Genomic DNA, 45,112 nt, shown 5'->3' on the forward strand with positions numbered 1-45,112 from the left:
TGAGTGCGGGTAGCTGAAGTCCGTACACCGGTCGGTCCTCGGGCAGATACCGCACCAAGCCGGCGTACCCCCAGGACAGGCCGATACCAGGGTGCACACAGAACAGCGGTCGCCCACTTCCTTCTGTCCGCAGCGGAACAACCACGGCGAGAAGCTCTTCCATGCCGGCGTCCACTGTCGGCATGTCGAGGCGTCGAGCGATTCCAGCGGGTGTCGGGTCGAGGAACATCCACTGAAGCGGAATTCTGCGTTGGAAACGGGAGTGCAGTGCGCTGACGATTCGGGTGGCTACCAGGGAGGACCCGCCCAGGTCGAAGAAGCTGTCGGTAGTGCTCACCCGGCTGACACCCAGAACCTCGACAAACGAGTCGACCACGGCGCGCTCGGTGTCGGTGACCGGCTCGCGGAACTCGGCTGCAGCCGAACTGAATTCGGGTTCCGGTAGAGCCTTTCGGTCGAGCTTGCCCACCGGTGTCATCGGAATCCGCTCGAGAAGTACCACTGCCGACGGAACCATGTGCGAGGGAAGTCGGTCGGCTGCGTACGCCCGTATCTCGTCGCTGTCGGAGGCGTCGGCAGCTGACGCACGCACGTACGACACGAGGACCGTTTCACCCGACGGTCCCGTGTAGCCGACAGTCGCGGCGAAGTCCACCGACGGATGGCGTGAGAGAACTGCATCGATTTCCCCGAGTTCGATCCGAAAACCACGGACCTTGACCTGGAAGTCGCTGCGCCCGATGTATTCGAGTGTGTGATGCACTCCATCGCCGGACCCAACGATTTTGGCACTGTCACCGCCGGATTCACGCCAACGCACGACATCTCCGGTGCGGTACATCCGGCGCCCCGGCGATCCGTACAAGCAAGCGACAAATCGTTCCGACGTGAGCGACGCCCGATTATGGTACCCACGTGCCATACCTGGGCCGATGATGTACAACTCCCCCGGCACGCCCACCGGTACGGGCTGCAAACGCTCGTCCAGCACCAGGAAGCCGAAGCCCACTGCCGGCGAGCCGATGTTCACTCCCGCACCGGGTTTCATCGAATCGCTGACACTCGCCTGCACGGTGGTTTCAGTCGGGCCGTAGCCGTTGTGCAGCCTCCGACCCGGCGCCCATTGCGCGACGACCTCCGGCGGGCAGGCCTCGCCCACCAGATCGAGAACACGGAGAGCCTCGAAACCGTTGTCCCCCAACGCCGCCAGCGCGGTCGGTGTAATGGTGGCATGAGTGACCTGCTCGCGCCGGAAAACATCGGCCAATTCGGCGCCACCGTACACAGCAGGCGGAACGATCACGACTTGCGCCGAGGCGCTGAATGCCATCGTCAACTCGAAGATGGAAGCGTCGAAACTCGGCGATGCCAACTGTGAGACATGAGAGTCGTGAGTGACCTCGAACCTCTCACGAGTTTCGGCCGTGAAGCTCGCCAAACCTCGATGAGTAATGTTCACTCCCTTGGGTTTCCCGGTAGATCCCGAGGTGTAGATCAGGTAGGCCGGATGATCGAGGTTCAGTTCACCGGTTCGATCGTCATCGGTGATCGGTTCCGGCGACAGCGCGGCTACCCGCCGGGCGAAGTGTGGGTCGTCGAGTTCCAGCCAGGGAACAACGTCGGGTAGCTGAGTTCGGCTGGACTGAACGGTCAAACCGAGCGAGGCTCGGCAATCGGCGAGCATGTATTCGACGCGCTCGCGCGGATAGGCCGGATCGACAGGCACAAAAGCCGCTCCGGCTTTGGTCACCGACCAGATCGCCACCACCGATTCGATCGAGCGAGGCATTCCCAGTGCCACGAAGGTCTCCGGGCCCACACCGCGACCACACAACTCCCGGGCAACACGATTCGACCACTCGTCCAGGTCGCGATAACTGAGCTGCCGGTTCTCGAGCGACAGGGCCACCGAGTCCGGATCGATCGCCACGGCGTCCGCCAACAACTCAGGCCACAATTTCGGAGGTACTTCGGGGAGCCCATGCGCCGGCGTCAACTCGCGACGTTCAAGATCGCCGAGTAGATCGATGTCACCGATCGGTACCTGCGGATTCCGGGTCACGGCCTCGAGTACACGAACGAACATGTCGGCAAACCCGCTGACCGTACCGGGGTCGAAGAGATCGGTGGCAAAGTCGACGGCTCCGCTCATCCCTCCCGGTGCACCGCGATCGTCGTACTCTTCGGCGAGGAGGAATTCCAGGTCTACCTTCACTACCTCGAGTTCTGGGTCGATCCCGCGGACTTCCAGTCCCGCCAGCTTCAGAATCGGCCGATCGTTGTTCTGGAATTCCAGCGACACCGAGGAAATCGGTGCATAGGCGCTCGACCGTTTCGGCCCGACCGCGTCCACTACCCGCTCGAAGGGAACGTCGGAGTGCGCGAACGCGGCGACGTCGACTTCGCGGCAATGCGCAACCAACTCCCGGAACGATTGAGCCGGGTCGACCTGTGTGCGCAGTGCGAGCGTGCCGACGAACATGCCCACCAGATCATCGAGGGCACGATCTCCCCTGCCGGCGATCGGCGTTCCGATCACGATGTCGTCGGTGCTGCCCAAACGTGCCAGCAAGAGCGCGAGCGCTGCATGCACAGTCATGAATGCAGTGGACTCTTGCTGCCTCGACACGCCTCGGATACGGCGGTGAAGATCACTGCTGATCGAGAAGTGAATCCGCGAGCCGTGAAAACTCTGTTGTGTCGGCCGGTCTCGATCGAGGGGAAGTTCCAAGAGGTCGGGAGCGCCTGACAGTGCGCGTCGCCAGTAAGCCAACTGCTCGGTGATCACCGACCCAGGGTCGTCGCCGGAGCCGAGAATCTCCCGTTGCCAGAGCGCAAAGTCGGCGTACTGGACTGGAAGCGGCGTCCACTGGGGTTCCCCGCCGTACGCGTGGGCCTCGTATGCAATCATCACGTCTCGGGTCAGTGGAGACATCGAGAAGCCGTCAGCCGAGATGTGGTGCACCACTACGGCAAGTACGTGTTCGCGCTCATCGATGGTGAACAACGCTGCCCGCAGGGGAATTCGTGCGGCGACGTCGAAACCGGCCGAGACCATTCGGGCAAGCTCGTCACGGAGATGATGTTCGTCGGTCACCGATGTCTCGGCCAGTTGTGGGAGCGCGGCGCTTTCGGTGGGCACGATGTGCTGGACCGGTCCGTCGCCGTGGACCGGGAACATCGTTCGCAGCGATTCGTGGCGGGCGATGACATCGGACATCGCTGATCTCAAGGCCGGTTTGTCGAGTTCACCGCTCAACCGCACCACGAGCGGAATGTTGTAAGCAGGAGAACTGGTGTCGAGTTGATTGACGAACCACATCCGCTGCTGAGCAAACGACAAGGGGATGTTGTCGGGTCGGGGGCGCGGTTCCAGTCGCTCCGACCGTTCGGCGACCGACTGGTCGATCACCGTGGCCAACTCGGCCACCGTCGGCATCTCGAACAGGTCCCGCACGCCGACGGTAGCTCCGAGCACCGCCCGTAGCCTCGCCGCGACCGAAGTGGCGCTCAGAGAATTTCCACCGAGCTCGAAGAAACTGATGTCGGTACCGACTCGTTCGAGGCCGAGCACCTCGGCGAACACGTCCGACACTGCCTGTTCGACCGGGCCGACAGGGGGACGGAAATCCCCTGTGGTCGTCTCGATTTCGGGTCTGGGCAATGCCGAACGGTCAACTTTTCCGACAGCGGTCAATGGTATGTTCTCCAGCACCGTGAGAACGGCAGGCACCATGTGCGAAGGCAAGCGCCGGGCCACGGCGCGAATCAGGAGCCTGGTGTCCAGTCGACCCGCGGTGGGCACGACGTACGACACGAGTCGGGTGTCTCCGGTGGGGGCGGAATCGGCAACCGTAACGGCAAATCCGACGTTGGGCTCCGCCATCAGCACACTGTCGATCTCACCGAGTTCGACACGGAAGCCTCGAACCTTGACCTGGAAGTCGCTTCGCCCGACGTACTCGACACACATGTCCGCCGTCCATCGCACGATGTCGCCGGTGCGGTACATCCGCGTTCCTGGGTCGGCCGGATTGGCAACAAAGCGCTCTGCCGTCAACCCCGGCCTTCGGTGATATCCCCGCGCCACGCCTGGTCCGGCCAGATACAGCTCGCCGGGGACCCCGACGGGAACCGCTTGAAGTCGAGCGTCGAGCACCAGTTCGCTGACGCCACTGACAGGTCCACCGATCGTGATGCGTTCCCCGGCGGTCATCGGCGGACTGACGTTGGACATGATCGTTGCTTCGGTCGGTCCGTACGCGTTGTACAGGCGGCGGCCAGGTGCCCAGCGAGCGACGAGATCGGGTGGGCACGCCTCGCCCCCGAATACGACTTCCGAAAGTTGTTCCAGCCCAGCCGGGTCCACCGTTGCCAATGCCGCCGTGGTGATGAACGCGTGCGTGACGGCGTGCTCGGCCAGAAGCTGCGCCAGGTCCTCGCCCCCGTAGATCCCGGGTGGAGCGATAACCATCGTCGCCCCGGCACCGAAAGCCTGCAGATATTCGAAGAGCGACCCGTCGAAACTCGGAGTGGAGAAGTGCAGCGTGCGTGATTGTGGAGTTGCGCCGTAGCGTTCGACCTGGTCTCGGGTGAAGTTGTCGAGCCCTCGCTGTGTGACCACGACTCCCTTGGGCACGCCGGTCGACCCCGAGGTGTAGACCACGTAGGCAGCTGAATCCAACCCGATCGGACGGAGTCGGTCGTTGTCGGTCAACGGGCTCCCCGAGAATTCCTCGCACTTCTTCGTGAAATGCGGATCGTCGAGAATCAGCCACTCCGCGATATCGGGCAATCGATCTCGGCCCGCGGTGGTGGTCAATCCGAAGCTGACCTTCGAATCGATCAGCATGTGATTGATTCGCTCGTCGGGATAGGCGGGATCGATCGGCACGAATGCAGCGCCCGTCTTGGCGACGGCAAGTATCGACACCACGGACGTGAGAGAACGCGGGACACCGACTGCTACGTAGTCCTCGGTTCCCAGTCCTCGCGAGACAAGCACGCGAGCAATGCGATTGGCGAGGATGTCCAGCTCGCCGTAGGTCAGGCTGCCGTCCGCCGATTCCACGGCGAGCGCGTTCGGATCACGCTGGGCTGCCGCATCGAAGATCTCCGGGAAGACGCGCGACGACCCACCAGCCGTGCCACGGGCCGGCACCAATTCGGCACGTTCGGACGGGGCGAGCACCGACACCACAGCCAAGGGGCGATCCGGCTGGGCACACGCTTCGAGTACACGATGCAGTCGTCCGGCGATCTCTTCGATGTCGGCGGCACCGAAAACCTCGGGTAGGTACTCGAATTTCAGGCGGAGTCTGGTGTCGACCGATGCCACCAGGCTGAGCGGGTAGTGGGCAGCGTCCTTGGCTTCGACATCGGTGATCCGGATCCCCGCAATATCGGTATCGGACGAAAGGCCCTGACGGTCACCGGGATACGATTCGAAGACAGTCAACGTGTCAAATCCGGTCTCCGGCCCCGTGGCTACTTGGATCTCGGAAAGCCCGAGATAGTGATGATCCGACAGCTCTGCTTGCTCGGCCTGGATCCGCGCGAGGAGTGTGCCGATACTTTCTCTCGGGCGCAGAGTGATTCGGACCGGAATTGTGTTGATAAACAGCCCGATCATGGTTTCGATCCCGGTCAGCTCGGGAGGTCGACCCGACACCGTCGCCCCGAACACCACATCGTCTCTCCCGGTCAGTGCAGCGAGGACGATCCCCCACGATGCCTGAACAATTGTGTTGATCGTCAGCCCGAGTTCACGCGCCATCCCGCGAAGTGAGGTTGTGAACTCCTCGTCCAGATCGAACACCCACTCGGCCGCCATGGTGGAAAGTCGACGAGATCGAACCGCCGGAGCCAACAGCGTCGGTCCTTCGACTCCGCTCAGCGTCCTCGCCCATACAGCTCGAGAAGCTTGCTGATCGCGGCGGCTCATCCAGGTCAGATAGTCGCGATACGCGCGCGCGTGAGGCAAGGCCGCCACTTCACCGTCAGCGGCATAGAGCGTCGCCAACTCCCGAATCAGCAGTGGCATGGACCAGCCGTCCAGAAGGATGTGATGGTTGGTGAGCACCAGCGTGAACTTTTCGGGGGCGAGAGCAATCAGGGTGAATCTGATCAATGGCGCCTGCGCCATGTCGAACGGGCGCGCTCGGTCCTCCGCCAGTGCTCGATCAAGATCCTGATCTGTTGCACCAGTGAGGTCGATTTCCTGCCATGGCGCTGCCACGGCGCTTCGGACCACCTGGACGGCACGGCCGTCCGCGCCGTGAAGGAAGGCGGTACGCAGGTTCTCATGCCTGTCGAGCAGCGCGTCGGCGGCGTGACGCAGGCGCTCCGAATCGACTGCGCCGGCTAGATCGAGAGCCACTTGTACGAGGTATGCGTCGACCGATCGTTCGGCCAGTTCGGCATGGAACAACAACCCCGCTTGCAATGGAGAAAGTGACCAGACGTCGCTCAGGTCGGGGCACCGGCTTTCGAGGTCGTCTACCGCGTCCTGTCGAAGATCGACCAGATCGAAGTCCGAAGGTGTGAATCCGCCGCCGCCCGCCGCGTACTCACCGAGCCCGGCCAATGCGTCGAGCCACCACTGCGCCAGTTGCCGCGTGTCGTCCGCGCCCAGAATGTCCGGTGGGAACGTCCAGCTGGCAACGAGCTGCGGGCCGTCCTCGGTATCACTGTTGTCGGTGTCGCTGTCGCCGACGGTCATCACGTTGACCTCGAGGACGCTGGCGAGTGGGAGATCGACGGCCGTAACCGTCCGCAAGTCCTCGTCGCGGATCGGTACCCATCCCGCTGAAGCGTCGGCCTCGGATCCACCGACGCGTCCGAGGTAATTGAAACTGATCTGGGGGTCCGGAAGTTGCGAAAGGGTGTGTGCCGTTTCGCGGTTCAGATAGCGCAGCAACCCGAAGCCGATGCCGCGGTCCGGCACCGCCCGGAGTTGTTCCTTGACGGCCTTGGCAGCGACGCCCGCAGCCGGGCCGCCGGCGAAGGCGTCGCTCGGATCCACTCTGCTCAGATCGATCCGCACCGGGAAGATCGACGTGAACCATCCCACCGTGCGAGCAAGATCTGCCCCGGGAACCACCTGTTCCTCGCGTCCGTGCCCCTCGAGACTGATCAATGTCTCCGGATTGTCGATCCCGCGGTCCATGCGCCAGCGGACCATCGCAAGTGCCAAAGCCGTCAACAATCCGTCCTCGACGCTCCCGTGAATCGCCTGCGGCACTGTCGTCGACACGGCCTCGGTCAATGCCGTGGGAACTCGTACTTCGATGTCGGTGGTGGCCGAGGCGGTGTCCCTCGTCGTCAGGGCGCGCACACCCAGAGTCGGATCGGGACCCGCGAGCACCTCTCGCCAATAGTCGAGTTCAGCAACCCGATCCGGCTCGCGCGCGGCGTCGACGAGGCCACGTGCCCATCGACGCATCGAGGTCCCGACCGGAGCCAGTGACGGGTCGACGCCTGATTGCACCTGCGCACAAGCAAGTGCAAGATCGGGGATCAGGATTCGCCAGGAAACACCGTCCGTCACCAGATGGTGCGCTACCAGTAGCAACCGTTTCTGGCGCTGTCCTTCCTTTTGAATCTGTCCGTCGGTGTCGAGCAGGACTGCCTGCACCATCACACCTGTCTCCGGGTCGAGCCGCCCCAGAGCTGCGTCGAGTTCTGCCGAGACCGTCTCCACGGCAGCACCCTCTAGGCTCGCGTGGCGTACGACGGTCTCCGCCCGCACCGTACCTGCTGGCGCAACGTCCATCCGCCGAGCGGATTCAAGATGCAGCGTCGCCCGGATGCCCGCGCGGAGGATGTCGTGGTGGTCCAGCACGGCCTGCATCGCCTGTGTCAGCGTGACCTCGTCGAGCGTGGCAGGAACCGCGAGGAGAACAGATTGTGAGTACCGCCGAAAATCTCCGCCGCGATCGAGCATCCATTCCGCGATCGGTGTCAACTCGATCTCCCCGACGCCGCCACCGGGCAACTCGTCGAGAACAGCGTGACCGCCAGACGTACCGGCCGTCTCGGACAGCGCCGCAACGGTTTTGCGTTCGAATACCTCGCGTGGTGAGATCAAAACTCCGGCAGACTTGGCTCGCGTCACCAACTGGATGGACATGATCGAGTCACCGCCGAGAGTGAAGAACGAATCGTCGACCCCCACCTCGTCGAGTCCCAGAACCTCGGCGAACAGGCCCGCAAGGATGCTTTCCGTCTCGGAGGCGGGGCCACGACTCACGGTTGTCTGTAGCCCGAAGTCAGGTTCAGGCAACGCTTTCCGGTCGAGTTTGCCGTTCACCGTCAGCGGCAAAGCCTCGAGAACCGTCACGACAGCGGGGACCATGTGTGCCGCCAACCTCTGTGAGAGATACTCGAGCAACGCCGCCGGAGAGACAGTGGCAACGGCCTCCGGCACCACGTAGCCCACCAACCGGTCTCTGCGGGCCACCACCGCCGCCTGAGACACGCCCACTCCGGAGAGCAGCGCAGCCTCCACCTCGCCGAGTTCGATTCGGTACCCCTTTACCTGCACCTGCAGATCGTTTCGTCCGAGGTACTCCAGCTGCCCGCTGTCGTTCCAGCGCCCCAGGTCACCAGATCGATACATACGCGCCCCACTGACGGTGAGGTCGGGAATGAACCGCGCGGAGGTCAGACCGGACCGGCCGAGGTATCCGCGTGACACCTGATCGCCGCAGACATACAGTTCACCCACCACACCGGGCGGCACCGGGTGCAACCGCTGATCCAACACATACACACGCAATCCGGGCAACGCCCGACCGATCACCGAGGCCGATCCGTCACGCGCCAGCTCACGATCGAGCGGTAGGTGGCTGACGTGCACCGTGGTCTCCGTGATGCCGTACATGTTGACCAGATCTGGTGACGAAGTCCCGCGGCGGGCGTACCAGCGCGTCAACTGTCCGAAGTCGAGGGCTTCTCCACCGAAGATCACGTAGCGCAATGACAGGGCCGCGCTCCCGATACGCCGGTCGGCTTCCGCCAATTGATAGAAGGCAGTGGGAGTTTGATTGAGCACCGTGACACGTTCGTGCCGTAGCAATTCGAGGAATGCCTCTGGTGTACGGGCCGTGAAGTAGTCGACCAGTACGAGCCGGCCACCGTGTGCGAGTGCGCCCCACATTTCCCAGACCGAGAAGTCGAATGCCTCGGAATGGAACATCGTCCACACATCGCCGCTGTCGAAGCCGAAGAGCGCTCGGGTGTTTGCCAGCAACGTCCCGACGCTGCGGTGGGAAACCTGCACCCCCTTCGGACGCCCAGTAGACCCCGAGGTGTAAATCACGTAGGCCACCGAATCGGGTCGGAGCGGTAGCAGCCGGTCTTGGTCGGTCACCGGAAACGGAGAACTCCTAAGCAGCGCTTCGAGAATCGCCGGGTCGTCCACGGCAATCACTGGAATCTCGTTGTCTGCGATTGCGTCACTGTCTCGTATGTCGGCGCCGTCGGCCCCAGTGGTCAGCACACACTTCGGCGCGGAGTCACGCAGCACGAAGTCCACCCGGTCGACCGGAGAAGTCAGGTCCACCGGTAGGTATCCGCCACCCGCCTTCACCACCGCCAGCAATGCCACCACCAGGTCGATCGAGCGGGTCATCGCGACTGCCACCAGGGTTTCCGGCACCACACCCTGAGCCACCAACAGTCGAGCGAGGCGGTTTGCTCGCTCGTCGAGTTCGCGGTAGGTGACGGACAATCCGTCGCAGCGCACCGCCACGGCATCACCGGACGTCAGCACCGCACGATCGAAGAGATCCGACAGCGAATCCTCGTGGGTTCCGACGCCCGAGACCGAGGCCGAGCCCGAGGCCGAGGCCGATGGCGCAACCAGCATCTCGCTGTATTCGCCGGCCAGAAGTATGTCGATGTCGCCGACGACTGCCGACGGATCCTCGATCACGGCGCCGATCACTCTCTCGAAGCGCTCCGCGATGCGCGTCACCGATACTCGATCGAAAATATCTGTTGCATAACGGAAACCGGCGCTGATACCGGCCGGCCCAGCGTGCTCGTCGACGTGTTCCATCACACTCAGTTGTAGATCGAATTTTGCAACCGCGAGATCGATGTCGAGCGAGCGAGCCGTCAGTTCCGGCAATTCGAAGCGCAGTCCCGTATCGGTCTGGAATTCGAGGAGTACTTGAAAGAGGGGTGAATGCGCGGTGGAACGGTCGGGCGAGAGGTCATCCACCAACCTCTCGAAGGCAATGTCTGCATGGTCGAGTGCACCGAGATCCGTTGACCGCACCGCGGCCAACACCTCGGCAAAGGTTGCTCCGGATTGGACGGGTGTGCGAAGCACGAGCGTGTTGACGAACATCCCGACCACATCGTCGAACACCGAGGCACCGCGCCCTGCGACCGGAGTGCCGATCACTACGTCGTCCGACGCCGAAAGCCGTGCCAGCAACACCGCGAGCGCCGCATGCATCACCATGAACAGGGACGCACCATTCTGGTGTGCGAGGTCGGTCAAAACTCGATGGATCTCGGGTGAGAAGTCCATCGAAACCACCGCGCCCTCGGTAGACCGTTTCGGCGTTCGTGGTCGATCGAGAGGGAGCGGCAAGACTTCTGGAATATCCGACAGCTTCGCTGTCCAGTAATCGAATTCATCCGACGTCGACGTTCCCGGACCAACTTCTGCGTCGAGGATCTCCCGCTGCCACAGGCTGTAGTCGGCATACTGGATGGGCAGTGGCTCCCAGTCCGGATTCTGCTCCTGAGCACGGGATGTATAGGCGCGCATCAGGTCACGTGCCAGTGGCGCCATCGAGAAACCGTCCGCGGCGATGTGGTGGACGACGATCGCAAGAACATGCTGCTCCGGCCCGATTCGGAGTAACCTCACGTGCAGCGGGAACTCTTCGGCCACATCGAATCCGACGTCGAAGAACGCGTGCAAATCCGTAAAAAGCCGCTCGCCGGAAATCGGGACGGGGTGGATTCGAGGAGCAGCGAGCGCTGGTTCGGCGATCACCTGGTGGGGCCCGTTCGCGGACGTCGGGAAGATCGTTCGAAGGGTTTCGTGCCGTTCCACCACATCACCCAGTGCGGCTTGGAGCGCACCCGAATCCAGGAAGCCGTCCAGTTGTAGTGCGACGGGGATGTTGTAAACCGGAGACGAGGTGTCGAACTGGTTGACGAACCACATGCGCGCCTGTGAGAGCGATAGCGGAATGTGTTCTGGCCGGGTCTTACCCGCGATTTCTGAAATCCTCGAACCTTCCGGCCCCGAACCTTCCGGCCCCGAACCTCGCAGCACAGCTTGTAGCTGATCGATCGATGCCGCCAGATCAGCGACCACGGGAGTGTCGAACAAGGCCTTCACACCGACATTCGTGCTCGATTCGGATCTGATGCGCGCTGCGACGCGAGTGGCGCTGAGCGAGTCTCCACCCAGTTCGAAGAAATTGTCGTCGGCGCCCACCTGGTCGAGATCGAGCACCTCGGCGATGGCTCGAGCGACCAGAACTTCGGCTCGTGTGCTCGGCGTCCGATAGTCCGCGGCTGTAAAAGTAGTGTCCGGGAGGGCTTTACGGTCCAACTTCCCATGCACCGTCACCGGAAACTCCCCCAACACCACCACCACCGACGGCACCATGAACCCCGGAAGAGACCTCCGCACCCCCTCCAACACCACCACCTCATCGACCACCACCCCCACCTCACCCACCACAAACCCCACCAAAAAATCCCCACCCACACCCGACCGCAACACCACCACCGCACCAGCCACCCCCACCTGAGCAGCCAACACCGCCTCCACCTCACCCAACTCCACCCGCTGCCCCCGCACCTTCACCTGAAAATCCGTGCGCCCCACAAACTCCAACACCCCACCACACCCCCACCGCACCACATCCCCCGTCCGATACACCCGAGCACCCACCACCCCCGACACCGGATCCGCCACAAACCGACCCACCGTCAAATCCACACGACCCTCATACCCCCGAGCCACCTGCACCCCACCCACATACAACTCCCCCACCACACCCACCGGAACCGGCCGCAACCGCGAATCCAACACCAACACCCGCGTATTCCACACCGGCCGACCAATCGGAACACCCACCCCCACAACACCATCCACCGCATGAAACGTCACATCCACCGACGCCTCCGTCGGCCCGTACAAATTCACCAACTCCGCACCACACACCCCCGCAAACCGCCCCGCCAAAACCGACGACAAACCCTCACCCGACACAAACACCCGACGCACATTCGAACGCCCCACCACCACCGAAGGCTCCCCCACGAACACCTCCAACATCGACGGCACAAAATGCACCACCGACACCCCCCACCGCTCGATCACACCCACCAAACACACCGAACCACGATACCCACACGGATCCGCCACCACCAACCGCGCACCCACCATCAACGGCCAAAACAACTCCCACACCGACACATCGAACGACACCGGCGTCTTCTGCAACACCACATCCCCCACACCCAACGGAAACTCCCCCTGCATCCACAACAACCGATTCACCACCCCCGCATGCGAAACCACCACCCCCTTCGGACGACCCGTCGACCCCGACGTGAACATCACATACACCGCATGCTCAGGCAACAACACCCCCAACCGATCACCCACCCCCACCGGATCACCCGAAAACCCCGAAACATCAACACAACCCACATCAACAAACCCCACCCCCACCGGCAAACACCCACCATCACCACCCCGCGACAACACCACCACCGGATCCACCACCCCCACCACAAACCCCACCCGCTCCACCGGCGCACCCACATCCACCGGAACAAACACCCCACCAGCCCGCACCACCGCAAACACCGCCACCAACAACTCCACCGACCGCGACAACACCACACACACCCGCGACTCCGGACCCACCCCCAACGAAATCAACAACCGCGCAAAACGATTCACCCGAACATCAAACTCACCCCACGACAACACCACCCCACCACACACCAACCCCCCACCACCCACACCAGCAAACCGCCCATCCAACACATCCACCAACGTCAAACCCCCCACCGCAACCCCCACCCCATCCCAACCACCCACCACCAACCCACGCTCACCGGCGACAAACACGTCGACCTCACCGACCGATGTATCCGCGTTCGCTGCAAAGGCGGCAAGAATTCGCGACATTCGCTGTGCAATGGTGCCGACCGCGGCGCGGTCGAATGCCGCCGGCTGATACCGCAGGCTCACTTGCAGCGTCGGTTCCGCGACCGACAGCACGGTGAGCGGGTAATGCGTGGCGTCGCGGGCATTCACAGCGGTGACGCGCATACCGGCTACGTCGGTGTTCCCGTCCATCCCCGAGGTATCGATCGGATACGACTCGAAGACCGACAGTGTGTCGAACAAATTGCCTGTCCCTGCGGCAGATTGAATCGCGCCGAGTCCGACATAGTGATGATCGAGCAGAGCTGTCTGCTCGCCTTGTAGTCGCGCGAGCAGCTGTGCACACGTCTCGTCCGGATCCAGTTGCACCCGGACAGGCAATGTGTTGATCAGCAGCCCCATCATGTTTTCCACACCAGGCAATTCAGGTGAGCGGCCCGAGACTGTGACGCCGAAGACTACGTCGTCGCGGGAAAGCATTCGAGACAACAGGACACCCCACGCCGCTTGGATCACCGTGTTCATCGTGATCCCGCTCCGCTGAACCAGCCCACCGAGTCCGTCGAGCACCGAATCGGGCAGATCGACGGCGACCTCTTCGGGTACCACCTGATCGGCGGTCGGCGCCGAAGCCGCCAACAACGTCGGCTCGTCGACGCCTTCCATGGCGTCCTCCCAGACCGCGAGCGAGGTCTCGATGTCGCGGTGCGCCAACCATTCCAGATAGGTGCGGTACGACGGAGTCTGGGGCTGATCGGCTGGGACGCTCTCGACCGGGAGACTGTCATCCGCGTATCTCATCAGCAGTTCGCGTACCAGCAACGGCATCGACCAACCGTCGAGAACGATGTGATGGTTTGTCACCACCAACACACACCTCGTCGGCGAGGTTCGCAGCAACGTCAGCCGAAGCAGTGGCGGCGAGGCGAGGTCGAAGGGTGCACTGCGATCCTCGTCGAGGCGGCGCTCCAGCTCTGCTTCGGTTGCCGATCCGCAATCACTCAGGTCGACCTCGGTCCAGGGAATCATTGCATCGTCGACAATCAACTGCACCGGTAGGCCGTGTGCGTCGTAGACGAACGCTGCACACAGATTCGGGTGGTTTGCCAGTAGTCCGGCAGCAGCGCCGCGCAAACGCTCGGAATCAACCGCTCCTTCGAGCTCGACGCACAACTGCGCTGTGTAGACGTCCGTCGACGTGGCCGCCAGTGCGGCATGGAACATCAGCCCGGCCTGAAGGGACGACACCGACCAGACATCGTGCAATCCGGGGAAGTCGTTCTCCCAGCGTTCGATCTGTTGTTGGTCGACCGAGACCAGGGGAATGTCCGACGGCGTCAGACCGCCCGCATCAGGTCGCGATGCGTGCGCGGTGAGTCCGTCGAGCGCACGACGCCACAGTTCCGCGAACTCCGCGATGTCAGACCTGTCGAGCACTCCGCGGGGAAAGGTGAAAGATGCTGTCAGGCAGGGCCCGTCGACATGGTCCTCAACCGCCGCGTTGATGTCGATCACGGACGCCACAGGCATGGACCGATTCTGGGTTCCGCCGAGCTTTCGATTGCCCTCCACCGGCAGCCAGTCCTGTGTTCCGTCAGAGGAACTGATCCGGCCCAGATAGTTGAAACTGATCTGAGGAGAACGGAATCGGCCGAGTGGTTCGCTCTCGCCCGACAGGTAGCGCAACATCCCGAATCCGATTCCATGATCGGGGATCGCACGCACGTATTCCTTGACGGCTTTGAGAGCCCGTCCGGCGTCGGCGCCACCTGCCAGTGCGTCGTCGACGTCGATTCCGCCGAGGTCCACGCGCACCGGGTAGAGTGTGGTGAACCAACCAACGGTGCGCGCGAGGTCTGCGCCAGGAACCGCTCCTTCCTCGCGGCCGTGTCCTTCGAGCGTGATCAGGGCGGCAGCGGTATCCATACCGCGGCGTCGTCGCCACTCGATCGAGGCCAACGCAACAGCAGTGAGGAGTCCGTCGTTCACGCCGGCGTGAAATGCCGCAGGAACCGTGGTGAGTAGGTTCCTGGTCACCGGAGGCGCGATGTCCACTGTGACGGTGTCGACCGTGCCGTCGACGTCGATCGTGGGATCGAGTGGGCGCGAACCGATCAGCGGGTCATCGCCGTCAAGGATCGTTTTCCACATGTCCCGTTCGACACTCCGGTCGCCCACGTGCTCGACAAGCCCGTGCGTCCATCGCCGGAACGACGTTCCGGTCTGTGGCAGTTCGGGCGTGACACCGGCCTGGAGTTGTGCTGTCACCGTCGCCAGGTCGGTGACCAGAATGCGCCACGAGACACCGTCGACAACCAGGTGATGAATCACCACAAGTAGTCGGCCCCGCTTGTTCGGCAAGTCAGGTCTGTCGGCCAGGTCGAACCAGATCACGCGGACCATGTCGGCCGCGGCGGGATCCAAGCTGTCGGCAGCGGCCTCGAGCTCTCCCGACGCCAAGGCCCTGAAACCTTCGTCGTACACCGAACCGACAGCTACTCGATGGATCAGTCCTTCGGCCGAGATCGAGCCGGGTGGTAGGACTTCCATGACCCGGTCACTCTCGCCCAAGCGCGCTCGCAGCATTCCGTGGCGATTCAGCAACTCCTGGACACCACGGACAAGGAGGTCCTGGGTGAGATCAGCGGGAGCTGTCAGCAAGAGCGCCTGGGAGAACCGTTTCAATTCGCCGCCACTCAGGCCGCCATTGCTGCGGTCCAGCATCCACTGCGCCACCGGGCTCAGTGGAACAGTTCCGACAGCGGACCCTGGTAGCTCCGCGAGCACATCAGGACCGTCCTGCTCCACGTGCGCCGACTCGGCAAGCGCGGCAACAGATTTGTGGTCGAATACGTCTCGGGGCGAGATGATCACACCAGCATCGCGAGCGCGGGCCACCAATTGGATGGACATGATGCTGTCTCCACCGAGCTCGAAGAACGAATCATGCACTCCTACGGTGTCCAGGCCGAGAACCTGCGCGAACAGAGCGGCAAGAAGATTCTCGGTTTCCGTTCGCGGTGTCCGGTCGGGTGTGGCCGTGGACGAGAAATCGGGTGCCGGAAGCGCTGCGCGGTCCAGTTTTCCGTGAACAGTCAGCGGAAGTGCGTCGAGCACCACCACCGCCGCAGGCACCATGTACGACGGCAGACGCTTGCCTGCATGCGCGAGGACGTCTCGCGGATCGACACTCGCTCCGCGATCGGGAACCACGTATCCGATCAACCGATCCCTGCCGTTCAACCGATCCCTGCCGTCGCCGTTCCAGACGCCCGTCACCGCCTGGGCCACGCGCGGGTGCGTCTGCAGTGCCACCTCGACTTCCCCGAGTTCGATGCGGAACCCGCGGACCTTCACTTGGGCATCGGTGCGCCCGAGATACTCCAGCTGTCGGTCGGGCGTCCACCGCACGCGATCGCCCGTGCGATAGATCCGCGTTCCCGGCGCACCGAAGGGATCTGCGACAAACTGCGTGGCGGTCAACGGGGATCGCCGGTGATAGCCGCGAGCGAGAGCCGGCCCGGCAAGATACAACTCTCCCGCGACACCTACCGGTACCGCTCTCAGACGCGAGTCCAGCACTACCTCGCTGAATCCGCGAGTAGGTGCGCCGATGGTGACCGGGTCGCTCGGAGCCAGTGCCGCACTGATGCTCGACACCACAGTTGCCTCGGTAGGACCGTAGGCGTTGAACATCTTTCTGCCCGGCGCCCAGCGGGCCACCAATTCCGGCGGGCACGCCTCCCCACCTGTCACGACACAACCGACAGTGGTGAGTCCGTCTGGGGCGACGGATGCCAAAGCCGCCGGAGTCACAAAACAATGGGTGACGCGCTCGCGCTCCAGTAGCGCCGCCAGTTCCGCCCCGCCGTAGACGGTCGGTGGCACGATCACCATCGTGGATCCCGCACCAACGGCCAACATGAGTTCGAGAACCGAAGCGTCGAAACTCGGCGAAGCGAAGTGCAGAGTTCTGGATCGGGTCGTGGCGGCGAATGTCTCGCGCTCCTGGAGAGCAAAGTTGCTCAACCCGCGATGTGTGACCGTCACCCCCTTGGGTGTTCCCGTTGATCCCGAGGTGTAGATCAGATAGGCCGGATTGTCGATTCGAATCCGTGCCTTCCGATCCTCGTCGGTGACTTTCGATGGCGAGTACGCCCACAGCCGTTCCTCGAAACCGGCATCGTCGAGGACCAGCCACGGCACGAGGCCGGACAATGCTGCGTGGTGAGCTCGGGTCGTTATCCCCCACGCTGCACCGGAGTCGCCCAGCATGTACTCGATACGTGCAGCAGGAAGTCCCGGGTCCACGGGAAGGAATGCCGCACCTGTCTTGGCAATGGACCACACCGCCAGAACGGACTCGACGGAGCGTGGGAGACACATCGCCACCACCGATTCGGGACCCACTCCGGATTCGACCAGCATGCGGGCCAATCGATTCGACTGTGCGTCTAGTTCGAGATAGGTCACTTCACGTTCCTCGAACACCAGCGCGACGGCGCCGGGATCCTGGGCGGTCGCCATATCTGTTGCTGTAGTGAGCAAATCGGGAAGGGTCTGAACAGCGGTGGAGATCACACCTCGCACGGGTACCAGTTCGGCTGACTCACGGGCGTCGAGGATATCGATGTCTCCGATCCGCGATTGCGGATCCGTGGTGACGTACTCGAGAATCCGTTGCAGGCGGTCGACGAAGCCCCCTACTGTTTCCTCGTCGAAAATATCTGCGGCATATCCGAATTCAGCACGAATACCATCCGATTCACCGGCGGTGCCAGTGTTCTGCGCCACCGTCAACTGCAGATCGAAGGTGATGGTGTCGATCTCGACACCCACGTCGGTCACCTGCAGGTCGGGAAGTTCCAGTGTCGGTCGCTCGATGTCTTGGAACTCCAACATGACTTGAAACAGGGGCGAGTATGCCGTCGAACGTGAAGGATTCACTATCTCGACGACTCGTTCGAACGGCACGTCCGCATGAGTGAAGGCGCTCAGATCTACGTTTCGGATCTGGTCGAGGAACTCCCCGAAAGTCGCGCCGCGGTCCACTGCAGTGCGCAAGACCAACGTGTTGACGAACATGCCCACCAGGTCGTCGAGTTCGCGCTCCCCACGCCCGGCGATGGGAGTTCCGACGGCTATGTCGTCCTCATCACTGAGCCTCGCCAGCAGCACTGCCAAGGCTGCATGCACAACCATGAAGACGGTGGCGTTATGTTTGCGCGACAGGGCAACCACACCGGCATGAACCTCCGGACTGAACGCGAACCGAATCCGTCCGCGTCGAAGCGAACGCACATCACCGCGCGGTCGATCGGTCGGAATGTCGAGAACTTCCGGTGCACCCGCAAGATTCTCGACCCAATAGGCGAGCTGTTTCGAGATCAAAGACCGAGAGTCGGATTCCGAACCCAACCAACCACGTTGCCACAACGCATAGTCGGCGTACTGGATCTCGAGCGGCGCCCACCGAGGAGCCTCACCGCTCACACGGGAGGTGTACGCGCTCATGAGATCTCGGGCCAGCGGTACCGTGGAGAATCCGTCGGCGGCGATGTGGTGAATCACGATCACCAGGACATGCGAGTGGACCTGGTCGTCTCGCCGCAACAAGGTGGCGCGCATCGGGACCTGCTGCATGACGTCGAAACCATCCGAAACGATCTGCCGGCAACGCTCGCGCAGCTCTTCCTCTCCCTGCACAAGTATCGGTGCGAGATCCGATACCACCTGTGAGGTAGACGTGATCACTTGACGCGGGCCGTCGTCAGTGAGAGGAAAAACAGTGCGCAAGGACTCGTGCCGCTCGACGACGTCGACAAATGCCGCGTGAAGTGCACTCAGATTCACTGTGCCGTCGAGCCTCAACGCGCACGCGACGTTGTAGGCGGCGGACTCGGGGTCGAACTGATTCGCAAACCACATTCGCTCCTGCGCCGGCGAAAGTGGGATATCCGTCGTCGTACCCCGCGGCCTCAACGCCGGCTTGGCCCCCTCTCCTCCGCGACACTGCGCCAACTCGGCCAGCGCTGCAACGGTAGAAGCATCGAAGACGTCGCGGATGTCGATCCGTTCGCCGAGAACAGAATTCACTCGCGCAACCAACCTGGCTGCACTCAGAGAGTTCCCACCAAGGGCAAAGAAGTCGTCGTACACGCCCACCGTCGACGTTCCCAACAGATCATCGAAGATTGCGGCAACCGTCTCCTCGACCGGCGTTCGCGGCGCAACATACTGCAGCGATCGAGGTTCGAAGTTGACGTCCGGGAGGGCTTTACGGTCCAACTTCCCATGCACCGTCACCGGAAACTCCCCCAACACCACCACCACCGACGGCACCATGAACCCCGGAAGAGACCTCCGCACCCCCTCCAACACCACCACCTCATCGACCACCACCCCCACCTCACCCACCACAAACCCCACCAAAAAATCCCCACCCACACCCGACCGCAACACCACCACCGCACCAGCCACCCCCACCTGAGCAGCCAACACCGCCTCCACCTCACCCAACTCCACCCGCTGCCCCCGCACCTTCACCTGAAAATCCGTGCGCCCCACAAACTCCAACACCCCACCACACCCCCACCGCACCACATCCCCCGTCCGATACACCCGAGCACCCACCACCCCCGACACCGGATCCGCCACAAACCGACCCACCGTCAAATCCACACGACCCTCATACCCCCGAGCCACCTGCACCCCACCCACATACAACTCCCCCACCACACCCACCGGAACCGGCCGCAACCGCGAATCCAACACCAACACCCGCGTATTCCACACCGGCCGACCAATCGGAACACCCACCCCCACAACACCATCCACCGCATGAAACGTCACATCCACCGACGCCTCCGTCGGCCCGTACAAATTCACCAACTCCGCACCACACACCCCCGCAAACCGCCCCGCCAACACCGACGACAAACCCTCACCCGACACAAACACCCGACGCACACTCGAACACCCCACCACCACCGAAGGCTCCCCCACGAACACCTCCAACATCGACGGCACAAAATGCACCACCGACACCCCCCACCGCTCGATCACACCCACCAAATACACCGGATCACGATGCCCACCCGGATCCGCCACCACCAACCGCGCACCCACCATCAACGGCCAAAACAACTCCCACACCGACACATCGAACGACACCGGCGTCTTCTGCAACACCACATCCCCCACACCCAACGGAAACTCCCCCTGCATCCACAACAACCGATTCACCACCCCCGCATGCGAAACCACCACCCCCTTCGGACGACCCGTCGACCCCGACGTGAACATCACATACACCGCATGCTCAGGCAACAACACCCCCAACCGATCACCCACCCCCACCGGATCACCCGAAAACCCCGAAACATCAACACAACCCACATCAACAAACCCCACCCCCACCGGCAAACACCCACCATCACCACCCCGCGACAACACCACCACCGGATCCACCACCCCCACCACAAACCCCACCCGCTCCACCGGCGCACCCACATCCACCGGAACAAACACCCCACCAGCCCGCACCACCGCAAACACCGCCACCAACAACTCCACCGACCGCGACAACACCACACACACCCGCGACTCCGGACCCACCCCCAACGAAATCAACAACCGCGCAAAACGATTCACCCGAACATCAAACTCACCCCACGACAACACCACCCCACCACACACCAACCCCCCACCACCCACACCAGCAAACCGCCCATCCAACACATCCACCAACGTCAAACCCCCCACCGCAACCCCCACACCATCCCAACCACCCACCACCAACCCACGCTCGGGCGCACCCAGAATCTCCGTATCACCCACTGGGGCAGTTGGATCCGATACGACCGACCGCAGTAGGCGGACGAAGCGCTCCCCGAACTCGGTGACTGTGGTGCGCTCGAAGATATCGGAGGCGTAGGTGAAGGCGGCGTCGAAACCCACCGGGATTCCGTCCTTGCCACGCTTTTCGGAGAGCGAAAATTGCAAGTCGAATTTGGCGACACCGATGTCGACTGAAACAACATCGACACCGAGTCCTGGTAGTTCGAGGTGAGGATCTGCGGTGTTCTGAAATTCCAACAGAACCTGGAAGAGCGGTGAATGAGATGGTGAACGCTCCGGAGCAACTGCATCGACGACTCGCTCGAACGGCACCTCGGTTTGCCCGAACGCTGCCAGATCAACTTCGCGAGTTCGTGAAAGGATTTCCTCGAAAGTCGCGGCGGTATCAACGGCGGTTCGCAGGACGACCGTGTTGACGAACATCCCGACCAGATCGTCGAGGACTTGCTCGGCGCGCCCTCCCACCGGAGTGCCGATCGCTATGTCCGGCGAGGCGCTCAGCCGTGCCAACAGAACGGCCAGCACTGCGTGCATCACCATGAACGGTGTCGCGTTGTGATTCCGAGCGAGTTCGAGGAGGTCACTGTGCACGTCTGCGGGCACCGAGAATCGGACCGATTCACCGCGCATGGATCGTTCCGCCGGCCTCGGTCGATCCAGCGGAAGGTCGATCACGTCAGGTAGACCGGACAGGGTGGACGTCCAGTAGTCCAACTGCTTCGCCTGGAGCGTGTCCGGATCGGCGGCACTGCCGAGCAGTTCGATCTGCCATTGGCTGTAGTCGGCGTACTGCACAGGCAAAGGCGGCCAGTCCGGTGCCCGACCGGCAGCCCGCGCCGCGTAGGCGCGGGTCAGGTCGCGGGCCAGCGGCTCGAGTGATGCTCCATCCGCCGAAATATGGTGAACCACCAACGCGAGGACATGGACGTCCCGAGTGATTCGAAAAAGGGAGCCGCGCACGGGCACGTTCTCGCTCACGTCGAACCCCTCGCGAGCGAGATCGGCGACGCGCCTGTCCAAGGCTTCCTCGTCAACGGATACTTCCCACGCCATCTCCGACGTCACACGTTCCGAAGGAACCACGACCTGATGTGGACCGTCGACCGACGCCGGGTAGACGGTGCGAAGCGATTCATGTCGATCGACAACATCTCCCATCGCGAGTTTCAGCGCAGCCACATCCAACGCCCCTGACAGTCGGACCACCATCGGGATGTTGTAGGCCGGGGACGACGTGTCGAACTGATTGACAAACCACAGGCGTTGTTGCGCCAGAGACACCGGAATCTTGTCCCTGTACGAATGTGCCTGCAGGATTGGACGCTTCGAACGCGAGGGATCAACGCCGGAGGACTTCGCGTCACGCACGTGGAGAGCCAGTGATTCGATCGTCGGTGCTTCGAACAAAGTCCGCACCCCGAAATCGATTGCTTCAGCGGCATTGACTCGTGCGATCAGCTTTGTGGCGATCAGTGAGTTCCCACCCAGCTCGAAGAAGTCGTCACCCGCACCCACCGCCTCAGCACCTAGAACGTCGGCAAAAATCTCGGCCAGCAGTAGTTCTTCGGCGCCCTCGGGCGGTCGAAAGTTGTCCGACCGAGCATCGAACCGAGGTGCCGGTAAGGCAGCGCGATCGACCTTTCCCGATGGAGTTACCGGCAACTCGTCGAGAAGAACAAAGGCCGCAGGAACCATGTACGACGGCACACGGCTCGCGGCGTATTGCGTCAGATCGGCCGTCGAGAGCGCACTGCCGCCGGCAGGCACGACGTACGTGGTAATCATCGTTGTACCGGAGGGAGCCGCACGCGCCACGGTAACTGCATTCTCGACCTGCGGACACGACTGCACGACGCTGTCGATTTCCCCGAGCTCGATACGGAATCCGCGAACTTTCACCTGGAAATCGCTGCGACCGACGTACTCGAGTGCACGGCCACGGCGCCGCCGCACCAAGTCCCCCGTTCGATACATCCGCCGGCCCGGGAGACCGAACGGGTCGGCCACGAATCGTCGTGCGGTCAACGCATACTTCCGGTGATATCCACGTGCGAGCGCGTCTCCCGAGATGTACAGCTCACCCACAACACCGTCGGGGACGGGGTGCAATCGCTGATCGAGCACGATCTCCTCGAAACCGCGGAGCGGACCGCCCACTGTGATGTTCTCCGACGACACCATCGGCTCGCCGATGTTCGACATGACGGTGGTCTCGGTCGGCCCGTAGGCATTGCACAGCCGTCGGCCGGGAGCCCACCGCTGCACAAGATCCGGCGGACAGGCCTCACCACCGACCACCACGTCGCCGAAGTCCGAAAGGCCCTCGGGCGAAACTGTTCCGAGCGCCGCAGTAGTGACAAAACCATGCGTGACACGCTGGGATTCGAGGAAGCGAGACAGCTCGTCACCGCCGTAAATCGTGCTCGGTGCAATCACCATGGTCGCTCCGGCACCGAAAGCCAGCAGGTATTCGAAAATCGAGGCGTCGAAACTCGGGGTCGAGAAGTGCAATGTTCGCGCATCCTGGGTCGCACCGAACCGCGAACGCTGTTCGGCAGCAAGCGCTTCCAGTCCGCGATGCGAGACCGTCACCCCCTTGGGGAGTCCGGTGGAACCCGAAGTGTAGATCACGAATGCGGGATTGTCGGGGCGGATCGGGTGCACCCGATCGACATCGGAGATGGAGCGGACGGACAACCGCGCAAGTCGGCCACCGAACTCAGCGTCGTCAATCGCTAGCCAGGAAATCGAATCCGGCAAACGATGAAGTTCGGAAACGACCGTGAGCCCCAGTACGGCGCCGGAATCGGTCAGCATGAAGCGAACACGTTCACCCGGATAGGTCGGATCCACCGGCACGAATGCCGCGCCGGCTTTGGTCACCGCCAACATCGCGACAACCGATTCGACCGAACGCGTCAAACCCAGCGCCACACTGTTTTCCGGACCGACGCCGCGGTCGATCAAGACTCGGGCCAACTTCGACGAACGCTCGTCGAGTTCTCGATACGTCAACTCGCCATCGAGATACGACAGGGCCACGCCGTCGGGGTGTGTGCGCGCCGCACCGTCGAACAGTTCGGCCAGGGTGCGGTGCGAAGCGCGAGGGTCACTGCGGACAGGCTGCATCGCGGATCGCTCGTCGTCGGACAAGATGTCGATGTCGCCGACCATCATTGCCGGATCTGTGGTGACGGATTCCAGGACGCGCGCGAACCGCAAACCGAGGCCACGTACCGTCTCGGTGTCGAACAGGTCGGTTGCAAACGCGAGCGTCACCGTGATTCCGGACGGCGCACCCACCTCGTCGAACAGTTCGACTGCAGACACTCCGAGATCGAAGCGGCCGAGGTCGGGAGGGTGCTCGTCAGCGCTGGCGACGGACTCGAACGTCACCTGTATCACCGGCGCATACGCAGGTACATCCTCCACTTCGAGCGACTGCGCCACCTGCTCGAGCCGTATCCCACTGTGCGGCAGCGCACTACTTCGGACCTCGACGACACTGCCCAAGAGCGCCGTGAACGGCGTCTCCAGATCGATGCGACTCCGGATGGCAACGATGTTCGCGTCGGATCCCGTCGGCGTACCGATTACCACGTCCGAAGCCCCGGACAATCGGCTCACCACTAGCGCGAAGCCCGTATGTAGGACCGCGCGTGTGTCCGTCCCGAGATCACTTGCCATTTCTGTAATCCGCGCGTGGGTGTCTGCGGCGATCACGACCTCAACCTGTGCACTGTCCAGCGATTGCGTTGCAGGCCTGGGTCGATCGAAGGGAAGTTGCAACAGTTCGGGCGCCCCGGTGAGCTCATGTCTCCAATACTCGAGGTGCCGCACTTCGCGTTGTCGTCGCTCGCCCTCCCGGGCCGTCGGGCCGTGAATGTCTGCGAGTTCGGCACCGGAATCAGACGCGATCAACTCTTCCAGCAAGCCGACAAAATTCCGGTGGTGCTCGCGTAAACCCGCCTCCTCGTATCGGATCGGGTTTGCCCGGAAGTCGACACGCAGCCTGTCGCCACTCGGATACACGTTGACCAGAAGGTCTTCCACCGGCCCGGAGGTGACGATGTGATACTCCCCAACCACCTCGCCCAACTGCACCTCCTGGCGAAACAGCATGACGTTGACCATGGGCCCGGCATATGAGTCTTCGCCTTCCAGACCGCTCGTCATACCTGCGTCCCGACGGATGTCGTCGAGGCTGCAGCGCTGGTGCCGCAATGCACCCATGAGCTCATGCTGGACCTGGGCGAAGAGTTCAGCGACGGTGTCGACGGCTGCGACACTGATGAGCAGCGGCGCGACGTTCACCATCATGCCGCCCGAGTCCCGCAACACCGCCGTAGTCCGTCCGGACATCGGAACATGAATCTGGACAGTCTCTTTCGCCGTCATTCGCGAGAGGTACAACGCGAGCGCAGCGATGACCGTTGCAGCGTGGTTCTCGGATTCGTGGAGAAGGGCACAGCTCCGGTCCGACATCAGTGTGCTTTCGAGTCGGCTCTCGATGTGTGCGGGCCCAGAAGCCTCCGCCAAGCTGGATCCGGCACCGACTGTATTGCGCCCTGCCCAGTACTCACGGTCGGCAGCGAATCGATCCGACTGTCTGTACCGCTCGTCGATGTCGTACAGCGTGCGCAGTGTCGCGGCACGACTCGGCTGCAGATCATTTCTCGCCGCCGAGGCCGAGTACCGATGCGCAATGCGGTTCATCATGGTCATGGCACCGAAACCGTCGAGCGCGACATGATGGATACGGCTGTACCACAAATAGTGCGCGTCACCCACGCGCAGCACAGCGGTCGCGACGATTCCGTCGACTGCCAGGTCGAGCTGCGTCCGGCAATCTCGACGCATCCACTCGAGCGCAGCCTCGAAGGGATCCTCGGTCCAGCGGAAGTCGACCAAACCGACCGAGATTTCGGCCTTCTCATCCACGTACTGCATCGGCTGACCATCAACCTCGATCACTTTGAGCATGGGAGATTGAAACTCGTAAGCAACTGCCCGCGTTTCGCGATCCAGTAATTCGACGTCGAGTTCGCCGCGCAACTCCACGTAGTGCGCTATCAGAATCGGGACTTCGGGATCGAATTGCTGAGCGAACCAGGTTGCCCGTTGGGCGGCCGAGAGCGGAAAGAGGGTCTCATCGAAAGGGTCGGTCCGTCTTACCTCGAAGGGTTTCACAGCGCCCCGCCCCGCATGATCTCCGCGGCCGCCGAGTGCGTAGCCGCGTCCGAATCAACAGCGCGAAAGCAAGAGGCTGATCGCGCCTCTCAAGCAGTCGTACCCAGAATCGGCAAGCACATGCACGGACCACCAGGCGATGTCACGTACGTATCGCCCATGTTTCACGTGCCCGATATGCGCTAAAAGTGTGAATGTGTCCCGTCACCTCGGTAATGTCCCACTCCGAGACGACACATCCCCCGAGGGGAGCAGGCGCATGGACATCACCACCATTACCGACGTGATACGCCGACCACCGGATCGCCCAGGGGACGTGTGGCGTCCCGGCGACGCCTGGCTCGCGGGAGGAACGTGGCTGTTCTCAGCGGAACAACCCGACACACGTCGACTCGTCGACCTCACCGCGCTCGGGTGGACACCACTGGAGGTCGGCGCGACTCATTTCCGTGTCGGAGCTACGTGCACCGTTGCCGAACTGTATGCGTTTGTCCCGCCGGACAATTGGCATGCGAGTCCACTTATTCGCGTCAGCTGCGAGTACTTCCTCTCGTCTTTCAAGGTGTGGAATTCGGCCACCGTAGGCGGCAACATCTGTATGTCGCTTCCCGCCGGACCGATGATCACCCTGGCAGTTGCACTCGAGGCTACTTTCACGCTGTGGGCCACCGCCGGAACAGTGAGGACCGTCGACGCGTGCGACTTCGTGACCGGTGACCACCAGAATGTCCTGGAGCCGGGCGAAGTTCTTCGGAGCATCGAGTTCCCGGTGCACGCGCTCACCAAACGCCACGCCCACCGCCGCTTCAGTCTCACGCACCTCGGCCGTTCGACGATCTTCATGGTCGCGACGCAGACTCCGGGAGCCGACGACTTTCACCTCACCATCACCGCCGGCACTACGCATCCGATCCGGCTGACGTTCGACACGATGCCGGACGAGCACTCTCTGCGACGAGCTGTCGACTCCATTTCGGCCGACAGTTGGTTCGACGATCCCAACGGAACCCCCGACCACCGCCTGCACCTCGCCCGTCACTACGCCGACGAGCTCCGAATCGAACTCACGGGGAGCCAGTCATGAGCTACACGGTGAACGACCGGAAGTTCGACGAGGAACCGTTCCCGGGACAGTGTCTCCGGACGTTTCTTCGACACCTCGGACACCACGGGGTGAAGAAGGGTTGCGACGGCGGGGACTGCGGGGCGTGCACAGTGTGGCTCGACGGAGCGCCGATACACAGCTGCATCACGCCCGCCTTTCGCGCCGACGGTCGCGCGGTGACCACGATCGAGGGACTCGGTACGCCCGAAGATCTCCATCCGATTCAGCAACAGTTCCGGGATGCACCCGGCTTTCAGTGTGGGTTCTGCACCGCCGGAATGATCATGACCTCCGCGGCGCTCACCGACGCGCAGAAAGAAGACTTGCCGCGAGCGCTCAAGGGAAACCTGTGCCGCTGCACCGGTTACCGATCCATCGAAGACGCGGTCAACGGTGTCGGCGCTGTCGAAGTTGCCCTCCCCGGGCAGGCGGTCGGGACCAGCGTCGGGGCGCCGGCGGCCACCGACGTCGTGACCGGTCGAGCCGAATACACGATGGACACCGCGATCGACGGCATGCTGCACCTGAAAGTGCTGCACTCGCCCCACGCGCATGCACGCATCACCTCCATCGACACCACCGAGGCGCTCGCCGTCCCCGGTGTCCATCGCGTATACACCTGGAAAGACGTGCCGCGCAAGCTCTTTACAACGGCAATTCATACCGACCACCTTGTTGATCCGGACGACACGTACATCCTCGACAACGTCGTGCGGTTCGTGGGTCAGCGTGTGGTGGCCGTCCTCGCCGACTCCGTCGTCGCTGCGGAAGAAGGCCGTCGGAAGGTGAAGGTCGATTACGAGATCCTGCCTTCCGTGTTCGATCCGGAAGAGGCCATGGCCGACGGCGCTCCAGCCCTGCACGGATCCGACGATCCCTTTGTTCGAGATCCCGAGCACAACATCCTGCTCGAACTTCACGGTCACGTGGGCGACGTCGAGGCCGGGTTCGCCGAGGCCGACGTCATCCACGAATGCACCTACTTCTCCCCGCGAGTGCAGCACGCACATCTCGAGACGCACGGTTCGATTTCATGGATGGAAGACGGACGCCTTCACGTTCGCACAAGTTCGCAGTCCCCCTCCATCGCCAAGGTCAAACTCGCCCATCTCTTCGACCTCCGCCCGGATCAGCTGCGCGTGTTCTGCAAACGCGTGGGCGGCGGGTTCGGAGGAAAACAGGAAGTGATCAGCGAAGATCTGGTGGCGCTCGCCACCCTGGACACCGGTCGTCCCGTCTGCCTCGAATTCACCCGAGAAGAAGAGTTCACCACCGCGTCACCGCGTCATCCGATGAAACTCACAATCAAACTCGGAGCAAAGTCGGACGGGACACTCACCGCGTTCCACTATCGCAACGTCTCGAACACCGGTGCATACGGAAACCACGGCGGAGAGACACTCTTTGCCGGCGGCGCGGCAGTCTCGCTCTATCGCTGTGCGAACAAGAAGTTCGATGCGTATTCCGTGTACACCAATAACGTCCCGAGCGGCGCTTTGCGTGGGTACGGAATGACTCAACCGGCCTTTGCCGTGGAATCGGCCATGACCGAATTGGCCATCGCGCTGAACATGGATCCGCTCGAACTGCGTCGACGCAATATCGTCCGACCGGGCGATTCGCTCGTCGCACTCGAAGACGGCCCGGACGACGTGATCTTCACCGAAGACGGACTGGGGCAATGCATCGATCTGATCGACGCCGCGTTGAAGCGCCAACCGGTTCCCTCGCTCGGAGACGATTGGTTGATCGGCACCGGTACCGCCAGTTCACTACATGAGACCGCGCCACCCACCGAGCACATTTCCGAGGCTTGGCTCACCCTCGGCGAAGACTGTGTATACGAACTAGCTATCGGCACAGTCGAATTCGGTGAGGGAACTTCTACGGCCCACGTGCAGATCGCCGCGAATCAGCTGGGCACAACACCGTCACGTGTACGAATCATTCAGTCGGACACCGACCGAACCGGTTTCGACACAGGCGCTTTCGCCAGCGCCGGCCTGTTTGTCGCTGGGAGCGCCGTACTTCGCGCGTCGAATGCGCTCCGCGATCGACTACTGGCCTTCGCCGCACATCACACCGGCGTCTCGATTGACCTGTGCTCGATGGACGACGACAAGATCATCTGCGGTAGTACTCGATTAACACTGCAAGAGTTACTCGAGGCTGCACGCCCGCGCGGGATCCGATTCACCGAAGCACGGAAAGCGTACGGGTCGCCGCGCAGCGTGGTGTCCAACACTCATGGCTTCCGGATCGCCGTCCACCGCATCACCGGCGAGATCCGCATCCTCTACAGTGTCCAAGCCACCGACGCTGGGGTGATCATCAATCCGGCGCAGGTGCGGGGGCAGATCGAAGGTGGCGTCGCCCAGGGCATCGGCTTCGCACTCACCGAGAACTTCCACGTAGACGCAAACGGCGCGATGATGAACCCGAATCTACGTAACTACCGGATCCCGACCTATGCAGATGTCCCACGCACCGAGGTGATCCTCGTCGAGTCATCAGACTCCGTCGGCCCGCTCCGCTCCAAGGGCATGGCGGAGTGCTGCATCAATCCGGTTGCCCCTGCTTTGGCGAACGCACTGCAGGATGCCACCGGGTCACGATTCCGGTCACTACCGCTCACCCCGGAACGCATCTACTCAGGCCTGAACCGATGACCGCGAACACGTCGGCGGACAGCGCCGCTACGGTCATCATCGGCCAGCGAGTGCGTGCCGGACTGGAGAAAGAATTCGAGGTCTGGCAGAAAGATCTCAACCGGGCGGCCGCAGATTATGCAGGCTTCCTCGGGGCAGAAATCGCGGCTCCGACGCCCACCCAACCTGATTGGGTGATCGTGTACCGATTCGACTCCATCGCTCATGTTCAAGCGTGGATCAACAGCGCGACGAGGCAGGACTACCTCGACAGCGGTCGTCAGTTCTTCGACGGCCCGGCCACGCAGCAGGTAGTGAGCGGCGGGATCAGGCCTCCGGACCCACTGCTGACTGTCGTAGTGACGCACCGAGTAGGTGACGACAGTATCGACGAGTTCCTTGCCTGGCAGGATCGCCTTCGGGAGGTGGAGAGTGCTTTCGACGGATTCCGCGGCACCGAACTGTTTCGCCCAGTCGACGGTGTGCAGGATGAGTGGACCCTGCTGTATCGCTTCGACAATGCTGCCCATCTCGACACGTGGCTGACTTCCCCTGAGCGACAACAGCTTCTCGCCGAGGGTCGCAAGTTCCACGACTTCGAACTGCGAACCGTGGACAATTCGTTCGGCAGTTGGTTTGCCTTCGACGAGAACGGAAACGAGGCCCCTCCACCTTCGGAGACAAAAACCTCGATCGCGGTCTGGGTCGGTCTCTACCCGACTGTCGTCTTGCTAACTTTGGCGCTGTCACCGCTGAAGCTGCCACTCTGGCTCGGATTGTTGATCGGCAACCTGTTGTCGAGCTTCATCATGAGTTTCTTCACGATGCCGTACTACGTGAATCGGCTCCTGCACCGTTGGCTGCGTCCACCTCCGGGGATTCCTGTGGCAAAAACCAACGCGCAAGGGGTGGCGATCGTCGCTGCGGTGACCTTGTTCTGGGTGGTCGTCTTCTACCTGGTGACTACTCAGTTCTGGTCGCTGCCCTGAGCTCTCCAGAACGCGAAATGCCAGCGTATGCACCGGGGCATGCTTGTGCCCCGGTGCTCACGTCTTCAGTTGTCGCGATTCACGCCGCGGTGGGCGGACTATTCCCGCCGATCGGCTGCTGATACGGATCAACGGACATCGGTGGATAGAACACCGTCTTCCGATCGGGGCCGATCTCGACCCGCCATTCGGTGTGGTGCAGTGTCCGATGATGGTGACCGCACAACAAGATCAGGTTGTCGAGATCTGTTGGGCCACCATCACCCCAGTGAACAATATGGTGGGCATCGCACCACCCCGACGGAGTCCCACACCCTGGAAACGCACAACCGCCATCCCGAACCGCAAGAGCCCGCCGCTGCGGAACCGTCGCCGTTCTCGCTTCCTTGCCGCAGTCGAGCGGAACACCATTCTCATCCAACAGAATCCGGGTGACCGTGCAGTCGCAGGCCAACATCCGTGCGGTGTCGATGCTGATCGGGCCCACCCAATCGGTCCACGCGAACCCGACCTCCTCCGTGGACGGCAGGAGGTCTTTCAAGGCTTGCAGATCGGTCATGTCTTTCGCCGATGCGGTCACCGTGATGTGTGGTTTCACCCCGCCCTCGATCGGACCCAACCCCGCTCGCTCGTAGCGGCGCAGTAGTTCGCAGAACCCGTCCGCGCGCCGTAGTGCTGGCGTGCGGGTGTCCTTGACACCGTCCTTCTCCGGTGTCGGAGCAGACAGGCTCGACAACAACGTGATCAACCGCGCCCCGTTCACAGCATCCAAGTCACCCTTTACAGTGACCCGCCCGTACAAGCCTTTCGAGGCGTAGAACTCGTTACGCTCCGAATCCTCCCCGACCGGAACACCGTCCTCACGCTTGCCGTACTGCTTCTCGATCCGCCGAATCGCTGCCCGCACCGCATCACAATCCGCGATGTTCTTCGACGCCAGACCAAGCAGAATTCCGCGAGCCTTGTCCACATCTGCCGGGGTCATGTTCTTGGGCGGATGCTGACAAAACGACGCCACCTGACGCGCTTTCAACGCATCAACGTCACCACGATGAAACGCATCGCCCACAACAGGTTCGAGCATCGACAACCGCGCCAACCCGACCAGCAGACTGCACTCACCGATCTCCAAATTCGTCGAACCGTGCAACCACTGCGCGATCGCCCGAAAACCCTTCCCGCCGAGAACCTCACGGGAAAACATTTCCACGATCAACAACACCAACCGCGACTGCAACTCGTGCCGGACACGCACCAGATCCAGAACCTCACCCTTGAGGCCCTCGCCATCCAGTTGCCACGCTTCCCGACTGTCCATGCTCAAAGTTTAATCGAACATACTTTCGATAGCCAGAGACATAACGGACAGGTTTCAAGAAACATCGATCTCGAGACCGGTTGATATGTAACTACTTTCAGAAACTCTCAAAACCTGATCATCGACCACCGAGTGGCAGAACTCCCCCGCCGACGGGATAGGGCGGCAGCGTTCCCACAAGCGTCGGTGTCAATGTGGTCGCAGACGGATCGGCACGACCGAGAGTGAATTTCCGAACTTCGGCACCCGTTCCGTTGCTGCCGCTGACGAGGAGATCCGCGCCGGTAGTCGTGCTCGTCGTGGCCACTCCCACACCCGACCCTGGAGCGGTGAACGGGTCGAAAGCTGCAACCTCCCGAAATGCCACGTCCGTCGAATGGTGATCTGGACTCTCGAGGTACATCTCGGGTGCACCGTCGAGCCTGGATCCACTCGAGAAGACGCGGATTGATCCTTCTCCTCCGAGCATGCCTGCCACTATCGACTTTGCGCCGCCCTCGGCGCCGGCCACCCAACCCGTCGACAGAGACACCCCGTCGCGGTAGCCCTGATCGAATGCCAAGAACTGTGATGTCGTTGCCGGACCAGCCGTATGACCTGCGTGTTCATCGGAGTCGCCCTGCGCAACCGCCGTCGGTTCGTACAGGTCGTAGCGGAACGTCTTGATCAACGGCTCCTCGCCCGCACCGGGTGCTGTCACGATGCTCGCTCGACCGGAGTGACTGTCAACCATTCCGGTTGCGAACGTGACTCCGCTACTCGATCCCGGGTACGGCGAGAACGAACCGAATTCTGCGGGTGCGGACCTCTTGTCCGCCGGAAGGTCGGTGGAGTAAATCTTGACCTGCGACTCCATCCCCGGGCCCGACGCAACGATGATGTTGTCCGCCAATGCGTTTCCGTCGATATCGACGCCGCCGACGTTCACTCCGCCACGAAAACCCACATCGAAGGGGGCGAATCTTGCCAACTCGTCGGTGAACGGCACGCCGCCGACTGCGTTGTACGCCACCACTTCCGGAGCCGAGCCTGCACCTGTTCCAGCGACCAGATCAAGCACCATGTCTCCGTTCACGTCCGCCATCGCAACACTCGGGGTGCCTTCGAACGACGGGAAGGGCGTCACAGCGGTGATCAGTTTGTCGCCGTTGGCATCGAATATCTGCACCTTGGCGGGCACGCCGGCCGAACCAGGTATCGCGACGGCATACGTCGATACCTCGGGAATCACGCTGACGGTAGCCATCAAACCGTTGTCCTCGTGATTGAGTCGGTGGCAGTGAATCACAAAGGTTCCGGTGTACTCGGTGAACTTCGTTCGTAACGTCACTGACGCAGGCTCGAGAGCATTCTCATTCTCGTCAGTCACCGGAGCAGGCACGTTCACATTGTCGATCCCCCAGGGCTGAACCCCTGTCGTCGTCCCTGCGACGGGATCAACGACTTCCATCACTTGGAAGTCGTTGACGTGAATATGCATCGGGTGTTCGTCGTTGTTGAGGTTCGTGATCTTCCATTCTTCAACGGAATTCAGCCGCGGTTGAATCAGCGGGATGTTGGGGAACGTGTTGTCGGCGAATTCGTAGGTGAAGGCCTTCGGATCGCTGTTGCTGGCCTTCTCGTTTCCGAACCCACCGGACACTGTGAGGTTGCGGGTCACGTCGGGCGTCATCGCTGCTGTATCCACGAACGAGGTGTAGGTATCGAGCTTCTGTCCGAACTCGAAGGGAGTCGTCTTCCCTTCGCCCTCGTCTGGCGTCGCGCGGATCAACTGCTGAGTCGGGAACGTGAAGAATCCGTCCGCGTAACTGATCACCGACGGGTCGACGGTGACGGTTCCGAGTTCGGCGGGCGGATTGTCGGTACCGTTGTTGGTATAGAGAATTCCCGGATTGCTCACCGGTTTCGCACCTTCCAGCGGTGGCATCTCCAGCACCAGATCGCCGGCCTCCGGCATCGTCACGGCGATTGCATAGCGCGAGGCCGGCGGAATCACCAGCCTGGTTCCGTCCCCGTCCACGGGTGGCCGGACCTCGTCGAACGGGTTTCCGTCCTGCCCCACGATTGCGAACTTCGGATGGGTGCCGGTTGCGGTTTCCGTCAACGTAACCGGCATGTAGGCAAAGTCGCTGATGTTGGCAAGCACCCAGATCTCGGTCTGCCCCGGCTTCAGTTTCAGCGACGGCTGGAACTGACCGTTCACGGTGTACTGCACATCGCGTTGGTTGTCCGGTAGTGAGGGATCGGCCGGAACACTCGTCGATTCACCCACGAAGCTCTGCAGATTGCCTGGAACGAATTGATTCTGTCCACGATGATTGGCCGGGGACAACGGTCCCGCGTACCAGTTGGTGAAATACTGCGCGCCCTCGGTAGTGTCCGAGAAATTCACCGGAGCAAGGCTCGGACGGTACGTCCCGTCGGCTAATTCCGTACCGGCGGGTGGCGTCAACGTACTGACGAATTGGGGCCAGTTCGCGTCGTTGAGCTGTCGGCCCTTTCCTTTGCGGTCGAATACGAAGTTGTACTGCAGTGCCATATCGCGAATCGGAACGTCGTTTGCCGTCACGACAGGCAAATTTCCGTCCGGCCGGCCGATTTCAAGGAGCCCGGCCAAGCCCATGTACGTCTGCTGGGCGGTGAGGGTGTGCCGGTGACTGTGGTACCAGTAGAGACCGTTCGGCATCGTCCCCGGAATCGCGTAGTCGTACACGTTTCCCTGGCCGGCGGGAATGTTGAGCAACACGTTGTCCGCATTGCCGTCCGGACTCACGTGCACTCCGTGCGTGTGCAGATTCAGCGGAGCCGACGTCAGCGCCGGCGGATAGATCGGCACGTCCCCGCCCGCCGGTGTGAATGCCGGATCGTAGAAGTCCTCGATCGTGAGATCTTGCAAATCGTTGTCGTAATGAATGATCAATCGCTCTCCGGGATTGACGCGGAGAGTCGGCGCCGGATAGACGTCACTCGCCGAGGTCGATCCGTCCGACGCCGTACCGCGGATGACCTCGTACCCGAAGAGCAGAAAATTCGACACGGGCGCCGAAGCGGTATCGAGCGGAATCACTCCCTGATGAGCGGACAAGCGCACCTCGAGAACACCATCTCGGCTACTCAGTTTCACCGGCTCCCGGTAGTCGACGGCGGTTCCGTCCGAGCCGTAGTTGGCGCCCACCTCGGGCGCCGATTCAGCGGACGTACACGCGGCCAACGCCATCGTCATGGACACCACTACTGCTGCGGCTAACGACTTTCCTCGCAGTGCGATCACTGGTTTCCCCGTTCCATGGTGGCGTGAGATACGTCCGATCAGCGGTCATCAGCCTATCGAGAAAACATCGGCTGAACAGTACATTCACGACAAATTGCCCACCTAGTGCCCGCTCGAGCGCTGCACCTTGCAAGCAGTCTCAGCAAACCGATCAGAAATCGAGAAGCACAGCCAAGGGACCCGCAATTACGTTGAAACACATGAACACACCACAGAAGTCCACTTCCGACCACACGTCGTCAATCCACACATCAGCAGGGAGCGCCCGGATGACCACCGCGCAATCCGTGATCCTCGACGTTCCCGACCTCGTCGCAGCCGAAGCCTTCTACAACGCTCTCGGCGTCGGAGATCGAATCCAGCTACGCGAATCGAACGAACCGACAACCGGGTTTCGTGGGTACACCCTTTCGCTCGTCGTCTCCCAACCGAACATCGTCGACGCCTTCGTCGGCGCCGCACTCGCAGCCGGTGCCGCCGTCTTGAAGCCGGTGAAGAAATCCCTCTGGGGATACGGCGGAGTCGTTCAGGCTCCAGACGGTTCGATCTGGAAGATCGCCACGTCGTCGAAGAAGAACAATGGACCCGCCACCCGCACAATCGACAGCCTGGTGCTGCTGCTCGGCGCCGAAGACGTCAAGGCCAGCAAGCAGTTCTACCTCGACCACGGCCTCGAGGTGTCGAAGAGCTTCGGCCGCAAGTACGTCGAATTCACCAGCGCAGCAAACAATGTCACGCTGGCACTGTACGGCCGAGGCGCCCTGGCAAAGGACGCCGGGCTCGCTCCCGAGGGCACCGGATCGCACCGAATCACCATCACCGGTGCGTCCGAACCCTTCGCGGATCCTGACGGTTTCGCCTGGGAAAGCACCCATTCCTGACACAGGTGGTGTCTCGAGAACACGCCCGCCCGACTCAGGACATCCGACGAATCCTCTCCAAGTTGTGCGCCATCAACGGACCAACGGTCTCGAGAGCGGCGGGCGAGGTGATGTCCCAGTGAGTGCACTCGACGGGGTGATTCACGATATCCCCGCTGACATACGCACGCCATGAATCGACTCCACGGTTCAGCCATGGATCATCCAGCGCTGCAGTGAAGTACAGCACGTCGCCATCGAAGATCCCCGGCTGGTGAGCCTGCATCAACGTGTCGTTGTGCCGGGCCGCGAAGACAAGCCTGCCGACATCTTCCGAAGTCAACTCGCCCATGGCGTGCGCGAACTCGAGTCCCATGTCCGCGTCGTCGTCAGCGTCCGAACCTTCACCGTCTTCAGCGGCATGGGCGAAGCTGTCCAGCATCACCAACGAATCGACCGACTCGCCCGCTGCCTGCAATAGCACCGCCATCGAGTGTGCGATCACGCCACCGAGCGACCAACCGGCAAAGTGATACGGACCTTCAGGCTGGATTTTTCGAACTTCCTCGAGGTACCTGGCGGCGGTGAACTCGATGGACTCCGGCAGCGGATCCGCGGACGAGACTGCTGGAGTTTGGATCCCGTACATCGGAGTCGCCGAATCGATGTACGGCGCCAAGCCGGCATAGCTCCAGGCCAGGCCGACGATCGGATGGACGAAGAACACAGGCGGCCGATCACCGGTCGTCCGAATCGGGAACACGACGTCCAGCGCGCCGGAAGATTCTTGTCCGGAGTCGACACGAATCGCAATCGACGCCGGAGTCGGCTCGGTCATCAACCACTGCAATGGGATCTCGCGAGCAAGCGACATCCGCAGTTTGGTCACTACTCGCATCGCCGACAGTGAGTTCCCACCGAGTTCGAAGAAGTTGTCGTCGGCGCCGACGTCAGCAATCTCGAGGACCTCCGAGAAGGCAGTGGCCACAGCGATTTCCGTAGGCGTGCTCGGCTCCCGATACACGATCTTCGACGCAAAATCAGGGGTCGGCAATGCCTTCTCGTCGACCTTTCCTGTCGGTGTCGTCGGCACCTTGTCGATGAGGACGACAGCACTCGGGATCATGTGACGTGGCAAGAACTCGGAGACAAAGGCGACGACCTGACTCACCTCCGGCGCAGTCCCCGGCGTCGGCACGACGTACGCGACCAACGCGGTGTCCCCGGACGGTGTCCTCTTGCCGCGGGTCATGGCCACATCCACGTCCGGGTGTGCGTGCAGGGCCGAGTCGATCTCCCCGAGTTCGATGCGATGACCACGAATTTTGACCTGAGTGTCGGTCCTGCCCCGGTACTCGATGGTGAGTTCGGGTGTCCAGGAGGCAATGTCGCCCGTGCGATACAGACGATCACCCGGCCGGCCGTGCGGGTTGGCAACAAATCGGGTTGCCGTGAGCACGGACTGGTCATGGTATCCCCGGGCGAGAGCCGGCCCGGACACGTACAGTTCGCCCGGCGTCCCGATCGGCACCGGGAGCAGTCGCGAGTCGAGGATCAGAGTGTCGAATCCGCGCACGGGTGATCCGATCGTGACCGGTTTGCCCGCAACGAGATCACCGACGGTGGAGATGTCGGTTGCCTCGGTAGGCCCGTACCCGTTGAGCATGGTTCGACCACGCTGCCAACGGTTCACCAGTTCGGCAGATACCGCTTCCCCGCCCACACCGAGAACCCGAAGCTCTTCGAGCCCTTCCGGTTCCATCGACGTCAACATCGCCGGAGTGATCAGTGCGTGAGTGACCCGACGTCCGATCATGAACCGAGACAACTCTTCTCCGCCCAGGATGGTAGGCGGTGTGACGACCAGAGTCGCCGCCGCGGAGAGCGCCGACATCATTTCACCCACCGACATGTCGAAGCTCGGCGAGGTGTTGTGCAGGAATCGTGAGTGCGAGTCGACGCGATAGTGCTCACGACGCTCGGCGGCAAGGTTCGCGAGACCACCATGCGTGACCACGACGCCCTTCGGTTTGCCCGTGGATCCGGACGTGTAGATCATGTAGGCGGGATTGTCGATGCGAGCCGCTCCCGCGATACTCGAGTCGGGTAGCTCTTGGATCGCGGTTTCGAGTGCGTCCAGATCGAGCCAGCGCACCGAATCGGGAAGTTGATTCCCACCTCGGCTGATGCCGATGACAGCGTCGGAGTCTGTGATCATGTGCTCGATCCGCTCAACCGGATAGTCAGGATCGACGGGCAAGTAGGCGGCGCCGGTCTTCGTCACTGCCCACACCGACATCACGGACGCTGCCGATCGCCGGAGTGCCACGGCTACAAAGGTTTCCGGACCGACACCCTGATCGAGCAGAATTCGGGCCAGGCGGTTGGACCAGGCGTCCGCTTCTCGATACGACCATGCACGACCGTCGGCCCAGATCGCGATCCCCTCAGGGTTCCGCGCGACGGCAGAATCGATGAGATCGGCCCAGGTCGACTGGGGCGCCGCAGGCAGACCCGACACCGGGACGAGAAGGCGCCGTTCGTCGGCCCCCAGGACGTCCAGGTTTCCGACGGCGGTGTCCGGCAACTCCACGAGTGCGCGCAGGATCCGAAGCATCCGCTCTCGCACGACCCGAATCGTCGGCGCGTCGAAAACGTCCGACTGATACTTGAGCGTGAACTCAATGCCGTCGTCAGCGACGACGGTAAGTGTCAACGGATAGTGAGTCGCGTCCTCGCCGGTGATGGCGGTAACGGTCATCCCGTCGATCGAGGTCGTTTCGGCGATCCCCTCAGCATCGACGGGATACGACTCGAAGACGGTCAACGTGTCGAAGTCAGCGGCGTTTCCGACACTCTTGACGATGTCCGTCAGCCCGAGATGGTGGTGTTCGAGAAGTCCGGCTTGTTCGACCTGCAGGCGCGACAGCAATGAGCGCAATGACTCCGCGGGGTCGAGCGTGACCCGGACAGGAAGTGTGTTGATGAACAGGCCGACCATCGACTCGACCTGATCGAGCTCGGGGGGACGACCCGACACCGTTGCTCCGAACACGACATCCGTTCGACCCAGTTGGCGCGCCAGCAGTATTCCCCAACCGGCCTGCATCATCGTGTTCAGCGTGACGCCGTTGTCGGCGCTGAAGGCACCGAGCTGCTGGGCAAGGTCGGTCTCCACCTGGGTGACAACCGACTCGACGGTGCCGGCACTCGAACCCACAGTCCTTTGCCCGGCGAACAATGTCGGCTGTTCGAGCCCGGACAGCGCCTCGGCCCACGCCAGCTCGGATTCCGCAGTGTCACGAGAACTCAACCAGGCCAGGTAATTACGATACGACGCTGCGCGCGGAAGCACAGATTCGTCTCCGTGCGTTGAGTACAGGACCATCAGGTCCTTCATCAGCAACGGCATCGACCAACCGTCGAGCAGAATGTGATGCAGCGTCACTGCGAGCGCGTGCCGCCCTGGACCTTGCGTGATGAGCGTGAATCGCAGCAACGGCGGTGTTGCCAAATCGAAACGCTCGGATCGATCGCGCTCGAGGGCTCGATCGTAAGCAACCTCGCGCTCGCTCTCCGGCACCGCACCGAGGTCGACCACACGCCACGGAATATCGATCTCACCGAGAACGATCTGCGCGAGTTCGCCCGAAAGATCCGTGACGTAGGCGGTCCGCAGGTTGTCGTGACGGTTCAGCAGTGAAGTCACGGCCCGGTTCATTCGCACCGGATCCACCGTTCCTGTCAGCTCCAGAACCATCTGGGTCTGATAGACGTCGGCAGTGTTCCCTGCGAGCAACGAATGGAAGGCAAGCCCGTGCTGCAAAGGCGACAGAGGCCAAATGTCCCTGACCACCGGGTATCGCTCTTCCCAGGCGTCGATGTCCTCTTGCGAGGCCGTCACCAACGGAACGTCGGACGGCGTCAGGCCTCCCCCGGCTCCGTCGCCGGCGTGCGAGACCAGACTCCGCAGCGCGATCGTCCAGTACTCCGCCAAGTCTCGGACATCCGCCTCCGTCAGGAGACGTCCGGCGTAGGAGAAGGTCGCGGACAACGAGGCGCCACCCGTCGACTCGTCCGACGTGTCGGTGACGATGGCATTGATATCGAGAACTGCCGCGGCGGGCATGTCCGGGTTTCCGGGTCCTTCGATGTCACCGACATCCGCTGACGGAGCCCAGCCGAGTTCTGCGAACTCGTAGGGAACGCTTCCGGCAGAGACACGACCGAGGTAGTTGAAACTGATCTGCGGCGTTGCGTCCTGCAGCGTTTCACAGTGGTCACTGCCGGTCAGGTATCGCAGAACGCCGTAGCCGATGCCACGACCGGGCACGGCCAGCAGTTGTTCCTTGATCGATTTGACGGCGCGACCCGCTGCGGCGCCACCGTTCATGGCGTCGTCGATGTCGAGTGCACCGAGTTCGAGACGCACGGGGTAGACACTGGTGAACCAACCGACGGTCCGCGAGAGATCGGCACCGGGTGCGGTGTGCTCTTCTCGCCCGTGACCTTCCATCTGGATGAGTGTCGATGTGGCGTGCACGCCTCGTTCGCGACGCCAACGAGTGACAGCGAGCGCCAGAGCCGTCAGCAAACCGTCGTTGACGCCGCCACGGAATGCGGCCGGAAGTTCGGTCAGCAGTGCACGAGTCGTCGAAGCATCGACGCGTACCTCGATGTCGCGGACGGTGCCGACCAAGTCGACGGAGGGATCGAAGCTCGCCGATCCCAGGTCAGGATCCTCGCCGTCGACAATTGAACGCCACACCGGCAGTTCTGCCGTCGCAGCAGCCAAGCTGTCCTGCAACGCATGTGCCCACCGCCGCATGGACGTACCGACGGGGGCCAGTTGCGCCGGCGCACCATTGGATATCTGTGCCCACGCGGTCATGAAGTCCGGCACCAGGATTCGCCATGACACGCCGTCGACGACCAGATGGTGCATGACGACGAGCAGTCGACCCGTCGCCGCTTCCGGCTCACCCGTCGGCGCGAGCCAGACGCACGCGAACATCACACCGCCACGCGGATCGAGTTCTCGCCGAGCCAGTTCCACTTCGGACCTCGCCAATTCGGTGAGGCCTTCTGCGCTGTCGACAACCGTCGGATCGAAGTCGACTTTCCGCAGACGAGCAGCGACGTCCACGCTGCCGGGCTCGGCTACCTGCAAGGTGTCGCTGTGCAACGTCGACCGAAGCATGTCGTGGTGGTCGACGACGGCGGCGAGCGTGTCGACGATCCCCTGTTCGTCGACACCGACCGGCAAATCCAGTGCGATCGACTGTGAGTAGCGATCGAAGTGATCGGTGCTGCCGAGGACCATCCGCATCACCGGCGTCAGCGGCAACTCGCCGACACCGTTGCCCGGCAGCTCGGCAAGTACCTCCCGCGCGGTCACGTCAGCGCGCAGGACGACCTGCGCCAACGCCGCCACGGTCTTCTGCTCGAAGACGTCGCGCGGTGTCATCACGAGCCCGCGAGCCTTCGCTCGGGAGACGAGTTGAATGGATGCGATGCTGTCGCCACCGAGACCGAAGAACGAATCGTCGACGCTCACGGTCTCGACACCGAGCAGGTCTGCGAACAGTGACGCGAGGGTTTCTTCCGTCTCAGATCCAGGTGCTCGATACTGCGTCTTCGGTACGGAGAAAGTCGGAGTCGGAAGGGCTTTGCGATCCAGCTTGCCGTTCACCGTGACCGGAAGTGCGTCGAGAACCACGTATGCATCCGGCACCATCGGTCGTGGCAGCGTGGATTCGAGGTGGTGCCGTACGGCCTCGACGTCGATGACGCGCCCTGCCTCCGGCACGAGGTAGATGGCCAGGCGCTTACCCAGTGCAGTCTCGACGACCAGCACCACGGATTGCGCAATCTCGTCGCACCGCGTTGCCGTCGTCTCGATTTCACCGAGCTCGATACGGTGGCCTCGAATCTTGACCTGACTGTCGATCCGTCCGTGGTACTCGACGGTGAGATCATTCGTCCAGGCGGCGATGTCGCCGGTGCGGTACATGCGCTGCCCGGGTTCGCCGAAGGGATCTGCGACGAATCGTGCTGCGGTGAGCAGGTGTTGACTGTGGTAGCCCCGGGCCAGTGCGGGCCCCGCTACATACAGTTCGCCCGGTGTGCCGATCGGCACCGGCCGCAGCCGAGTGTCCAGGATCATGGCCCGGAACCCACGCACTGGCGTCCCGATCGTGACCGGTTGTCCCTCGACGAGGTCTGCCACCGTGGAGATGTCGGTCGCTTCGGTCGGTCCGTAGCCGTTGAGCATGGTCCGGCCGGGCTGCCAGCGATCGACCAGATCCGCGGACACCGCCTCACCGCCGACCCCAAGGATCCGAAGATGCTCGTGGTCGCGTGGGTCGATCGTGCTCAGGACGGCCGGCGTGATCAGAGCATGGGTGACTCGTTGCGTATCCAGCAACTCCGCGAGGTCGTCACCACCGATCGTGGTCACGGGTGCGATCACCAGTGTTGCCGCGGCAGAAAGAGCCGAGATCATTTCGCCGACAGCCATGTCGAAGCTGGGGGAAGCGGTGTGCAGGAACCTGGCATCGGACGTGATTCGATAATGTTCGCGCCGCTCGGCCGCCAAATTGGCGAGGCCGGAATGCGTGACCACCACGCCCTTGGGCATACCCGTCGAACCCGAGGTGTAGATCATGTATGCCGGATTGTCGACCCGTGCGGGTGCGTCGATCGGGCTCAGCGAGGCTGCCGCAAGTTCGTCGGCGATGTCCTCGAGAACCAACCATTCGACGTCGTCCGGCAGGAACCGACGCTGCTCGGCGATCGTCACACCCAACCTTGCCCCAGAGTCGCCGAGGATGTACGCGATGCGATCGGCCGGATAGCTCGGGTCGACCGGCAAGTACGCGGCACCGGTCTTGGCCACCGCCCACACTGCGAGAACGGATTCGAGTGAGCGAGGAAGAGCGAGAGCGACAAAGGTTTCCGGTGCGGCGTTGCGTTCCGCGATGACGTGTGCCAGTCGGGTCGACAGTTCGTCGGCCTCGGCGTAGGTGACGGCGCGGTCATTCCACAGGAAGGCGATCCCTGTCGGATTCGACGACACCGCAGCATGAATCAGCTCGGAAAGGGTCACCGGATGCGCTGCCGCCAAGCCTCGCACCGGCGCCAGCAGGTTCTGCTCGTCCCGATTCAGAATGTCGACATCACCGATAACGCTCGCCGGGTCTTCGGTCAACTGCTCGAGCAGCATCACGAATTTCTCGGCGAACGACTCGACCGTGGAACGGTCGAACAGATCGGTCGCGTAGGTGAGCGATCCACGCACCGCTACCGAATCGGCGGTTGCTTCGCCGGCGTCGTCCACACTCTCGAACAGCGTCAATGCAAGATCGAATTGTGCTGGAGTGACGTCGAATTCGAGAGCCGACACCCGAAGATCGGGAAGCTCGAAGGCAGTGTCCTCGACGTACTCGTAGGCCAACGCAACCTGGAACAGCGGCGAGTGAGACTGTGAGCGAACGGGTTTGAGAACGTCGACAAGCCTCTCGAAGGGCACATCGACGTGGCCGAATGCACTCAAGTCTCGGTCACGTACCTGATCGATCAACGACGAGAACGTCTGCTCGGAATCGACATCTGTTCGCAGAACGACCGTGCCGACGAACATTCCGATCAAATCATCGACGGACGCCTCACCTCGACCGGACACCGGCGTGCCGACGACGATGTCGGAGGTGGCCGACAATCTCGCCAGCAGCGCTGCGTACACCGCGTGGACCACCATGAACACACTTGCATGGTGGTGATCGGCAATCGCACGAACGCGTTCCATGACGTCGGGCGCGATGTCGAAGCGGATCATCGCACCGTTCTGGGTGGCCACCGCCGGCCGTGGTCGATCGGTCGGAAGTTCGAGTGCGTCCGGGATCCCGTCCAACGCTGTCTTCCAGTAGTCGATCTGAGCCGATGCGATGCTGTTCGGGTCCGCCTCGTCGCCGAGGAGCGCCCGTTGCCACAGTGCAAAGTCGGCATACTGGATCTCCAGCGGCGCCCAGAAGGGCGCCTGGCCGGTCAGTCGCGCCGAGTAGGCAATCATCACGTCCCGAGCCAACGGCGTCATGGATACGCCGTCCGCACTGATGTGATGCACCGACATCACGAGCACATGCTCGGATTCTTCTATACGAAACAGCTTGACCCGAATCGGTACCGAAGCTGTGACGTCGAAGCCTTCGGAGAGGACAGCGAGTATGCGCGTATCGAGGTCGCCACGGTCGACGTCGATCGGGCTCAGATCGAACTCGACGTCCTCGGGTGTCAGGATCACCTGGACGGGGCCGTCACCGTTGTCGGGGAACACTGTTCGCAGCGACTCATGGCGCGTCAGAACATCACCGAAGGCGCCGCGAAGCGCCGGAACGTCAACGGTGCCGGCGAGTCGGATGGCCAACGGGATGTTGTATGCCGCAGATTCGACATCGTACTGATTGAGGAACCACATCCGATTCTGTGCAAGTGAAAGCGGGATCTGCTCCGGACGAGTCTGCACCTCGAGGGCAGGCCTGTCGGCACGCTCTGCATTGTCCAGTGCAACAGCAAGTTCCGCCACAGAGGGGTGATCGAACAACGTCCGAAGCGGCAACGCGGTACCAGCGTGTTGGTTGATGCGGCTGACAAGTCTGGTCGCATTGAGCGAATTACCACCCAACCCGAAGAAATCATCATCCACACCAACCC

The 45,112-nt window shown here is 62.3% G+C and carries 8 protein-coding genes (1 of these 8 running past the window's edge); 4 read left to right on the top strand and 4 right to left on the bottom strand.

The features are described 5' to 3' along the window. Nucleotides 1-26,209, bottom strand: partial view of a non-ribosomal peptide synthase/polyketide synthase gene (locus AC2ETI_RS26550; RefSeq protein ID WP_483634641.1) — the 5' portion only. The gene continues 641 nt to the left of window position 1, outside the view; the window shows 26,209 of its 26,850 coding nt (coding positions 1-26,209); it begins with the start codon at nucleotides 26,207-26,209; its stop codon lies beyond the left edge, outside the window. Nucleotides 26,210-26,468: 259 nt separating this feature from the next. On the opposite strand from AC2ETI_RS26550, the gene AC2ETI_RS26555 reads away from it, so the two are divergent. The 3 genes from AC2ETI_RS26555 to AC2ETI_RS26565 are packed head-to-tail and all read left to right on the top strand — an operon-like array spanning nucleotide 26,469 to nucleotide 30,951. After that, a complete protein-coding gene (locus AC2ETI_RS26555; RefSeq protein WP_483634642.1) occupies nucleotides 26,469-27,293 on the top strand; it encodes an FAD binding domain-containing protein in 825 nt (274 codons plus the stop codon). Beyond that, on the top strand, nucleotides 27,290-29,983 hold the full coding sequence (locus AC2ETI_RS26560; protein ID WP_483634643.1) for a molybdopterin-dependent oxidoreductase: 2,694 nt from the start codon (nucleotides 27,290-27,292) through the stop codon (nucleotides 29,981-29,983). Before AC2ETI_RS26555 ends, AC2ETI_RS26560 begins: the two co-directional genes overlap by 4 nt. Beyond that, nucleotides 29,980-30,951, top strand: a complete 972-nt coding sequence (locus AC2ETI_RS26565; protein ID WP_029255495.1) for an antibiotic biosynthesis monooxygenase — start codon at nucleotides 29,980-29,982, stop codon at nucleotides 30,949-30,951. Before AC2ETI_RS26560 ends, AC2ETI_RS26565 begins: the two co-directional genes overlap by 4 nt. Before the next feature lie 79 nt (nucleotides 30,952-31,030). Here AC2ETI_RS26565 and AC2ETI_RS26570 read toward each other — a convergent pair whose 3' ends face one another. Next, on the bottom strand, nucleotides 31,031-32,269 hold the full coding sequence (locus AC2ETI_RS26570) for an HNH endonuclease signature motif containing protein (RefSeq protein WP_483634644.1): 1,239 nt from the start codon (nucleotides 32,267-32,269) through the stop codon (nucleotides 31,031-31,033). Between the two features lie 118 nt (nucleotides 32,270-32,387). Further along, nucleotides 32,388-35,492 carry a multicopper oxidase family protein gene (locus AC2ETI_RS26575; RefSeq protein WP_254665010.1) on the bottom strand — a complete coding sequence of 1,035 codons (3,105 nt, stop codon included), beginning with the start codon at nucleotides 35,490-35,492 and terminating at the stop codon, nucleotides 32,388-32,390. 317 nt (nucleotides 35,493-35,809) lie between these two features. Between AC2ETI_RS26575 and AC2ETI_RS26580 the strand changes: the two genes are divergently transcribed. Beyond that, the gene (locus tag AC2ETI_RS26580; protein ID WP_069147420.1) at nucleotides 35,810-36,421 is read left to right on the top strand and encodes a VOC family protein; all 612 of its coding nucleotides are present in this window, start codon (nucleotides 35,810-35,812) and stop codon (nucleotides 36,419-36,421) included. Nucleotides 36,422-36,455: 34 nt separating this feature from the next. Here AC2ETI_RS26580 and AC2ETI_RS26585 read toward each other — a convergent pair whose 3' ends face one another. After that, nucleotides 36,456-45,104 (bottom strand): amino acid adenylation domain-containing protein, encoded by an 8,649-nt coding sequence (locus AC2ETI_RS26585; protein WP_483634645.1) that lies wholly within the window; start codon nucleotides 45,102-45,104, stop codon nucleotides 36,456-36,458. Nucleotides 45,105-45,112: the final 8 nt, after the last annotated feature.

The sequence above is a fragment of the Rhodococcus sp. MurmanLake-1 genome, from assembly GCF_056945715.1.

Coding starts and splice junctions, on each gene's coding strand:
- AC2ETI_RS26555 (WP_483634642.1), top strand. CDS start 26,469: ATGGACATCACCACCATTACCGACGTGATACGCCGACCACCGGATCGC.
- AC2ETI_RS26560 (WP_483634643.1), top strand. CDS start 27,290: ATGAGCTACACGGTGAACGACCGGAAGTTCGACGAGGAACCGTTCCCG.
- AC2ETI_RS26570 (WP_483634644.1), bottom strand. CDS start 32,269: ATGGACAGTCGGGAAGCGTGGCAACTGGATGGCGAGGGCCTCAAGGGT.
- AC2ETI_RS26565 (WP_029255495.1), top strand. CDS start 29,980: ATGACCGCGAACACGTCGGCGGACAGCGCCGCTACGGTCATCATCGGC.
- AC2ETI_RS26575 (WP_254665010.1), bottom strand. CDS start 35,492: ATGACGATGGCGTTGGCCGCGTGTACGTCCGCTGAATCGGCGCCCGAG.
- AC2ETI_RS26580 (WP_069147420.1), top strand. CDS start 35,810: ATGACCACCGCGCAATCCGTGATCCTCGACGTTCCCGACCTCGTCGCA.